The organism is Pseudomonas sp. PD9R (genome assembly GCF_019200975.1).
Classification (GTDB): Bacteria; Pseudomonadota; Gammaproteobacteria; order Pseudomonadales; family Pseudomonadaceae; genus Aquipseudomonas.
In genome coordinates this window covers 112614-168745 of sequence record NZ_JAHTMR010000012.1, presented here as the reverse complement: position 1 = coordinate 168745, position 56132 = coordinate 112614, and the positions used below count along the sequence as shown (strand labels likewise).

General features: G+C 59.1%; 55 protein-coding genes (2 of these 55 cut by a window edge). 39 read left to right on the top strand and 16 right to left on the bottom strand.

Features of this window, described 5'->3' with window-relative positions; translation table 11 throughout:
- The 3 genes in view from mupP to KUF73_RS22130 are tightly spaced (at most 60 nt apart) and all read right to left on the bottom strand, a layout consistent with a single transcriptional unit that may run on beyond the window.
- Positions 1 to 478, bottom strand: partial view of an N-acetylmuramic acid 6-phosphate phosphatase MupP gene (gene mupP, locus KUF73_RS22140; protein ID WP_218440149.1) — the 5' portion only. It extends 194 nt beyond the left edge of the window; 478 of the gene's 672 nt are visible here — the first part of the coding sequence; it begins with the start codon at positions 476 to 478; the stop codon falls past the left edge of the window.
- A 4-nt stretch (positions 479 to 482) separates the two neighbouring features.
- Complete coding sequence (gene ubiG / locus KUF73_RS22135) at positions 483 to 1181, bottom strand: bifunctional 2-polyprenyl-6-hydroxyphenol methylase/3-demethylubiquinol 3-O-methyltransferase UbiG (RefSeq protein WP_218440148.1); 699 nt, start codon at positions 1179 to 1181, stop codon at positions 483 to 485.
- Between the two features lie 60 nt (positions 1182 to 1241).
- A complete protein-coding gene (locus tag KUF73_RS22130; protein ID WP_218440147.1) occupies positions 1242 to 2573 on the bottom strand; it encodes a TRZ/ATZ family hydrolase in 1332 nt (443 codons plus the stop codon).
- A 107-nt stretch (positions 2574 to 2680) separates the two neighbouring features.
- Between KUF73_RS22130 and mtnA the strand changes: the two genes are divergently transcribed.
- The 18 genes from mtnA (at position 2681) to fabF (ending at position 23465) form a co-directional block, all read left to right on the top strand.
- Positions 2681 to 3757, top strand: a complete 1077-nt coding sequence (mtnA, locus tag KUF73_RS22125; RefSeq protein ID WP_218440146.1) for an S-methyl-5-thioribose-1-phosphate isomerase — start codon at positions 2681 to 2683, stop codon at positions 3755 to 3757.
- Between the two features lie 457 nt (positions 3758 to 4214).
- Entirely contained in the window at positions 4215 to 6869 is a 2655-nt protein-coding gene (gene gyrA, locus KUF73_RS22120) for a DNA gyrase subunit A (protein WP_218440145.1), read from the top strand.
- A gap of 236 nt (positions 6870 to 7105) precedes the next feature.
- Complete coding sequence (gene serC / locus KUF73_RS22115) at positions 7106 to 8191, top strand: 3-phosphoserine/phosphohydroxythreonine transaminase (RefSeq protein WP_218440144.1); 1086 nt, start codon at positions 7106 to 7108, stop codon at positions 8189 to 8191.
- The gene (gene pheA / locus KUF73_RS22110) at positions 8191 to 9285 is read left to right on the top strand and encodes a prephenate dehydratase (protein ID WP_016770924.1); all 1095 of its coding nucleotides are present in this window, start codon (positions 8191 to 8193) and stop codon (positions 9283 to 9285) included. Before serC ends, pheA begins: the two co-directional genes overlap by 1 nt.
- Positions 9286 to 9295: 10 nt before the next feature.
- Positions 9296 to 10408 (top strand): histidinol-phosphate transaminase, encoded by a 1113-nt coding sequence (gene hisC, locus KUF73_RS22105; protein WP_218440143.1) that lies wholly within the window; start codon positions 9296 to 9298, stop codon positions 10406 to 10408.
- A 28-nt stretch (positions 10409 to 10436) separates the two neighbouring features.
- The gene (locus KUF73_RS22100) at positions 10437 to 12644 is read left to right on the top strand and encodes a bifunctional prephenate dehydrogenase/3-phosphoshikimate 1-carboxyvinyltransferase (RefSeq protein WP_256345671.1); all 2208 of its coding nucleotides are present in this window, start codon (positions 10437 to 10439) and stop codon (positions 12642 to 12644) included.
- Positions 12641 to 13330: a (d)CMP kinase gene (gene cmk / locus KUF73_RS22095; RefSeq protein WP_218440141.1), complete on the top strand. Its 690-nt coding sequence runs from the start codon at positions 12641 to 12643 to the stop codon at positions 13328 to 13330. The genes KUF73_RS22100 and cmk overlap by 4 nt, the downstream gene beginning before the upstream one ends.
- A 119-nt stretch (positions 13331 to 13449) precedes the next feature.
- The gene (gene rpsA, locus KUF73_RS22090; RefSeq protein WP_218440140.1) at positions 13450 to 15144 is read left to right on the top strand and encodes a 30S ribosomal protein S1; all 1695 of its coding nucleotides are present in this window, start codon (positions 13450 to 13452) and stop codon (positions 15142 to 15144) included.
- A gap of 236 nt (positions 15145 to 15380) precedes the next feature.
- On the top strand, positions 15381 to 15659 hold the full coding sequence (locus tag KUF73_RS22085) for a hypothetical protein (RefSeq protein WP_218440139.1): 279 nt from the start codon (positions 15381 to 15383) through the stop codon (positions 15657 to 15659).
- Between the two features lie 153 nt (positions 15660 to 15812).
- Positions 15813 to 16109, top strand: coding sequence for an integration host factor subunit beta (gene ihfB / locus KUF73_RS22080; protein ID WP_003369729.1), 297 nt, complete (start codon positions 15813 to 15815; stop codon positions 16107 to 16109).
- A 27-nt stretch (positions 16110 to 16136) separates the two neighbouring features.
- Positions 16137 to 16376, top strand: coding sequence for a LapA family protein (locus KUF73_RS22075; protein ID WP_218440138.1), 240 nt, complete (start codon positions 16137 to 16139; stop codon positions 16374 to 16376).
- 207 nt (positions 16377 to 16583) lie between these two features.
- Entirely contained in the window at positions 16584 to 17660 is a 1077-nt protein-coding gene (gene rfbB, locus KUF73_RS22070) for a dTDP-glucose 4,6-dehydratase (RefSeq protein WP_218440215.1), read from the top strand.
- Entirely contained in the window at positions 17657 to 18550 is an 894-nt protein-coding gene (gene rfbD / locus KUF73_RS22065; protein WP_218440137.1) for a dTDP-4-dehydrorhamnose reductase, read from the top strand. Before rfbB ends, rfbD begins: the two co-directional genes overlap by 4 nt.
- Positions 18547 to 19437, top strand: a complete 891-nt coding sequence (gene rfbA / locus KUF73_RS22060; RefSeq protein ID WP_218440136.1) for a glucose-1-phosphate thymidylyltransferase RfbA — start codon at positions 18547 to 18549, stop codon at positions 19435 to 19437. The genes rfbD and rfbA overlap by 4 nt, the downstream gene beginning before the upstream one ends.
- 154 nt (positions 19438 to 19591) lie before the next feature.
- Positions 19592 to 20620 carry a glycosyltransferase family 4 protein gene (locus KUF73_RS22055; protein ID WP_218440135.1) on the top strand — a complete coding sequence of 343 codons (1029 nt, stop codon included), beginning with the start codon at positions 19592 to 19594 and terminating at the stop codon, positions 20618 to 20620.
- Between the two features lie 213 nt (positions 20621 to 20833).
- A complete protein-coding gene (locus KUF73_RS22050) occupies positions 20834 to 21169 on the top strand; it encodes a helix-hairpin-helix domain-containing protein (RefSeq protein WP_218440134.1) in 336 nt (111 codons plus the stop codon).
- Positions 21170 to 21363: 194 nt separating this feature from the next.
- Positions 21364 to 22158: an SDR family oxidoreductase gene (locus KUF73_RS22045; RefSeq protein WP_218440133.1), complete on the top strand. Its 795-nt coding sequence runs from the start codon at positions 21364 to 21366 to the stop codon at positions 22156 to 22158.
- Between the two features lie 32 nt (positions 22159 to 22190).
- Positions 22191 to 23465: a beta-ketoacyl-ACP synthase II gene (gene fabF / locus KUF73_RS22040; protein WP_218440132.1), complete on the top strand. Its 1275-nt coding sequence runs from the start codon at positions 22191 to 22193 to the stop codon at positions 23463 to 23465.
- On the opposite strand, the gene KUF73_RS22035 is transcribed toward fabF, so the two are convergent.
- Positions 23462 to 24019 carry a TetR/AcrR family transcriptional regulator gene (locus tag KUF73_RS22035; RefSeq protein WP_218440131.1) on the bottom strand — a complete coding sequence of 186 codons (558 nt, stop codon included), beginning with the start codon at positions 24017 to 24019 and terminating at the stop codon, positions 23462 to 23464. The genes fabF and KUF73_RS22035 overlap by 4 nt on opposite strands.
- A 176-nt stretch (positions 24020 to 24195) precedes the next feature.
- Between KUF73_RS22035 and KUF73_RS22030 the strand changes: the two genes are divergently transcribed.
- Both KUF73_RS22030 and KUF73_RS22025 read left to right on the top strand, forming a co-directional pair.
- A complete protein-coding gene (locus tag KUF73_RS22030; RefSeq protein ID WP_218440130.1) occupies positions 24196 to 24849 on the top strand; it encodes a GntR family transcriptional regulator in 654 nt (217 codons plus the stop codon).
- A gap of 15 nt (positions 24850 to 24864) precedes the next feature.
- Positions 24865 to 25716 carry a DUF1989 domain-containing protein gene (locus KUF73_RS22025; protein WP_218440129.1) on the top strand — a complete coding sequence of 284 codons (852 nt, stop codon included), beginning with the start codon at positions 24865 to 24867 and terminating at the stop codon, positions 25714 to 25716.
- Between the two features lie 95 nt (positions 25717 to 25811).
- Here the strand turns inward: KUF73_RS22025 and KUF73_RS22020 are convergent, their stop codons facing one another.
- Positions 25812 to 25979, bottom strand: coding sequence for a DUF2897 family protein (locus KUF73_RS22020; protein WP_218440128.1), 168 nt, complete (start codon positions 25977 to 25979; stop codon positions 25812 to 25814).
- A gap of 217 nt (positions 25980 to 26196) precedes the next feature.
- Positions 26197 to 27561, bottom strand: a complete 1365-nt coding sequence (eat, locus tag KUF73_RS22015; protein ID WP_218440127.1) for an ethanolamine permease — start codon at positions 27559 to 27561, stop codon at positions 26197 to 26199.
- A gap of 415 nt (positions 27562 to 27976) precedes the next feature.
- Here eat and kdpF point away from each other — a divergent pair, with 415 nt between their 5' ends.
- The 6 genes from kdpF (at position 27977) to KUF73_RS21985 (ending at position 36054) form a co-directional block, all read left to right on the top strand.
- Positions 27977 to 28066, top strand: coding sequence for a K(+)-transporting ATPase subunit F (kdpF, locus tag KUF73_RS22010; protein ID WP_007899818.1), 90 nt, complete (start codon positions 27977 to 27979; stop codon positions 28064 to 28066).
- A gap of 8 nt (positions 28067 to 28074) precedes the next feature.
- Positions 28075 to 29784: a potassium-transporting ATPase subunit KdpA gene (gene kdpA / locus KUF73_RS22005; protein ID WP_218440126.1), complete on the top strand. Its 1710-nt coding sequence runs from the start codon at positions 28075 to 28077 to the stop codon at positions 29782 to 29784.
- Between the two features lie 10 nt (positions 29785 to 29794).
- Positions 29795 to 31852, top strand: a complete 2058-nt coding sequence (kdpB, locus tag KUF73_RS22000) for a potassium-transporting ATPase subunit KdpB (protein WP_218440125.1) — start codon at positions 29795 to 29797, stop codon at positions 31850 to 31852.
- A 145-nt stretch (positions 31853 to 31997) separates the two neighbouring features.
- Positions 31998 to 32543: a potassium-transporting ATPase subunit KdpC gene (gene kdpC / locus KUF73_RS21995; protein WP_218440124.1), complete on the top strand. Its 546-nt coding sequence runs from the start codon at positions 31998 to 32000 to the stop codon at positions 32541 to 32543.
- Positions 32544 to 32655: 112 nt separating this feature from the next.
- Positions 32656 to 35307 (top strand): sensor histidine kinase KdpD, encoded by a 2652-nt coding sequence (locus tag KUF73_RS21990; RefSeq protein WP_218440123.1) that lies wholly within the window; start codon positions 32656 to 32658, stop codon positions 35305 to 35307.
- A gap of 48 nt (positions 35308 to 35355) precedes the next feature.
- A complete protein-coding gene (locus tag KUF73_RS21985) occupies positions 35356 to 36054 on the top strand; it encodes a response regulator (protein WP_218440122.1) in 699 nt (232 codons plus the stop codon).
- Between the two features lie 127 nt (positions 36055 to 36181).
- Here the strand turns inward: KUF73_RS21985 and KUF73_RS21980 are convergent, their stop codons facing one another.
- Positions 36182 to 37222, bottom strand: coding sequence for a patatin-like phospholipase family protein (locus KUF73_RS21980; RefSeq protein WP_218440121.1), 1041 nt, complete (start codon positions 37220 to 37222; stop codon positions 36182 to 36184).
- Between the two features lie 220 nt (positions 37223 to 37442).
- On the opposite strand from KUF73_RS21980, the gene KUF73_RS21975 reads away from it, so the two are divergent.
- The 3 genes from KUF73_RS21975 (at position 37443) to KUF73_RS21965 (ending at position 39532) form a co-directional block, all read left to right on the top strand.
- Positions 37443 to 37721: a hypothetical protein gene (locus KUF73_RS21975; protein WP_085724954.1), complete on the top strand. Its 279-nt coding sequence runs from the start codon at positions 37443 to 37445 to the stop codon at positions 37719 to 37721.
- Positions 37722 to 37767: 46 nt separating this feature from the next.
- Positions 37768 to 38535 (top strand): CHAD domain-containing protein, encoded by a 768-nt coding sequence (locus KUF73_RS21970; RefSeq protein WP_218440120.1) that lies wholly within the window; start codon positions 37768 to 37770, stop codon positions 38533 to 38535.
- Positions 38536 to 38734: 199 nt separating this feature from the next.
- Positions 38735 to 39532, top strand: a complete 798-nt coding sequence (locus tag KUF73_RS21965; protein WP_218440119.1) for an acyl-CoA thioesterase II — start codon at positions 38735 to 38737, stop codon at positions 39530 to 39532.
- Here the strand turns inward: KUF73_RS21965 and KUF73_RS21960 are convergent, their stop codons facing one another.
- The 3 genes from KUF73_RS21960 to KUF73_RS21950 all read right to left on the bottom strand — a co-directional run bounded on the left by KUF73_RS21960 (position 39533) and on the right by KUF73_RS21950 (position 42590).
- Entirely contained in the window at positions 39533 to 39898 is a 366-nt protein-coding gene (locus KUF73_RS21960) for a terminase (RefSeq protein ID WP_218440118.1), read from the bottom strand. It lies immediately after the preceding gene.
- Positions 39899 to 40124: 226 nt separating this feature from the next.
- The gene (locus KUF73_RS21955; RefSeq protein WP_218440117.1) at positions 40125 to 41606 is read right to left on the bottom strand and encodes a methyl-accepting chemotaxis protein; all 1482 of its coding nucleotides are present in this window, start codon (positions 41604 to 41606) and stop codon (positions 40125 to 40127) included.
- A gap of 177 nt (positions 41607 to 41783) precedes the next feature.
- Positions 41784 to 42590 carry a TatD family hydrolase gene (locus tag KUF73_RS21950; protein ID WP_218440116.1) on the bottom strand — a complete coding sequence of 269 codons (807 nt, stop codon included), beginning with the start codon at positions 42588 to 42590 and terminating at the stop codon, positions 41784 to 41786.
- 236 nt (positions 42591 to 42826) lie between these two features.
- Here KUF73_RS21950 and KUF73_RS21945 point away from each other — a divergent pair, with 236 nt between their 5' ends.
- The 3 genes from KUF73_RS21945 (at position 42827) to KUF73_RS21935 (ending at position 45344) form a co-directional block, all read left to right on the top strand.
- The gene (locus tag KUF73_RS21945) at positions 42827 to 44248 is read left to right on the top strand and encodes a transglycosylase SLT domain-containing protein (protein ID WP_218440115.1); all 1422 of its coding nucleotides are present in this window, start codon (positions 42827 to 42829) and stop codon (positions 44246 to 44248) included.
- 104 nt (positions 44249 to 44352) lie between these two features.
- Positions 44353 to 44787 carry a DoxX family protein gene (locus tag KUF73_RS21940; protein ID WP_218440114.1) on the top strand — a complete coding sequence of 145 codons (435 nt, stop codon included), beginning with the start codon at positions 44353 to 44355 and terminating at the stop codon, positions 44785 to 44787.
- A gap of 248 nt (positions 44788 to 45035) precedes the next feature.
- On the top strand, positions 45036 to 45344 hold the full coding sequence (locus KUF73_RS21935; RefSeq protein WP_218440113.1) for a class I SAM-dependent methyltransferase: 309 nt from the start codon (positions 45036 to 45038) through the stop codon (positions 45342 to 45344).
- Positions 45345 to 45362: 18 nt separating this feature from the next.
- Here the strand turns inward: KUF73_RS21935 and greB are convergent, their stop codons facing one another.
- From greB to KUF73_RS21920, 3 genes are read right to left on the bottom strand one after another with little or no spacing between them, the layout of a single operon-like run.
- The gene (gene greB, locus KUF73_RS21930; protein ID WP_218440112.1) at positions 45363 to 45860 is read right to left on the bottom strand and encodes a transcription elongation factor GreB; all 498 of its coding nucleotides are present in this window, start codon (positions 45858 to 45860) and stop codon (positions 45363 to 45365) included.
- Positions 45861 to 45894: 34 nt separating this feature from the next.
- Positions 45895 to 48399, bottom strand: coding sequence for an ABC transporter permease (locus tag KUF73_RS21925; protein ID WP_218440111.1), 2505 nt, complete (start codon positions 48397 to 48399; stop codon positions 45895 to 45897).
- Positions 48399 to 49082, bottom strand: a complete 684-nt coding sequence (locus KUF73_RS21920) for an ABC transporter ATP-binding protein (protein WP_218440110.1) — start codon at positions 49080 to 49082, stop codon at positions 48399 to 48401. Before KUF73_RS21920 ends, KUF73_RS21925 begins: the two co-directional genes overlap by 1 nt.
- Before the next feature lie 10 nt (positions 49083 to 49092).
- Between KUF73_RS21920 and KUF73_RS21915 the strand changes: the two genes are divergently transcribed.
- The 3 genes from KUF73_RS21915 (at position 49093) to KUF73_RS21905 (ending at position 51121) form a co-directional block, all read left to right on the top strand.
- The gene (locus tag KUF73_RS21915; RefSeq protein WP_218440109.1) at positions 49093 to 49698 is read left to right on the top strand and encodes an arylesterase; all 606 of its coding nucleotides are present in this window, start codon (positions 49093 to 49095) and stop codon (positions 49696 to 49698) included.
- Between the two features lie 56 nt (positions 49699 to 49754).
- On the top strand, positions 49755 to 50048 hold the full coding sequence (locus KUF73_RS21910; RefSeq protein ID WP_003226812.1) for a hypothetical protein: 294 nt from the start codon (positions 49755 to 49757) through the stop codon (positions 50046 to 50048).
- A 101-nt stretch (positions 50049 to 50149) separates the two neighbouring features.
- Positions 50150 to 51121 (top strand): L,D-transpeptidase family protein, encoded by a 972-nt coding sequence (locus KUF73_RS21905; RefSeq protein WP_218440108.1) that lies wholly within the window; start codon positions 50150 to 50152, stop codon positions 51119 to 51121.
- A 123-nt stretch (positions 51122 to 51244) separates the two neighbouring features.
- Here KUF73_RS21905 and oprI read toward each other — a convergent pair whose 3' ends face one another.
- Positions 51245 to 51496, bottom strand: coding sequence for an outer membrane lipoprotei OprI (gene oprI / locus KUF73_RS21900; protein ID WP_003199355.1), 252 nt, complete (start codon positions 51494 to 51496; stop codon positions 51245 to 51247).
- A 638-nt stretch (positions 51497 to 52134) separates the two neighbouring features.
- On the opposite strand from oprI, the gene KUF73_RS21895 reads away from it, so the two are divergent.
- Positions 52135 to 52422, top strand: a complete 288-nt coding sequence (locus tag KUF73_RS21895) for a GNAT family N-acetyltransferase (protein ID WP_020800382.1) — start codon at positions 52135 to 52137, stop codon at positions 52420 to 52422.
- A gap of 86 nt (positions 52423 to 52508) precedes the next feature.
- Here the strand turns inward: KUF73_RS21895 and KUF73_RS21890 are convergent, their stop codons facing one another.
- Together KUF73_RS21890 and KUF73_RS21885 are read right to left on the bottom strand one after the other, a co-directional pair.
- Positions 52509 to 53585 carry a 3-deoxy-7-phosphoheptulonate synthase gene (locus KUF73_RS21890; protein ID WP_150631053.1) on the bottom strand — a complete coding sequence of 359 codons (1077 nt, stop codon included), beginning with the start codon at positions 53583 to 53585 and terminating at the stop codon, positions 52509 to 52511.
- Between the two features lie 128 nt (positions 53586 to 53713).
- Positions 53714 to 54157, bottom strand: a complete 444-nt coding sequence (locus KUF73_RS21885) for a PilZ domain-containing protein (protein ID WP_218440107.1) — start codon at positions 54155 to 54157, stop codon at positions 53714 to 53716.
- Here KUF73_RS21885 and KUF73_RS21880 point away from each other — a divergent pair.
- The 3 genes in view from KUF73_RS21880 to KUF73_RS21870 are tightly spaced (at most 26 nt apart) and all read left to right on the top strand, a layout consistent with a single transcriptional unit that may run on beyond the window.
- Positions 54156 to 54542: a co-chaperone YbbN gene (locus KUF73_RS21880; RefSeq protein ID WP_218440106.1), complete on the top strand. Its 387-nt coding sequence runs from the start codon at positions 54156 to 54158 to the stop codon at positions 54540 to 54542. The genes KUF73_RS21885 and KUF73_RS21880 overlap by 2 nt on opposite strands.
- Positions 54539 to 55495 carry a putative 2-dehydropantoate 2-reductase gene (locus KUF73_RS21875; RefSeq protein ID WP_218440105.1) on the top strand — a complete coding sequence of 319 codons (957 nt, stop codon included), beginning with the start codon at positions 54539 to 54541 and terminating at the stop codon, positions 55493 to 55495. Before KUF73_RS21880 ends, KUF73_RS21875 begins: the two co-directional genes overlap by 4 nt.
- Positions 55496 to 55521: 26 nt before the next feature.
- Positions 55522 to 56132: the 5' portion of a 5'-nucleotidase gene (locus tag KUF73_RS21870; RefSeq protein WP_218440104.1), read on the top strand. 295 nt of this gene lie beyond the right edge of the window; 611 of the gene's 906 nt are visible here — the first part of the coding sequence; its start codon is at positions 55522 to 55524; its stop codon lies beyond the right edge, outside the window.

Genomic DNA, 56132 nt, shown 5'->3' with positions numbered 1-56132 from the left:
GGTCGAGGTCGAGCATCTTGCACGCCAGGATCAACGGCTCCGGGTCCGGCTTGCTGTTCTTCACGTGGTCCGGGCAGATCAGCAAGGCCGAACGCTCGGCCAGTCCGAGTTGCTGCATGATCGGTTCGGCGAAACGCAGCGGCTTGTTGGTCACGACACCCCAGATCAGGTTGGCTTTCTCGATGTCTTCGAGCAGTTCACCCATGCCGTCGAACAGCTTGCTGTGAACGGCACAGCCGACGAGGTAGCGCTCGAGAAACTCCAGGCGCAGCTCTTCAAAACCCGGCGATTCCGGGTCCATGGAGAAGGTCACGGCAACCATCGCCTTGGCACCACCGGAGATTTCATCGCGAATGTGTTTGTCGTTCATCGGCGGCAAGCCGCGATCGGCCCGCATCGCCTGACAGATCGCGATGAAGTCCGGCGCGGTGTCGAGCAGGGTGCCGTCCATGTCGAAAAGAACTGCTCTGATACGCATCGGCTTACTCCTCGCGCAGGGTCTGGATCATGTAGTTGACGTCCACGTCGGCCGCCAGTTTGTAGTGCTTGGTCAGCGGGTTGTACGTCAGGCCGATGATGTCCTTGACGGTCAAGCCGGCCATGCGGCTCCAGGCGCCGAGCTCGGAAGGGCGGATGAATTTCTTGAAGTCGTGGGTGCCGCGCGGCAACAGCTTCATGATGTATTCGGCGCCGACGATGGCGAACAGATACGCCTTCGGATTGCGGTTGATGGTGGAGAAAAACACCTGACCGCCCGGCTTGACCATGCGGAAGCAGGCGCGGATCACCGACGACGGGTCTGGCACGTGTTCAAGCATTTCCAGGCAGGTGACTACGTCGAACTGTTCTGGCATTTCTTCGGCCAGGGCTTCGGCGGTGATCTGCCGGTATTCGACGCTTACGCCGGACTCCAGCTGATGCAGTTGCGCGACCGCCAGGGGTGCTTCGCCCATGTCGATGCCGGTTACGGTAGCGCCGCGTTGGGCCATGGCTTCGCTGAGGATGCCGCCGCCGCAACCGACGTCGAGGACTTTTTTGCCGGCCAGATTAACGCGTTCGTCAATCCAGTTGACCCGCAACGGGTTGATATCGTGCAGCGGCTTGAATTCGCTTTCGCGGTCCCACCAACGATGCGCCAGGGCTTCGAATTTGGCGATTTCGGCGTAGTCGACGTTGCTCATGTTTAGGTCCTCTGAAACTTGAAAAATCCTGATGCCCCGGCGTTGAGTCCGGGGTGCTTACTATTCGGTGCGGCCGCTGATGCGTTGGCCCCAGGTTTTGGCTGTGGTGACCAGTTGCTCTTCATCCAGGCGAGTCAGGCGACGGTCGTCGAGCAGTTGTTTGCCGGCGACCCAAAGGTGTTTCACGCAGTCCCGGCCGGTGGCATATATAAGCTGCGAAACCGGGTCGTAGACTGGCTGTTGTGCCAGGCCTGAAAGGTCGAACGCCACAATGTCGGCGGCTTTGCCGACTTCCAGCGAGCCGACTTCGGCCTCAATGCCCAGCGCCCGGGCGCCGTTGAGGGTGGCCATGCGCAGGGCACGATGGGCGTCCAACGCTGTGGCCGAACCAGCGACGGCTTTGGCCAGCAAGGCGGCGGTGCGGGTTTCGCCGAGCAGATCCAGGTCGTTGTTGCTGGCGGCGCCATCGGTCCCCACCGCGACATTCACCCCGGCCTGCCACAAGCGTTCGACCGGGCAGAATCCGCTCGCCAGCTTCAGGTTGGACTCAGGGCAATGAATCACGTTGGTATTGCTTTCTACCAGCAGTGCCAGGTCTTCTTCGCTGATCTGGGTCATGTGGACCGCCTGGAAGCGCGGCCCCAGAAGACCCAGGCGAGCAAGTCGGGCCAACGGGCGTTCACCGCGTTGCTCGACCGATTGCTGCACTTCAAAAGCGGTTTCGTGCACGTGCATGTGGATCGACGCATCGAGCTCTTCCGCGATCACCCGGATTTTTTCCAGGTTTTCGTCGCCCACGGTGTAGGGTGCGTGGGGGCCGAAGGTGATTTTGATGCGTTCATGGTGCTTGAGATCGCCAAACAATTCGACGCCCTGACGAATGGCTTCGTCTGCAGTGCTGGCACCGGGGATGGGGAAATCGAGGATCGGAATCGCGATCTGAGCGCGAATGCCGCTGTTGTGCACGCGCTCGCTGGCAACCTTCGGGAAGAAATACATGTCAGAGAAGCAGGTGATGCCACCTTTGAGCTGCTCGGCAATGGCCAGGTCGGTGCCGTCACGCACAAACGCTTCGTCGACCCATTTGGCTTCGGCTGGCCAGATGTGGTTTTCCAGCCAGGTCATCAGGGGCAGATCGTCGGCCAGGCCGCGGAACAAGGTCATTGCTGCGTGACCGTGGGCATTGATCAGGCCGGGACTCAGCAGGATGTCCGGCAGTTCGCGCACTTCGTTTGCGTTAAGCTTCAGGGCGGCGGAACGAGGGCCGATGAAGACGATGCGCCCATCGCGGATGCCCAGGCCATGTTCTTTGAGGACAACACCAGCGGGTTCGACGGGTACCAGCCAGGTCGGCAGCAATAACAGGTCGAGCGCAGCGGCAGTGTTCGGCATCGAGGGTGGGTTCCAGTGCTTTTGTAAAGGATGGCGAAGTATACCCGAGCGTCTTCGCGGGGGGATCGCTATAATCGGCGGCTTTGTTCATGAGTGCGGGGTGTGGGATGCGCGATCGACTGTTGGCTGCGGAGAAGGTGAAGGCCATCGATTGGCGTGATGGCGCCCTGTATCTGCTGGATCAGCGTATTTTGCCTTTCGAGGAAACCTGGATCGCCTACACCAGCGCTGCTGGCGTGGCCGAGGCCATTCGTTCGATGGTCGTGCGCGGCGCACCGGCAATCGGTATCAGTGCCGCCTATGGCATCGTATTGGCGGCCCGCGCCCGGATTGCCGAGGGGGGCGACTGGTATGCGGCGCTGGAAGAAGATTTCGCGCTACTGGCCGATTCTCGTCCTACTGCGGTCAATCTGTTCTGGGCGCTGGGCCGTATGCACGATCGGCTTGATCGCTTGAAAGAGAACGTCGACCCCTTGGTGGCGCTGGAGGCTGAGGCAATTGCCATTCACGAAAGTGATCGCGAAGCCAATCTGACCATGGCGCAATTAGGTGTCGACCTGATCCGCAAACATCAGGGCAACGCCCAGACGATCCTCACTCATTGCAACACCGGCGCGTTGGCCACGGGCGGCTTCGGCACCGCACTGGGGGTGATTCGCGGGGCCTTTATTGAAGGTATGGTCGAGCGCGTCTACGCCGACGAAACACGTCCATGGTTGCAAGGTTCGCGGTTGACCGCCTGGGAGCTGGCCAACGAAGGCATCCCGGTGACGCTCAATGCCGACTCTGCCGCGGCGCACATCATGAAAACCAAAGGTATTACCTGGGTGATCGTCGGTGCGGACCGGATCACTGCCAATGGCGATGTGGCCAACAAGATCGGCACCTATCAACTGGCGGTCAATGCCATGCACCATGGCGTGCGCTTCATGGTGGTGGCGCCGAGTTCAACCATCGACATGCACCTGGCCAGCGGTGACGACATTCCGATCGAAGAGCGTGATGGTCGCGAGTTGCTGGAAGTCGGCGGCAAGCGGGTCGGGGCGGATGTCGACGCGTTCAACCCGGTGTTCGATGTCACGCCGGCCGACCTGATCGATGCGATCGTCACCGAAAAAGGCATCGTTGAGCGTCCGGACACCGCAAAAATGGCGCAGTTGATGTGCCGCAAGCGTCTTCACTGAGCCTGCACGACCAAAGTAGGCGCTGCCGAAGGCTGCGACCTTTTGATCTTGATCTGCAGCAATCTCGCAGGCACTCAAGAGTCAAATCAAAAGATCGCAGCCTGCGGCAGCTCATACATTCGGTGTTCACAAGCGAGAGTCGGTGTTGAATACTCAATAAAACGCAAGTCATTGCCAGTTGATCCAGGCTCTAAGCCTCTCTCGTCCCCCTCAAGCCTGTCACCGGTCAACTAACTATGCTCCATGCGCATCTGGGGGATAGGTGCGTGGCGGCTCTTGTGATAACATCCGGCGGTTTCCAAGGTTGCCCGATGGGGCTACCTTTACTGCGCAGATCCATGGCATAACTCGTTGATTTGTCGTAAGTCGGTGCATGGCAATCAGCCTGCAGCGGCGAGCTTCGTTCGTCCCATATGGATGTGACGAGGTTTCACCAGAAAAAGGAATCAGGCTTCTCATGGGCGAACTGGCCAAAGAAATCCTCCCGGTCAATATCGAAGACGAGCTGAAGCAGTCCTACCTCGACTACGCGATGAGCGTAATTGTCGGGCGGGCACTGCCGGATGCGCGCGATGGCTTGAAGCCCGTGCACCGGCGTGTGCTGTTCGCGATGAGCGAGCTGGGCAACGACTTCAACAAGCCGTACAAGAAATCTGCCCGTGTTGTCGGTGACGTGATCGGTAAGTATCACCCGCACGGTGATACCGCGGTGTACGACACCATCGTTCGGATGGCGCAGCCGTTCTCGCTGCGCTACCTGCTGGTAGACGGTCAGGGCAACTTCGGTTCGGTGGACGGCGACAACGCCGCTGCCATGCGATACACCGAAGTGCGCATGACCAAGCTGGCGCACGAGCTGCTGGCCGACCTGCATAAAGAAACCGTGGACTGGGTGCCGAACTACGACGGCACTGAAATGATCCCGGCGGTCATGCCGACCCGTATTCCCAATCTGTTGGTCAACGGCTCTAGCGGCATCGCCGTGGGCATGGCGACCAACATTCCGCCGCACAACCTCGGTGAAGTCATCGACGGTTGCCTGGCGCTTATCGACAATCCCGAGCTGACTGTCGACGAGCTGATGCAATACATTCCTGGTCCGGACTTCCCGACCGCCGCGATCATCAACGGTCGCGCGGGCATCATCGAAGCCTATCGCACCGGTCGCGGCCGCATTTACATGCGCGCCCGCTCGATGATCGAAGACATCGACAAGGTCGGTGGTCGCCAGCAGATCGTCATCACCGAACTCCCTTACCAGCTGAACAAAGCCCGTCTGATCGAGAAGATCGCTGAGCTGGTAAAAGAGAAGAAACTCGAAGGTATCACCGAGCTGCGTGACGAGTCCGACAAGGACGGTATGCGCGTTGTGATCGAGTTGCGTCGCGGCGAAGTGCCTGAGGTCATTCTCAACAACCTCTACGCCCAGACCCAGCTGCAGGCAGTGTTCGGTATCAACATCGTCGCGCTGATCGACGGCCGTCCGCGGATTCTGAACCTCAAGGATCTGCTGGAAGCCTTCGTTCGTCACCGTCGCGAAGTCGTTACCCGCCGTACCGTGTTCGAGCTGCGCAAGGCGCGCGAACGTGGTCACATCCTTGAAGGTCAAGCGGTTGCCCTGTCGAACATCGACCCGGTCATCGCCCTGATCAAGGCCTCGCCAACGCCGTCGGAAGCCAAGGAAGCGCTGATCAAGACGGCGTGGGAATCCAGCGCTGTAGTGGCGATGGTTGAACGTGCCGGTGCCGACTCATGCCGTCCAGAAACCCTGGACCCGCAATACGGTCTGCGCGAAGGCAAGTACTTCCTGTCGCCAGAACAGGCGCAAGCCATTCTGGAACTGCGCCTGCACCGTCTGACTGGTCTGGAGCACGAGAAGCTGCTGGCCGAGTACCAAGAGATCCTCAACCAGATCGGCGAGCTGATCCGCATCCTCAGCAGCGCCACGCGCCTGATGGAAGTGATCCGCGAAGAGCTGGAAGTTATCCGTGCCGAATACGGCGATGTGCGTCGCACCGAAATCCTCGATGCCCGTCTCGATCTGACCCTGGGTGACATGATCCCGGAAGAGGAGCGCGTCGTGACCATTTCCCATGGCGGCTATGCCAAGACCCAGCCATTGGCTGCGTACCAGGCCCAGCGTCGTGGCGGTAAAGGCAAATCGGCGACCGGCGTCAAGGATGAGGACTACATCGCTCACCTGCTGGTTGCCAACAGTCACACCACGCTGCTGCTGTTCTCCAGCAAGGGCAAAGTGTACTGGCTGAAAACCTACGAAATCCCGGAAGCATCCCGCGCAGCCCGTGGTCGTCCACTGGTCAACCTGTTGCCGCTGGACAGTGATGAATACATCACCACCATGCTGCCGGTCGAAGAGTACACCGAAGGTCACTTCATCTTCATGGCCACCGCCAAAGGCACCGTGAAGAAAACCCCGCTGGAATCCTTCAGCCGTCAACGCAGCGTCGGCCTGATTGCGCTGGAGTTGGATGAAGGTGACGTACTGATCTCCGCCGCCATTACCGACGGCGAGCGCGAAGTCATGCTGTTCTCCGACGGCGGCAAAGTAACCCGCTTCAAGGAGACCGACGTTCGCGCCATGGGCCGTACCGCTCGTGGTGTACGCGGCATGCGTCTGCCGGAAGGCCAGAAGCTGATTTCCATGCTGATCCCGGAAGAAGGCAGCGAGATCCTTACCGCTTCGGCGCGTGGTTTCGGCAAGCGTACGGCGATCACCGAGTTTCCTGAGTACAAACGTGGTGGTCAGGGCGTTATCGCCATGGTCAGCAACGAGCGTAACGGCCGTCTGGTCGGCGCAGTCCAGGTGCTCGACGGTGAGGAAATCATGCTGATTTCCGACCAGGGCACCTTGGTGCGTACTCGTGTCGACGAAGTCTCCAGCCTGGGTCGTAACACTCAGGGCGTGACCCTGATCAAACTGGCCAATGATGAAACGCTGGTCGGTCTGGAGCGGGTTCAGGAGCCGTCGGAAGTCGAGGGTGAAGAGCTGGAAGGTGAAGAGGCTGAAGGATTTGTTGGTGACGTCGTGATCGACGACGCTGCCGAAGACCAGCAACTCGACGCTGCCGCTGACGAAGAACCACAGGAATAAGCGGGTAAACAGGGGGCGGATGAAAATTCGCCCCTTCTTGTTTCCCCCGTTTGAATAAGGAATGTAGGACCGTAGGAGCTGTCGAGTGAAACGAGGCTGCGATCTTTTGATCTTGCTTTGAAAAATCAAAATCAAAAGATCGCAGCCTCGTTTCACTCGACAGCTCCTACAGGGTTTCAGATTTTCAAAGTTTCAGATTTATTGCGTGATACCACCAGATCAGAGCGAGATTGGATGTGAGCAAGAGAGCCTATAACTTCTGTGCCGGTCCTGCGGCGCTTCCCGAAGCTGTCCTGAAGCGCGCCCAGGGTGAACTCCTCGATTGGCACGGCAAGGGCCTGTCGGTCATGGAAATGAGCCATCGCAGTGATGAGTTCGTGTCCATTGCCACCAAGGCCGAGCAGGATCTGCGTGATCTGCTGAATATCCCGTCGAACTATAAAGTGCTGTTCCTGCAAGGTGGAGCCAGCCAGCAATTTGCTCAGATTCCTCTGAACCTGTTGCCGGAAAATGGCACTGCCGACTATATCGACACCGGTATCTGGTCGCAGAAAGCCATTGAAGAAGCTTCGCGCTACGGCCACGTCAACGTTGCCGCGTCCGCCAAGCCTTATGACTATTTTGCTATTCCCGGCCAGAACGAGTGGAAGCTATCCAAAGACGCGGCCTACGTTCACTACGCGCCGAACGAAACTATTGGCGGTCTGGAATTCCAATGGGTTCCGGAAACCGGTGACGTTCCGCTGGTCGCCGACATGTCTTCGGACATCCTCTCGCGTCCAATCGATGTTTCGCGTTTCGGCATGATCTACGCTGGCGCCCAGAAAAACATCGGCCCGAGCGGCGTCGTGGTGAACATCGTTCGCGAAGACCTGCTGGGGCACGCCCGCTCCCTGTGCCCGACCATGCTCAACTACAAGGTCGCGGCCGATAACGGCTCGATGTACAACACGCCGCCAACCCTGGCCTGGTATCTGTCTGGCCTGGTGTTCGAGTGGCTGAAAGAGCAGGGTGGTGTCGAAGCCATCGGCAAGCTCAATGAAGTGAAGCAGCGCACGCTGTACGATTTCATCGACGCCAGCGGTCTCTACAGCAACCCGATCAACAAGCCGGACCGCTCGTGGATGAACGTGCCGTTCCGCCTCGCGGACGACCGTCTCGACAAGCCATTCCTGGCCGGCGCCGACGAACGTGGCCTGTTGAACCTCAAGGGCCACCGTTCCGTGGGTGGCATGCGCGCCTCCATCTATAACGCCGTCGACATCGTTGCGGTCAACGCACTGGTTTCGTACATGGCAGAGTTCGAGAAGGAACACGGCTAATGTCTGAGCAAGAACTCAAGGCACTGCGCGTTCGTATTGATGCTCTGGACACCAAGGTCCTGGAGCTGATCAGCGAGCGTGCGCGCTGCGCCCAGGAAGTTGCGCGAGTAAAGATGGCCTCGCTGGCCGAAGGCGAAGTGCCGGTGTTCTATCGTCCTGAGCGTGAAGCTCAGGTGCTCAAGCGTGTGATGGAACGTAACCAGGGGCCGCTGGGCAACGAAGAGATGGCGCGTCTGTTCCGCGAAATCATGTCTTCGTGCCTGGCGCTTGAGCAGCCGTTGAAAGTGGCTTACCTCGGCCCGGAAGGCACCTTCACTCAAGCCGCTGCAATGAAGCACTTCGGCCACGCCGTGATCAGCAAGCCGATGGCGGCGATCGACGAAGTGTTCCGCGAAGTGGCGGCTGGCGCGGTGAACTTTGGCGTGGTTCCGGTGGAAAACTCCACCGAAGGTGCGGTCAACCACACCCTCGACAGCTTCCTCGAACACGACATGGTGATCTGCGGCGAAGTCGAGCTGCGCATCCACCATCACCTGTTGGTCGGTGAAAACACCAAGACCGACAGCATCAGCCGCATCTATTCCCACGCCCAGTCGCTGGCCCAGTGCCGCAAATGGCTGGACGCCCATTACCCGAATGTCGAGCGCGTGGCGGTGTCCAGCAACGCCGAAGCGGCCAAGCGGGTCAAGGGTGAGTGGAACTCGGCGGCGATTGCCGGCGACATGGCTGCGGGTCTGTATGGGCTGACCCGACTGGCCGAGAAAATCGAGGACCGTCCGGACAACTCCACGCGCTTCCTCATGATCGGTAACCAGGAAGTGCCGCCGACCGGCGACGACAAGACGTCGATCATCGTCTCCATGAGCAACAAACCGGGCGCGCTTCATGAATTGCTGGTGCCGTTCCACGACAATGGCATCGACCTGACGCGCATCGAGACTCGTCCGTCGCGCAGTGGTAAATGGACCTACGTGTTCTTTATCGACTTCGTTGGCCACCACCGCGATCCGCTGATCAAAGGTGTGCTGGAAAAGATCAGCCAGGAAGCAGTAGCACTCAAAGTGCTGGGTTCCTACCCGAAAGCCGTACTGTAAGGGGTAGCAAATGAGTGGCAATTTCCTCGCTCTGGCGCAGCCGGGCGTGCAACAACTTTCGCCTTATGTTCCAGGCAAGCCCGTGGACGAACTGGCTCGCGAGCTGAATCTCGATCCGGCCAGCATCGTCAAACTGGCGAGCAATGAAAACCCGCTGGGTGCCAGTCCCAAGGTGCTGGCAGCGATCCGCGAAGCGCTGGCCGAGCTGACCCGCTATCCGGACGGCAACGGCTTCGCACTCAAGAGCCTGCTGGCTGAACAGTGCCGCGTCGAGCTGAATCAAGTGACGTTGGGTAACGGTTCCAACGATATTCTGGAGCTGGTCGCGCGTGCTTACCTGGCGCCAGGCCTCAATGCGGTATTCAGCGAACATGCATTTGCTGTCTATCCGATCGCTACGCAGGCTGTTGGTGCTCAGGCCAAAGTGATTCCCGCCAAGGATTGGGGGCATGACCTGCCGGCCATGCTGGCCGCGATCGATGCTAATACTCGGGTGGTGTTCATCGCCAATCCGAACAATCCGACCGGAACCTGGTTCGATACCGAGGCACTGGACGAATTCCTGCAAGACGTTCCGGAACACGTTTTGGTGGTGCTGGACGAGGCCTACATCGAGTACGCCGAAGGCAGCGATCTGCCGGATGGTCTGGACTTCCTCGCGGCTTATCCGAACCTGCTGGTTTCGCGCACGTTCTCCAAGGCTTACGGCCTGGCAGCGCTGCGAGTTGGTTACGGCTTGTCCACGCCAGTGGTTGCTGATGTGTTGAACCGCGTGCGTCAACCATTCAACGTCAACAGCCTGGCCCTGGCTGCTGCATGCGCGGCGCTGAAGGATGGCGAGTACCTGGCCGAAAGCCGCCGTCTGAACGAGTCCGGCATGCAGCAACTGGAAGCGGGTTTCCGCGAACTGGGGCTGAGCTGGATCCCGTCCAAAGGCAACTTTATCTGTGTTGATCTGGGGCGCGAAGCGGCTCCGGTCTTCCAGGGCTTGCTGCGCGAAGGTGTGATTGTGCGTCCGGTGGCCAACTACGGCATGCCGAACCACTTGCGCATCACCATCGGCCTGCCAGCCGAAAACAGCCGTTTCCTTGAGGCGCTGACCAAGGTTCTGGCTCGTGGTTGATGTCACTGCTCTGCAATCTGCTGAACCTGTGATCGGGCGCCTGGTGGTGGTCGGTCTGGGGTTGATCGGCGGTTCGTTTGCCAAGGGTTTGCGTGAAAGTGGCCTGTGTGGCGAAGTGGTTGGGGTCGATCTCGACCCGCAGTCACGTAAGCTGGCGGTCGAGTTGGGTGTGGTGGATCGCTGCGAAGAAGACCTGACCATTGCGTGTCAGGGGGCTGATGTTATCCAGCTCGCCGTACCGATCCTCGCCATGGAAAAAGTGTTGGGCCGATTGGCTGGTATGGACTTGGGCGAGGCCATTCTGACCGACGTCGGCAGTGCCAAAGGCAATGTCGTGCGTGCCGCCACTGAAGCGTTTGGCAGTATTCCGCCGCGCTTCGTGCCGGGCCATCCGATTGCCGGCTCGGAGCAGAGCGGGGTGGAAGCCTCTAACGCCGAGCTGTTCCGCCGCCATAAAGTGATTTTGACGCCGCTGGATCAGACCGACCCAGCGGCCTTGGCAGTGGTCGACCGTTTGTGGCGCGAATTGGGCGCCGATGTCGAGCACATGCAGGTCGAGCGCCATGACGAAGTCTTGGCTGCAACCAGTCACCTGCCGCATTTGCTGGCGTTCGGTTTGGTCGACTCGCTGGCCAAGCGCAATGAAAATCTTGAGATCTTCCGTTACGCTGCGGGCGGTTTCCGCGATTTCACAAGAATCGCCGGGAGCGACCCGGTCATGTGGCACGACATCTTCCTCGCTAACCGCGAAGCTGTCCTGCGCACACTCGATACATTTCGCAGCGACCTCGACGCTTTGCGCGACGCGGTCGATGCAGGGGACGGGCACCAATTGTTGGGCGTTTTCACTCGCGCCCGGGTTGCCCGCGAGCATTTCAGTAAAATCCTTGCCCGTCGGGCCTATGTGGACGCTATGAATTCCAACGACCTGATTTTCCTGGCACAACCTGGTGGCCGCCTGTCTGGGCGGATTCGTGTACCGGGCGACAAATCGATTTCCCACCGTTCGATCATGCTTGGCTCCCTGGCCGAAGGCGTCACTGAAGTCGAAGGCTTCCTTGAAGGCGAAGACGCCTTGGCGACCTTGCAGGCATTCCGTGACATGGGCGTGGTCATTGAAGGCCCGCACCACGGTCGCGTGACCATTCACGGCGTCGGTCTGCATGGCCTGAAGCCTGCGCCGGGTCCCATCTATCTGGGCAACTCCGGTACTTCGATGCGTCTGCTGTCCGGCCTGCTGGCTGCGCAGAATTTCGACAGCACCCTGACCGGCGATGCTTCGCTGTCCAAGCGCCCGATGAATCGCGTGGCCAACCCGCTGCGTGAAATGGGGGCAGTGATCGAGACCGCCGCTGAAGGTCGTCCGCCGATGACCATTCGTGGTGGCCACAAGCTCAAAGGCCTGACTTACACCATGCCGATGGCCAGTGCCCAGGTTAAGTCCTGCCTGCTGCTGGCGGGTCTGTACGCCGAAGGCAAGACCACCGTCACCGAACCTGCGCCAACTCGCGACCATACCGAGCGCATGCTGCGCGGCTTCGGGTACCCGGTTACCGTCAATGGTGCAACTGCATCGGTCGAATCCGGCAACAAGCTGACGGCGACGCACATTGAAGTACCGGGCGATATCTCGTCGTCGGCGTTCTTCCTGGTAGCGGCGTCGATCGCCGAAGGCTCCGAGTTGGTGCTTGAACACGTCGGCATCAATCCGACCCGTACCGGTGTGATCGACATCCTGCGTCTGATGGGTGCCGACATCACCCTGGAAAACCAGCGTGAAGTGGGTGGCGAACCAGTAGCGGATCTGCGCGTACGTGCAGCTAAACTCAAGGGTATCGAGATTCCTGAAGAGTTGGTTCCGTTGGCTATCGACGAATTCCCGGTGCTGTTCGTGGCCGCAGCCTGTGCCGAAGGGCGCACTGTGCTGCGTGGTGCTGAAGAGCTGCGGGTCAAGGAGTCGGACCGTATCCAGGTCATGGCTGATGGCCTGCTGGCGCTGGGGGTCAAATGCGAACCGACCCCGGACGGCATTATTATTGACGGCGGCCAGATCGGCGGCGGCGAAGTGCATGGTCACGGCGACCACCGAATTGCCATGGCCTTCAGTGTTGCATCGTTGCGCGCCACTGCGCCGATTCGTATCCATGATTGCGCCAACGTCGCGACGTCGTTCCCTAACTTCCTCGCGCTGTGCGCGCAGGTCGGTATCCGCGTTGCCCAAGAGGCTCAGTCGTGAACAGCATTGCACCGGTCATCACCATTGATGGGCCAAGTGGCTCCGGCAAAGGCACCGTAGCCGGGATTCTGGCCAAGCGCCTGGGCTGGAATCTGCTGGATTCCGGTGCGCTGTACCGTCTGCTGGCATTCGCCGCGCATAACCACGGCGTCGACCTGACCAATGAAGAGTTGCTGAAAAAACTTGCCGCTCATCTGGATGTGCAGTTCATTGCAGCGACCGATGGTCAGCTGCAGCGCATCATTCTTGAGGGTGACGAAGTCAGCGATGTGATCCGTACGGAAAGTGTCGGCTCCGGCGCCTCCCAAGTGGCTGCATTGCCCGCGGTACGCGAGGCACTGCTGCAACGACAGCGTGCTTTTCAAGAAGCGCCGGGTCTGGTGGCTGATGGTCGCGACATGGGTACGGTGGTTTTTCCTGACGCGCCGTTGAAGATTTTCCTCACTGCCAGTGCCGAGGAGCGTGCGCGCCGTCGATACTTGCAGTTGAAGGGCAAAGTCGATGGTGTTAGTCTGTCGAGTCTGCTAGATGAGATACGTGCACGCGATGAGCGTGACACCCAGCGAGCGGTAGCCCCGCTCAAACCGGCGGCTGACGCCATACAGCTGGATTCCACGGAATTGTCCATCGATCAGGTGCTGGAACGCATCATGAGCGAGATCGCCATTCGCGATATCGCCGGGTGACGAAGAAGGCCGCGGGGGACCAGTCATAGTCCCGCAGCGCTTCTTTTAAATGAAACTAACCCACACCGTCTGGGGTGTGGAGATGGGCGTATTCTTCGCCCTCATCAACAGGAATTAAAATGAGCGAAAGCTTTGCGGAACTCTTTGAAGAAAGCCTAAAAACCCTGAACCTTCAGGCAGGCTCCATCATCACCGGTGTTATCGTTGATATCGATTACCAAGCTCGCTGGGTAACCGTTCACGCTGGCCTGAAGTCTGAAGCACTCATCCCGCTTGAGCAGTTCTACAACGACGCTGGCGATCTGACTATCAATGTCGGTGACGAAGTTCACGTTGCGCTGGACTCGGTTGAAGACGGCTTTGGTGAAACCAAGCTGTCCCGTGAAAAAGCCAAGCGCGCTGAATGCTGGATTGTTCTGGAAGCAGCCTTCGCAGCCGAAGAAGTGGTCAAGGGCGTTATCAACGGTAAGGTTAAAGGCGGCTTCACTGTCGACGTTAACGGCATCCGTGCGTTCCTGCCAGGTTCTCTGGTTGACGTCCGTCCAGTGCGCGACACCACGCACCTGGAAGGCAAAGAGCTGGAATTCAAGGTCATCAAACTCGACCAGAAACGCAACAACGTTGTCGTTTCCCGTCGCAGCGTCCTCGAAGCCGAGAACTCCGCCGAGCGTGAAGCTCTGCTGGAATCCCTGCAGGAAGGCCAACAAGTCAAAGGTATCGTCAAGAACCTCACCGATTACGGCGCATTCGTCGATCTGGGTGGCGTCGATGGCCTGCTGCACATTACCGACATGGCTTGGAAACGTATCAAGCATCCTTCCGAAATCGTCAACGTTGGCGATGAGATCGATGTCAAGGTTCTGAAGTACGATCGCGAGCGCAATCGTGTTTCCCTGGGCCTCAAGCAACTGGGCGAAGATCCATGGGTTGCTATCAAAGCCCGTTACCCAGAAAGCACTCGCGTTACCGCTCGTGTAACCAACCTGACCGACTACGGCTGCTTCGCTGAGCTGGAAGAAGGCGTTGAAGGTCTGGTACACGTTTCCGAAATGGACTGGACCAACAAGAACATCCACCCTTCGAAAGTCGTACAAGTCGGCGACGAAGTGGAAGTTATGGTTCTGGACATCGACGAAGAGCGTCGTCGTATCTCCCTCGGCATCAAACAGTGCAAATCTAACCCATGGGAAGATTTCTCTGGCCAGTTCAACAAGGGCGATAAAATCTCCGGCACCATCAAGTCGATCACCGATTTCGGTATCTTCATTGGTCTGGACGGCGGCATCGACGGTCTGGTTCACCTGTCCGACATCTCCTGGAACGAAGTGGGCGAAGAAGCCGTACGCCGTTTCAAGAAGGGCGACGAGCTGGACACCGTTATCCTGTCGGTTGACCCAGAGCGCGAGCGCATCTCCCTGGGTATCAAGCAGCTGGAAAGCGATCCGTTCTCCGAGTACGTTCAAGAGAACGACAAAGGCGCAATCGTTAAGGGCATCGTGAAAGAAGTTGACGCTAAAGGCGCCATCATCACTCTGGCCGACGATATCGAAGCGACTTTGAAAGCCTCCGAAATCAGCCGTGATCGCGTTGAAGACGCACGTAACGTTCTGAAAGAAGGCGAAGAAGTCGAAGCCAAGATCATCAGCGTTGATCGCAAGAGCCGCGTAATCCAGCTCTCGATCAAGTCGAAAGACGTTGAAGACGAGAAAGAAGCTATCCAGAGCCTGCGCGACAAGCCAGTAGCTACGGATGCTCCAGTAGCCACCACTCTGGGTGACCTGCTGCGTGCTGCACAAGCGGAAAAACAGAACTAAGTTCTGACTTTCTGTAAAAAAAGGGCGACTTCGGTCGCCCTTTTTTGTGCCAAAAATTTGGCAAACTCCCTGTAGGAGCTGCCGCAGACTGCGATCTTTTCCGGTCGCCTCCAATCTTCAACGAGGTCTATCATTTCCAAGCGATCTTTCTTCAGCAGGATCAATCGTTTATTTGCAGCTAATCTGTAGCCTGAAGCGAACGACGGTCGGGCAGTGCGCCTGACGTAAGGAAGTGAATGAACAAGCTCATTGTCGCAATAGCAATACTGACATTGACGGGTTGTACCACTAATGCCAAGACACACGTGGTACGCGGTGTCAGCGGTATTGAGATTGATTGCTCCGGGTTGGGGTCAGGATGGGAAAAATGCCTGAAGCGAGCCGCCAAAGAGTGTAAGGCTAGTGGCTATAAGGTTTTGGCAAGGTCTGATGATGTCAAAGATGAGGAGGAATACCCTTTTGGGTTCAATCCAGCGGGCTACCTGACACGCACAATGCTGGTGATTTGCAGGTAAGCGCATAACCAGGATTGATCGTGTTTCGATGTTCGAAAAACGGGCTGCGCGTAGCGGGTAAGGTGAGTCAAAAGCCGGACTGTTCAAATTCGTTCGGACGTGCTAAAACCTTTGAAGCGATTTTCCTAGCTGCTTGAAAAAGAAGGGAAAAATATGACGAAGTCGGAGTTGATCGAACGAATTGTCACCCATCAAGGGCTGCTCTCATCAAAAGATGTGGAGCTGGCTATCAAGACCATGCTTGAGCAAATGTCCCAATGTCTGGCCACGGGTGATCGTATCGAGATCCGTGGTTTTGGCAGCTTCTCCCTGCACTATCGTGCACCGCGCGTAGGTCGCAATCCAAAAACCGGTCAGTCCGTCAGCCTCGACGGCAAGTTCGTTCCGCATTTCAAGCCGGGCAAAGAACTGCGAGATCGTGTGAATGAGGACGAGGAGGAAGGCCTTTGACAGTCGCCGCTGATCAAGGAGTCGCTCATGCGTAATCTCAAACGAGTGCTTCTTGCTGCCTTCATTCTTTTATTGGTGCTGGCGATCCTGGCGTTCGTACTCGAAAATCAGCAATCGGTGTCCCTGCTGTTTCTCGGTTGGGCCGGGCCGCAATTACCCGTCTCTCTAGTGATGGTTCTGGCACTGCTGATCGGTATGGTGATTGGGCCGATACTTGGTTGGCTTATCGGGCGTTCGTCCAGAGCTTCACGTAAGCGTCTTGTCTAATCTTGACGGGCGCGAGACAGCTATCGAATTTGCACCACGGCTTGCCTGTACCCATTAGTAAAACGTTCATTAAGCTGTAAAATGCAGCCGTTGTTCGATAGTGACAGTTTCCACATCGATTCGGACTGGCTTTGCCAGCCTTTTGCATTCATGGATTAGACAGCGCCCGAAACGCGGCCCTGTCAGTAACTCAAGGGTATGGCTCGCGTGAAAATTCTAGTAACCGGCGGCGCGGGATTTATCGGTTCGGCAGTCATTCGTCATATCATCACCGGCACTACCGACTCTGTCGTTAACGTCGACAAGCTTACGTACGCCGGCAACCTTGAGTCATTGGCAGAAGTCAGCCATAACTCGCGCTATGCGTTCGAGCGTGTCGATATCTGCGACCGTGAGCAGATCGATCGTATCCTGCGTGAACACCAACCCGATGCGATCATGCATCTGGCCGCAGAGTCCCACGTTGATCGCTCGATTTCGGGGCCGTCCGAGTTCATCCAGACCAACATCATTGGCACCTACACCTTGTTGGAAGCAGCACGCCATTATTGGGCGGCGCTGGATGACGCGCGTAAAGCCAAATTCCGCTTCCACCATATTTCGACTGACGAGGTTTATGGTGACCTCGAAAGCCCGGAAGACCTCTTCACAGAAACCACGCCCTATCAGCCAAGCTCGCCGTACTCGGCCAGCAAGGCCAGCTCCGATCATCTGGTTCGAGCCTGGGCTCGTACCTACGGTCTGCCGACACTCGTTACCAACTGCTCGAACAACTACGGCCCATGCCACTTCCCTGAAAAGTTGATCCCGTTGATCATTCTCAACGCACTGGAAGGCAAGCCGCTGCCGGTGTATGGAAAGGGGAATCAGGTTCGTGACTGGCTCTATGTCGAGGATCACGCCCGCGCTTTGTACCAGGTCGTGACGGAGGGTGTGGTCGGAGAAACGTACAACATCGGTGGCCATAACGAGAAACAAAATATCGAAGTCGTGCATACGCTGTGCGCGTTACTTGATGAACTACGCCCCGACTCTGTTCATCGCCCACATGCCCGTTTGATTGCTTATGTTCAGGATCGGCCGGGCCATGACCAGCGCTATGCTATTGATGCGGGCAAAATCCAGCGCGAGCTGGGCTGGGCGCCGCAAGAAACCTTCGAAACCGGCATCCGCAAGACGGTTGAGTGGTACCTCGATAACACTGAATGGGTTGCCCATGTGAAAAGTGGCAGCTATCAAAAGTGGATTGAGCAGAACTACGCAGATCGCTCGAACAAGGCATGAAAATACTTCTGTTGGGAAAAAACGGCCAGGTCGGCTGGGAGCTGCAGCGCTCTCTTGCACCGCTTGGTGAGTTAATCGCCCTGGACCGTCATGCGGTCGATGGCCTGTGTGGTGATCTGTCCGATCTGGACGTATTACGTACGACAATTCGCCAGGTTCAGCCCGACGTCATCGTTAACGCTGCGGCCTACACGGCTGTCGATAAGGCAGAGTCAGAGACCGATCTGGCCGATCGTGTGAACGCTCAGGCAACTCTGCTCATCGCTGAGGAAGCAGCATCCTCGGGCGCTTGGTTGATTCACTATTCGACCGATTACGTCTTCAGTGGCCAGGGCGCAACGCCCTGGAAAGAGACAGATGCGGTCGCCCCTGTGAACCACTACGGCGCCACTAAGTTGGCCGGTGAGCAGGCGATTATTGCGTCAGGCTGCAAGCATCTGATCTTTCGAACGAGTTGGGTCTATGGTGCTCGCGGCAATAATTTCGCCAAAACCATGCTGAGGCTGGCCAAGGATCGCGAGACACTGAGCGTGATCGCCGATCAGATCGGTGCACCGACTGGTGCTGACCTGATCGCTGACGTGACTGCGTTGGCGATCCAGAAAGCGATGCCGCATCCCGAATTGGCAGGTATTTATCACTTGGCTGCCAGTGGCGAGGTGTCTTGGCATGGCTATGCTCAGTACGTCATTAACTTCGCCCAAAGCCATGGCGAGCTGCTTGCGGTAACGGCGGTTAATCCGATTGAAACAACGGCTTATCCAACACCTGCGCGCCGTCCATTGAACTCGCGTTTGAACACACAGAAGCTCTGTGACAATTTTTCTCTATACTTGCCGGATTGGCAAAGTGGCATAACCCGAATGCTCAGGGAAGTACTGAATAAATGACCACGACAAATCGTAAAGGCATCATCCTCGCCGGCGGTTCTGGTACTCGTCTGCACCCGTTGACCCTTGGCGTGTCCAAGCAGATGCTGCCGATCTACGACAAGCCGATGATCTTTTATCCGCTGTCCGTATTAATGCTGGCGGGCATGCGTGAAATTCTGATCATTTCAACTCCGCAAGATTTGCCGAACTTTCGCAAGCTGCTGGGTGACGGCAGCGTCTATGGCATTAAGCTGACCTACGCAGAGCAACCTAGTCCGGACGGGCTGGCCCAAGCGTTCATCATTGGTGAAGAGTTCATTGGTAATGATCCTTGCTGCCTGATCCTGGGCGACAACATTTTCTACGGCCAGAGTTTTTCCGAAAACCTGCGTTCCGCCAATGATCAAGAGCATGGGGCTACGGTATTCGGCTATCACGTGTCTGATCCGGAGCGTTTTGGTGTGGTGGAGTTCGACGCGGCCGGGCGGGCGCTGAGTATTGAAGAGAAACCGCAGAAACCGAAATCCAACTACGTGGTGACCGGCCTGTATTTTTACGATAATCAAGTCGTGGAGATCGCAAAGAGCATCAAACCGTCAGAGCGCGGGGAACTTGAAATCACCGACGTCAACCGTGTTTATCTTGAACAAAATGCCCTGAACGTAGAAATTCTTGGGCGTGGCTTTGCTTGGCTGGATACCGGTACGCATGACTCGCTCCTTGAAGCGAGCCATTTCGTACACACCATCGAGAAGCGTCAAGGTTTGAAAGTGGCGTGCCTTGAAGAGATTGCTTATAACAGCGGATGGATAACCGCTGCACAACTGTCAGCCCAGGCTGTTCGTCTTGGAAAGACTGGGTATGGAAGTTACCTGCACAAACTTCTGGATTCGCCTCAGAGTTGAAATTTGATAGGCCGCTTCTCAATTGATCTGCGGCTGCGGTCTCTTCAGGGAGATCTCAGCAAAAATCCAGACCAGTAAACTGAAGTCTTTTTGTCATGCTGGAAAAGTGCCTTTGCGGCACGCCAGCACAATACTTTTTGGAACATCACAAAGCATGAGTTACTGGTGGTTTATACCGGTTATCGCCGGCGTTTCTCTATTTTTTACTGCATTGCTTCGTCGCTATGCACTGTCACGCAGCCTGATGGATGTTCCGAATGAGCGGAGCTCACACTCAATTGCCACCCCGCGAGGCGGCGGTGTAGCGATCGTGGTAGCTTTCTTGTTGGCACTTGCAATGCTTTGGTTAGTTGACCGGCTTTCATCAGCACATTTTTTTGGAATCGCGGGTGCGGGGGCGCTGGTTGCTCTTATCGGCTTTATGGATGATCACGGGCATATCGCTGCGCGCTGGCGATTGCTTGGACATTTCTCGGGCGCCGCCTGGGTTTTGTACTGGTTAGGTGGTTTGCCCCCAATTGTTGTGTTCGGCGTCAATCTGGAACTCTCCTGGTTTGGGTATCTGGTCGGCGTTTTCTATTTGGTGTGGCTGCTGAATCTTTACAACTTCATGGACGGAATCGATGGCATTGCCAGCGTAGAAGCGATATGTGCATGCCTGGGTGCCAGCCTGCTTTACTGGTTGGCCGGTTTGGACGGTTTGATTTGGGGGCCATTGTTGCTTGCAGCTTGCGTGGCAGGTTTCCTTTATTGGAATTTCCCACCCGCGAAGATATTCATGGGCGATGCTGGCAGCGGGTTTCTTGGCATCGTATTGGGTGGGCTTTCACTTCAAGCTGCCTGGGCAAGTGCACCGATGCTCTGGGCTTGGCTCATCTTGCTCGGGGTATTCATCGTCGATGCGACCTACACGTTGTTCCGCCGCCTGTTGAGAGGCGACAAAGTCTATGAAGCCCATCGTAGCCATGCCTACCAGTTTGCTTCACGTCGTTTTGGAAAACACTTGCCGATCACGCTCGCGGTCGGTGTGATCAATCTCTTTTGGTTGTTGCCGATAGCCCTTTGCGTGACGCATTTTGGCCTGGATGGTTTGTTGGGCGTCGCTTTGGCTTATGCGCCATTGATCGCATTGGCGATAAAGTTCCGAGCCGGCGATCTGGAAGCGCCTGCAATAGGGGGCTGAGCACTTACTCGACGTGGGGCTAGCTGCTTAAGTTCATCAAGCGGGTGGGACAGGTGATTCTGTTTGACTGGATCCACCCGCAACTCCGCCTTGAGCCCTGATTGTTTCACATCCTGTAACGGACACATTTTTGACAGGCTCCAGACATCGCCTAAGTTTGGGAGGCAGCTTGGGAAAAGCTGCTTCCTCAATCGATGTCATGGAGCGTCATAAATGCGTACTGGCTATTTCCACTCTTTGGTTTTTGCTCTGCTCACCAGCGCCTCTTTCGCTGCCATTGCGGCTCCGGCTATGAAGTCGGAGACCAGCAATGTTCCTGTGGTGATGGAGATTTCTCCCGATGCACAAACTGGAAAAATTGATCTCAACGCGGCCGATGCGCCCACTCTGCAGCGCGAGCTGGCTGGAGTCGGTGAAGCCAAAGCCAAGGCGATTGTTGCTTATCGTGAAACCAACGGGCCATTCACATCGGTCGATGAGTTGCTGGAAGTGAAGGGCATCGGCAAGGCGATTCTGGATCGCAACCGCGAGAAGCTGGAAGTGAACTAAGCTAATCATTCAACGCCAAGGGGCCGGTCATTGACCGGCCTTTTTGCATTCTGGCGATCGCTGCAAGTTTTTGCCTTCCGTCGGCATTCGAAAAATTACAACTATCATATCTTGCTTAGATTATGTCTATAATAAATCGGTTTTCGTCAAGGCGCTGATTTTGCGCTCACTTTTGCATTCCCAGGAGCACAGTCATGACTTCCACCCAGTCCCAAGGTACGGCCCTCGTCACCGGTGCTTCCTCCGGTATCGGCGCGGTTTACGCGCAGCGTCTGGCGGCGCGTGGTTTTGATTTGTTGCTGGTCGCGCGCGATCAGCAGCGGCTGGATGAGGCGGCGAGCAAGCTCCGCGCCGAGTATGGTGTGCAGGTGGAAGTGCTCAAGGCAGATTTGACGCAAAAGGATGACGTGCTGAAACTTGAACAGCGTCTGCGCAGCGATTCGAGTATCAGTCTTTTGCTGAACAACGCCGGTGTGGCAGCGGATGGTCTATTGGCCAATGCTGATATCGATCAGCTTGAACGAATGATCCAGTTGAACGTCACCACGGTCACGCGCTTGGCATCGGCAGCCGCCGCCAGTTTTGCCAAGGCGGGGCGAGGCACGATTATCAACATCGCTTCGGTCGTGGCGTTGTTTCCCGAGCGTTTCAACGCGACCTACAGCGCCAGCAAGGCTTACGTGTTGAGCCTGACACAGTCACTGAATGCCGAACTCGACGGCACCGGGGTCAAGGTCCAGGCTGTTTTGCCGGGCGTAACACGGACTGAAATCTGGGAGCGCTCCGGAATCGATGCTTCGCAAATTCCGGCCGACATGGTCATGGAAGCGGGTGAGATGGTTGACGCGGCGTTGTCAGGTCTGGATCAAGGTGAATTGATCACCATTCCATCGTTACCGAATGCTGCCGACTGGGAAGCTTTCGTTGCAGCGCGTCATGTGATGGCACCTAACCTTTCCAAAAGCAGTGCCGCCGCGCGTTACAAATAAAACGCCAGACATCGGCATGAGGAATTTGCGGTATGAGTAATCGTCGCGTGGTTGTAACGGGCATGGGCCTGGTGTCTCCGCTGGGTAGCGGGGTTGAAGCTGTCTGGGCGCGTCTGTTGGCAGGGCGCTCCGGGTTGCGCAAATTGCCGGATGAGGTCGTCGCCGATCTGCCAGCCAAAGTTGGTGGAACGGTGCCGACACTGGCGGATGATGCCGAAGCCGGTTTCGATCCGGATCGGGCGACGCCGGCCAAAGAGCAGAAAAAGATGGACCGTTTTATTCTGTTCGCCATGGAAGCGGCGCGTCAGGCGATCGAGCAGGCCGGTTGGCAGGCGCAAACCGCCGAAGCCCAGGAGCGCACGGCCACCATTATCGGTTCCGGTGTCGGTGGTTTCGGCGCGATTGCCGAGGCGGTACGCACAACTGACAGCCGTGGTCCGCGGCGTTTGTCGCCGTTCACTATCCCGTCGTTTCTGGTCAACCTGGCGGCGGGGCATGTGTCAATCCAGCACGGTTTCAAAGGGCCATTGGGTGCGCCAGTAACAGCCTGTGCGGCCGGAGTTCAGGCGATTGGTGATGCGGCGCGGTTGATTCGTTCCGGGGAGGCAGACATCGCCGTGTGTGGCGGTGCGGAAGCGGCGATTGATCGAGTCAGCCTCGCCGGGTTTGCAGCGGCACGCGCCTTGTCCAGTGGCTACAACGACACTCCGGAACGCGCCTCGCGGCCGTTCGACAGTGGCCGAGATGGCTTTGTCATGGGCGAGGGCGCGGGTCTGCTGGTGATCGAATCCCTGGAGCATGCCTTGGCGCGCGGCGCTCAACCGCTGGCCGAGCTGGTGGGTTACGGAACCAGTGCCGACGCCTATCACCTGACCGCCGGCCCCGAGGATGGCAGTGGTGCGCGCCGGGCGATGGTGCAGGCGTTGGCACAGGCCGGGATCACGCCGGATCAGGTTCAGCACCTGAATGCGCACGCGACCTCAACGCCGGTTGGTGATCTGGGAGAGCTGGCGGCGATCAAGGCGCTGTTTGGTGCGGATAATAAAATCGCGGTGACATCGACCAAGTCGGCGACCGGGCATTTGCTCGGTGCGGCGGGCGGGATCGAAGCGATTTTCACGTTGCTGGCGATCCGCGATCAAATCGTCCCGGCAACCCTCAACTTCGAGACTCCGGACCCGACGGCTGAAGGGGTGGACATTGTCCATGGTCAGGCTCGACCGATGGCCATCGAGTATGCGTTGTCCAACGGCTTCGGGTTTGGCGGGGTCAACGCCAGCGTGTTGTTCAAGCGCTGGGTTGGCTAAGCACGGGATTGTTTTAACGACTGGCGGGTGATGTCGAGAATCTGCTGGGCCAGCTCGGCATTCTCGACACTGCGCGAAAGCAGCAACGCGCCGACAAGCGTGGACATGATGACAATGCTGCGCTCTGTGGTGTGCTCGCCTTCAAGCGTGCCCTGAATCTGGTGCAGCCGGGCATTGAGAATCACATCGGTGGTTGGACTCGGTTGGCCGCGCATGCCGAGTTCAGATGACATACTCGGCAGTGGGCAGCCTTCGTGGGGCGAAGTCTGGTGCCATTCAGACAAGTAAGTATCAATGAATGCCTCCAGCGGACATTCCTCGGCAAACAGTTTGGCGCACAGGACATCGACCTCGCCGCCCGCCGCCTGCAGCGCCTTTTCCACCAATTCATCCTTGGACTTGAAGTGAGAATAAAAGCCTCCGTGCGTCAAGCCCAGTGCCTTCATCAAAGGCTGCAGGCCGGTCGCGCCGATGCCGTCACGGCGAAAGCGCACTGAAGCTTCCTTGATGATGCGTTGGTGGGTCTGGGCTTTATGGTCCTGCGAGTAACGCATCTGATATCTCCACATCAATACACCATATTAACCAATGGAAATGGGATGGTGACTGTACTTCTACTTCTAAAAAGCATGCAGATGCGTCGAACTTGGTAGAAACGCACACCCTGTGATGGCACGAATAGTGATTACTAGACAGCTGAAGATTGTTGAACAATCAGGAGGCGATGAGTATGAGCAGCGGACTGTCACTGGCCGACCACATCACATTGGAATTGCGCGCCGACATTATCGGCGGTCGATTACTGCCGGGCATGGCGCTGGTGGAAAACGATCTGGTGTCCGCCTACAACGCCTCGCGCAATACCATCCGTGAAGCGTTACATCGCCTGGGCCAGGAAGGGTTGACCCGCTATGTGCGTCATAAAGGTGTGATGGTGCGCAGGTTGGACGCCGAGGATGTGCGGGATCTGTTCAAGGTCCGGCGCACGCTGGAGCTGCAGGCCATCAGCGCAAGCCGACCGCTGCGCGACTATCAGTCCGACCGCATGTTTGAAGCCCTGGAGGCCACCGAACTGGCCCGTGAGCGCGAGGACTGGCGCGCCGTCGGCACCCACAGCCTGCAATTTCATCAACACATCGTCGGGCTGCTTCGCAGTCCGTTGTTCGATGAGTTTTTCACTAACGTCGTCGCTCAACTGCGCCTGGTGTTTTGCAGCGCTCCCGATGAATCAAGCTTTCAAACGCCCTGGCTGGTTCGCGACCGGCAGATCCATGAGTTGCTGGTCGAGGGCGACAAGCGCGCGGCCGAGGACGCGATGAGCCTGTATCTCGACGATTCCGAACACCTGCTGTTGCAGATGCTTACCCCTTCTTCCCGTCACTGATCGAGGATTCGTGCCATGTACAAAGACTATCCGGCGGCCTATCAAGTCAGCAAAGGCTCGGCCTTGCAGGTGGACAAAGCCTTCTACGAGCGGGTGCGCGATACGAAGGACGGGCGCACGCTGATTGAATCGTTCGAAGTTCCGATCCGCACGGGCCGCGCCTGGAAGGTCCCGGCCGGGCATGTGTTTCGGGTGACGACGCCGGTTGGGCCGCAGGTGGGGGATTTCAACGTCTGGAATGCCAATGATCCGCGCGAGCGCCTGTGGGCTTCTCGCACCCGGCAGTTGCAGGGTGCACACGTCAGCACCCATGACCGGCTCTGGTCGAACCTGCCTTTTTTACGACCGCTGGTGACCATCACCGATGACAGCCTGGCCGGTTACGGGATCGACGAACATGGCGGTCGCCTGCACGATTTGCTTGGCACGCGCTGCGATCCCTATGTGAACAAAATGCTCACGGGCGAGGACTTTCATCATCACTGTCATTCCAATCTGACCCGCGCTGTTCTCCCTCACGGCCTCACTGAGTTCGACGTGCATGACGTGCTGAACATTTTCCAGTGCACGGGCCTCAACCACGACGACATGTACTTCATGAAAGCCTGTCCGGCACAGAAGGGCGATTACCTGGAATTTTTCGCCGAGATTGATCTGCTGTGCGCACTCTCGACTTGCCCAGGCGGTGATCTGTCGCTAGCCATGTGGGGGCCAGATGCGCAAGACCCACTGAGCGTATGTCGTCCGCTGGGAGTGGAGATTTATCGGTTGGAGGATACGCTGCTGCAGGGTTGGAGCCAGCCGGAACGCGCGGCATATAAGGGGCTGCACGGCTTGCACATTCCCAAGGCCGATTGGGAAAAATAAAGCCAAAAGATCGCAGCCTTCGGCAACTCCTACACGGGATTTGTGTTCACCCTGTCGGAGCTGCCGATGGCTGCGATCTTTTGAACTTTAGTCATCTAGCGGTCCTGCGCTTCCTTGGCGTCCATTTCCGCATTGCGTTCGTCGACGCGTTTGCGTTGTTCATCGGTCAGCTCGACCTTAGTGGCGGTGTCGCGAAGCATCATCAAACCGCCAACGATAGAGCCGATGGCTATCACCAGAATCAACCAGGCATACCAGGGCATAGGACTCTCCTTGAAGGCAGGCTGGTTGGCGAGGTTCGCCAACCGTGCGTGCATACCACTTTGAGCGATTAACTTTCGCCGTGGTTCCATTCTATGCCTGATACACCCCATGCGCCGCACAACCTTGTAGGCGCTGCCGCAGGCTGCGATCTTTTGATCTTATAAAACAAGATCAAAAGATCGCAGCCTCGTTGCACTCTACAGCTCCTTCCATGGGTTACAGACCGGTCAACATTGCGTCCGCTGGTGCATTCGCGCGCAATTGCCCGGTCAGCATGAAGTACACGAAACCCACCGCCATGAAGGCCAGGAAGATGAGGCCGATCAGCGTGTTGAACCACGCCATCGCCACCAGGCAGACCACCGCGAGCACCAATGCAATGAACGGCACCAGCGGGTAGCACGGGGCGCGGAAGGTACGCTCCAGATTCGGTTCGGTTTTACGCAGTTTGAACAGGCTGAGCATGCTCATGATGTACATCACGATGGCACCGAATACCGCCATGGTGATCATCGCTGCCGTGAGCGTCATACCGCCGAGGTTGATCAAGCCGTCGCTGTAGATCGCCGCAATACCGATCACGCCACCGGCAATGATCGCCCGATGCGGTGTTTGGAAGCGCGACAACTTGGCCAGGGACGCCGGCAGGTAACCGGCGCGGGCCAAAGCGAAAAACTGCCGCGAGTAGCCGAGGATGATTCCGTGGAAACTCGCCACCAGGCCGAACAAGCCAATCCACACCAGCATGTGCAGCCAGCCCGAGCTTTCGCCGACCACGGTTTTCATCGCCTGCGGCAGCGGGTCATTGATGTTCGACAGGGTGCGCCAATCACCTACGCCACCGGCGAAGAACATCACGCCCATCGCCAGCAGCACCAAGGTCAGGATGCCGCTGATGTAGGCCTTGGGAATCGTCCGTTTCGGGTCCTTGGCTTCTTCGGCGGCCATGGCCGCACCTTCGATGGCGAGGAAAAACCAGATCGCGAACGGGATCGCCGCAAACATCCCGGCAATCGCCGGCGCGCCGAATACGTCGGAGCCGGCCCAACCATTAAGGGCGAAGTTACTGAAGCTGAACGCCGGGGCAACCACGCCCATGAACACCAGCAACTCAGCGACCGCCAATATGCAGACCACCAGTTCGAACGTCGCCGCGAGCTTCACCCCGAGGATATTCAGGCCCATGAACACGATGTAGGCGCCGACTGCGGCGTGTTTCGGGTCGAGGGCGGGAAATTGCACATTGAGGTAGGCACCGATAGCCAGGGCAATGGCCGGCGGGGCGAACACGAACTCGATCAGCGTCGCCAGCCCGGCGATCAATCCGCCTTTCTCGCCAAAGGCGCGACGGCTGTAGGCAAAGGGACCTCCGGCATGCGGAATCGCGGTGGTCAATTCGGTGAAACTGAAGATGAAGCAGGTGTACATGGTCGCGACCATGAATGAGGTCACCAGAAAGCCCAATGTCCCGGCCACACCCCAGCCATAACTCCAGCCGAAATACTCCCCGGAAATCACCAGACCGACCGCAATACCCCACAAGTGCAACGTGCCCAGCGTGGGTTTGAGTTGTGTATTCATGCGCTTGCTCCCTGAACGATTGGAAAGCTCGGGGGAGGGCGTTTGCAGCGGGCGTGCCAGTGTGCGAATGCGCGTCGTAAAGCGTGAAAAGCTGTCGTTTCGGGGATGTTCGCTGCTGGATGTCGACCATCTGGCGCGCCAGTTGAGTGCAGCGTTGTCTGATATGCCGTCATCGCGAGCAGGCTCGCTCCCACATGAGAACGCATTCCCTCAAATAATCCTTATCCCCAGTGAGTGCGAGCCTGCTCTCGATGAGGCCCACCCACACGCCACAAAATCCCGCTGTAACGCCCGCATAAACCCACTCTTTACGCTTTCTTTATGCCCCGTGCGCACCGTCGGTCTCGTTCCTTTACAGCCTCCCTGTCGACAATGACTCCACACGCGGCAATACGCCGTTACACGGAGAACTTCCATGAGCGTTCTGGACGGGGTGTCACTGCTGTTGGCAGTGGGGCTGTTCATTTATCTGTTGGTTGCGCTGTTGCGCGCGGACCGGAACTAGGAGCGGCTATGCACAGTTATGACTATTGGCTGATCCTCGCGTTTTTCGCGTTGGTATTGGTCCCGGCGCCGTTTCTCGGGCGCTTCTACTACAAGGTAATGGAAGGACAGCGCACCTGGCTGACACCGATCCTCGGCCCGGTCGAACGTGGATGCTATCGGTTGGCCGGGGTTGATCCCCAGGCCGAACAGAGCTGGCAGAAGTACGCGCTGGCTCTGCTTGCCTTCAACCTCGCGGGCTTCTTGCTGTTGTTCGCGATCCTGTTGTTCCAGGACCACTTGCCGCTCAACCCGCAGAACCTGCCGGGCCAGGAATGGACGCTGGCACTCAACACCGCCATCAGTTTCGTGACCAATACCAACTGGCAGGCCTACAGCGGCGAAGCCTCGCTGAGCTACCTGAGCCAGATGGTCGGCCTCACTGTGCAGAACTTCGTCAGCGCCGCCACTGGCCTTGCTGTACTGGTTGCACTCTGTCGAGGTATAGGGCGTCGTGGTATTGGTCGCAAGTCGACCCCTGGCCTCGGCAACTTCTGGGTCGACATGACCCGCGCCACCCTCTATGGCCTGCTGCCGCTGTGCTTGCTGCTGGCGCTGTACCTGGTCTGGCAGGGCGTACCGCAAACCTTCGCGCAGTATGTCAATGCGGTGACGATGCAAGGCGTCGACCAGGTAATCCCGCTCGGCCCGGCAGCCAGCCAGATTGCGATCAAGCAACTGGGCACCAACGGCGGTGGCTTCTTCGGCGTCAACTCGGCGCATCCGTTCGAGAACCCGACGGCGTGGACCAACCTGTTCGAGCTGGCCTCGATCATCCTGATCCCGGTGGCGCTGGTGTTCACCTTCGGCCATTACGTGAAAGACCTGCGTCAGAGCCGCGCGATTGTGGCCTGCATGTTCGCGCTATTCCTGATCGGCGGCGCGACTTCGCTGTGGGCTGAGTACCAGCCGAACCCGACCCTGAACAACGTCGCCGTCGAACAGACCGCCCCGCTGGAAGGCAAGGAAGCACGCTTTGGCACCACGGCCACGGTGCTGTGGTCGGTGACCACCACGGCGGCGTCCAACGGTTCGGTCAACGGCATGCACGACAGCCTCAATCCGCTGACTGGCATGGTGGCGCTGGTCAACATGATGGTCGGCGAAGTGATCTTCGGCGGCGTCGGTGCCGGGCTTTACGGCATGTTACTCAACGTGTTGATCGCGGTGTTCCTCGCCGGCCTGATGATCGGCCGCACCCCGGAATATCTCGGCAAGAAACTGCAAGCCAAAGAAGTGCAATTGCTGGTGGTGACCTTGATGGTGATGCCAATCGGCGTACTGGTGCTCGGCGCAATCGCCGCAAGCTTGCCGGGCCCGGTGGCTGCCGTGAGTAACCCCGGCCCGCACGGCTTCAGCCAGTTGCTCTACGCCTACACCTCGGCCAGTGCCAACAACGGTTCTGCGTTCGGTGGCTTTGGCGCCAACACGCCTTTCCACAACCTGATGCTGGGCCTGGGCATGTTGATCGGTCGCTTCGGCTACATCCTCCCGGTATTGGCCCTGGCCGGAAGCCTGGCGATGAAGAAAACCGCACCGATTGGCCAGAACAGTTTCCCGACCCATGGTCCGCTGTTCGTGACTTTGCTGACCGTAACCATTTTGTTGGTAGGTGGTTTGACCTTCCTGCCGACATTGGCACTGGGTCCGATTGCTGAACACCTGAGCATGGGCTTCTAAGGAATCCATCATGAATATGCCTGTAAGCAAAAACGTCGCCGTCAAAGCGCCGGAGCAACCGAAAACCGCGATCTCGGCCTTGTGGCGCCCGGCGCTGGTGCAAGCCTTCGTCAAGCTCGACCCACGCCAATTGCAGCGTGCTCCGGTAATGCTGGTGGTCGAACTGACCGCGATCCTGACCACCGTGCTTTGCTTCATTCCCGACACGGCGGTGCCGACCTTCGTCGCGGCGCAAATCGCCCTGTGGCTGTGGTTCACCGTGCTGTTCGCCAACTTCGCCGAGGCACTGGCCGAGGGGCGCGGCAAGGCTCGCGCCGACAGCCTCAAGGCCGGCAGCGAAGGCCTGAGCGCACGACGCAAAACCAGCAACGGCGCCTTTCAAGTGGTGCCGGCCACCAGCCTGCGCAAGGGCGATGTGGTGCGTGTCGAAGCGGGGGAAATGATCCCTGGTGACGGCGAAGTGATCGAAGGCATCGCAGCGGTCAACGAAGCGGCGATTACTGGCGAATCCGCACCGGTGATCCGCGAGTCCGGCGGCGACCGTTCGGCCGTCACAGGCAATACCCGCCTGGTCTCCGACTGGCTGCTGGTGAAGGTCACGGTCAACCCCGGTGAGTCGACACTCGACCGCATGATCGCCCTGGTCGAAGGCGCCAAACGCCAGAAAACCCCCAACGAAGTAGCGCTGGACATTCTGCTGATCGGCCTGACCCTGATCTTCCTGCTGGTGGTCGTGACGCTGCAACCCTTCGCGCACTTCGCCAACGGCAGCCTGCCGCTGGTGTTCCTGGTGGCGTTATTGGTCACGTTGATTCCGACCACCATTGGCGGTTTGCTGTCAGCCATCGGTATCGCCGGGATGGACCGCCTGGTACGTCTGAACGTAATCGCCAAGTCCGGTCGCGCCGTGGAAGCGGCGGGTGACGTGCACGTGCTGTTGCTGGACAAGACCGGCACCATCACCTTCGGTAACCGTCGTTGCACTGCGGTCTATGCCGCGCCGGGTGTTAGCAGCAAGGAACTGGCCGAAGGCGCGCTGTTCGCCTCCCTGGCTGACGACACTGCCGAAGGCAAGTCCATCGTTGAATACCTGCGTGGCATCCATCCGCAGCCTGAGCCTTCCAAGGAGACACTCACGGCGGTGCCATTCAGCGCTGAAACCCGTCTGTCCGGTGTCGACTATCAAGGGCGCGTGTATCGCAAAGGTGCGGTGGATTCGCTGCTGGCTTTCGTCGGCCTGAAACGCGCCGATCTGGCCCCGGCCCTGTCGCGGGAAATCGACAAGATCGCTCAGAGCGGCGGCACGCCGTTGCTGGTCTGCGCTGACGGCAAACTGCTAGGTGCGATCCATCTCAAGGACGTGGTCAAGCCCGGCATCCGCGAGCGTTTCGCCGAGCTGCGCAAACTGGGGATTCGCACGGTCATGGTGACCGGCGACAACCCGCTGACCGCTGCGGCGATTGCAGCAGAAGCCGGTGTGGACGACGTGCTGGCCGAAGCCACGCCGGAGAAAAAACTGGCGCGCATTCGCCACGAGCAGAACGACGGTCGCCTGGTCGCCATGTGCGGCGACGGCGCCAACGATGCTCCGGCATTGGCCCAGGCCGATGTCGGCATGGCGATGAACGATGGCACCCAGGCTGCTCGCGAAGCCGCCAACATGGTCGATCTCGACAGCGACCCGACCAAGTTGCTGGACGTGGTGCAGATCGGCAAGGAATTGCTGGTCACCCGTGGCGCGCTGACGACCTTTTCCATCGCCAACGACGTGGCCAAATACTTCGCGATCCTGCCGGCGCTGTTTGCCTCGATCTATCCGCAACTGGGCGTGCTGAACGTCATGCACCTGAGCAGCCCGCAGAGCGCGATTCTGTCGGCGATCGTGTTCAACGCCCTGATCATCGTGGTACTGATTCCACTGGCGCTGCGCGGTGTGCGCGTGCAGGCCGCGAGCGCGGCGGCGTTGCTGCGACGCAATCTGCTGATCTACGGGCTGGGCGGGATTCTGGTGCCGTTCGTGGGTATCAAGGCCATCGACATGCTGTTGACGGCGTTGCACTTGGTGTAAGCGAACACCCCCGCTGTAGGCGCGAGCTTGCTCGCGATGATGGTTAACGATAACGCGCCCTTTCTGACAAAGCGCGGTGCTTTCAAGACCATCGCGAGCAACCTCGCTCCTACAGGGTTTTTTCACTGAATTCGAGGATTTTGAAATGTCCACAATGATACGTCCGGCCTTGAGCCTGTTGGTCCTGATGACCCTGATCACCGGCGTCGCTTACCCCCTGGTCGTCACCGGTGTCGCCCAGGTCGCGTTCCCGGATCAGGCCAATGGCAGCCTTGTTCACGACGCCACCGGGAAAGTCCGCGGCTCGTCGCTTATTGCCCAGGATTTCGTCGGTGACGCCTGGTTCCATCCGCGTCCATCGGCCGGTGCATTCGCCACTGTGTCGAGCGGTGCGAGCAACCTGTCGCCGAGCAACCCGGCGCTGGCCACGCGGGTGATCGACGACGCCAACAAACTGCTGGTGCCCGGTCAGGGACCAGTGCCGTTGGCGCTGGTGACCACCTCCGGCAGCGGCCTCGATCCACACTTGCCACCGGCCGCAATTGCCTATCAACTGGCGCGTGTTGCGACGGCGCGCAATCTACCGGTCGCAACGCTTCAGAACCTGATGGATGCGCACATTGAACAGCCGCTGGTGGGGCCGCCGGTGGTGGATGTGCTTGAGTTGAATCTGGCGCTGGAAAAACTGTAAATCAAAAGATCGCAGGCTACGCAGTGCCTACACTGGATCCCCGGTAGGAGCTGCCGCAGGCTGCGATCTTTTAATGCTTCACCCCATTTAAAGTCGATCAAGGCAAAGACAAATGAGTGACTCCGGCCGCGCCGACGCGCTGTTAGCAGACCTGCCCCGCGATGGCCGTGGCCGGCTCAAGGTTTTTCTCGGCGCCGCGCCCGGCGTCGGCAAGACCTACGCCATGCTCCAGGCCGCTCACACCCAATTGCGCCAAGGCGTAAAGGTGATAGCCGGGGTAGTCGAAACCCATGGCCGCGCCGAAACCGAAGCCTTGCTCGGTGGCTTGCCGCAACAGCCATTGGTGCGCTCGGAATACCGTGGCGTAATGCTCGAAGAAATGGACCTCGACGGCTTGCTGGCGGCCAAGCCGAAACTGGTGCTGGTGGACGAACTGGCCCATAGCAATGCCCCCGGCAGTCGCCACGCCAAGCGCTGGCAAGACATTCAGGAACTGCTGTCCGCCGGCATCGACGTGTTCACCACGGTCAACGTCCAGCACCTGGAAAGTCTCAATGACCAAGTGCGCGGGATTACTGGCGTGCAGGTCCGCGAAACCCTGCCGGATTGGGTGCTGCAAGAAGCCTACGAACTGCTGCTGATCGACTTGCCGCCCCGTGAACTGCTTGAGCGCTTGCGCGACGGCAAGGTGTATGTGCCGGAGCAGGCACGCGCCGCCATCGACGCGTTCTTCACCCAAACCAACCTCACCGCCCTGCGCGAACTGGCGATGCAAACCGCCGCCGCGCAAGTCGATAACGATCTGGCCCAGGGTTATCGTCAGCTCGGTCAGGCGGCCCCGGCGGTGCGCGGTCGGTTGTTGGTTGGCGTCGATGGCGATGCCCAGGCCGAGCGCCTGGTACGGCACGCCAGCCGTGTCGCCCAGCGGCGGCATTTGCCATGGAGTCTGGTGCATGTCGACAACGGCAGCGTGCGTGACGAACAGTCGCGCTTGCGTCTGCAAAGTGCTCAGCAATTGGCCGAACGCCTGGGGGGCGAAGTGGTGTTGCTGCGCGCTGGCGAGGTGGCGAAAACCCTGATCCAGCATGCCGCCGAACGTCGCGCCAGTCTGGTGTTGGTGGGGCAGTCCCGGCAGCGTTTGCGCCGACGCCTGTTCGGTGGCGGGTTGGCGTCACGCTTGCTGCGCGACGCACGCGGCTTGGAAATCAACGTCCTCGACAGTGACGAGGAAAAGCATCAGCCACGCCAACGCTCGGCGCAATCGCTGGTCTGGTTCGACTATGCACTGGCGCTGGTCGCCACCGTACTTGCCAGCGGCCTGGCCTGGGCAGTGGCCAGTGTCTTGCCGCTGCCTAACATCTCGCTGGTGTTCCTCGCCGCCGTGTTGCTGGTGGCGGTGCGCAGCAGCCTCGGCCCGGCACTGGCCTGTGCCGCGCTGTCGTTTCTGACCTATGACTTTCTGTTCATCCCGCCGAATTTTTCCTTCAGCATCCAGCGCGAAGAAGACGTGCTGACCTTGCTGTTTTTCCTGTTGATGGCGGCCCTCACCGGCAACCTTGCGGCGCGTCAACGTCGGCAATTGCAGGCCCTGCGCGATACCCAGGAAGAAACCACCGAACTGCTCGACCTGTCGCGCAAACTCACCGCCGCGACTGACCGTCAGGCGGTGGTCAGCGCGGCGGCCCAGCACCTCGATGGCTGGAGTGACCTGCAAATTTGCTTGCTCAATCGCGACGGTCAAAGCGGCTGGAAAATTGAAACCGGTGGCCCGCTGGAGTTTACCGAAGCCGAACGCGCCGCCGCCGATTGGGCCTGGCAACACGATCAGCCAGCAGGCGCCGGCACCGGTACGTTGCCCTTCGGGCGCTGGTGGTGGTGGCCATTGTCAGTGGAAGAAGGACCGTTGGCGCTGCTCGGGGTGTGCGCCAAAGAAGGCCAGACGCTCAGCGGCCAGCGTCGGCGCTTGTTGACCGCGTTGAGTCAGCCGCTGGCCCAGGCACTCGCTCGTGCACAACTGGCCGATGATCTGGAAGCCGCACGGTTGCACGGCGAAACCGAACAACTGCGCAGTGCATTGCTGGCCTCGGTGTCCCACGACTTGCGCACGCCACTGACTTCCATGCGCGGCAGCATTGATAGCCTGTTGGCCCTCGGCGAGGCGATCCCGCTGGAGGATCGCCGCGAACTGCTCGAAGGCACCCGCGATGAAGCCGAACGGCTCGACCGCTATATTCAAAACCTGCTGGACATGACCCGCCTCGGTCACGGTGCGTTGAAACTGGCGCGGGACTGGGTGTCGCCGGCCGACATCGTCGGCAGTTCGCTCAATCGGCTGCGTGCCGTGCTGGCGCCGTTGCAGGTGAGTGTCGAGGTGCCGGCGGAGTTGCCGCTGCTGTACGTCCACGCGGCGCTGATCGAACAGGCGCTGATTAACGTGCTCGAAAACGCCGCGCGGTTCTCGCCGTCACATGGGCGGCTGGAACTGCGCGCCGGGGCCGACGACGAAGAGCTGTTTTTCTCGGTAAGCGACGAAGGGCCGGGTATTCCAGAGGCCGAGCGGGCGAAGATTTTCGACATGTTCTACACCGCCGCGCGAGGCGATCGCGGCGGGCAGGGCACCGGGCTGGGGCTGGCGATCTGTCAGGGGATGGTCGGCGCGCACGGTGGGCGGATCAGCGTTGCCGACGGTATCGAGGGGCGCGGCACTTGCATCACGCTGCACTTGCCATTGCAGGAACAGCCGGGATACGAAAGTGAAGCCTGATCGTGCTTGCGTTACTCTTTTGCGACCTCTCAATGTTGATGTGAATTCATGAGCCAGACCGCGACCATTTTGGTCATCGACGACGAACCGCAGATCCGCAAGTTCCTGCGCATCAGCCTGGTCTCCCAGGGCTACAAAGTGCTGGAGGCTGGCACCGGCACCGAAGGGCTGGCCCAGGCTGCGTTGAACAAACCGGACCTGCTGGTGCTCGACCTCGGCTTGCCGGACATGGATGGCCAACAAGTGCTGCGCGAGTTTCGCGAGTGGTCGACGGTGCCGGTGCTGGTGCTTTCGGTGCGCGCTGGCGAAGGGCAGAAAGTCGAAGCCCTGGACGGCGGTGCCAACGACTACGTGACCAAACCGTTCGGCATTCAGGAGTTTCTCGCGCGGATTCGCGCGCTGTTGCGTCAGGCACCGGTGGGTGAGGCTCAGCAAGCGGCGTTGACTTTCGGTCCGCTGACGGTGGACCTGGCTTATCGCCGAGTCTTGCTCGACGGCAGCGAAGTCGCGTTGACCCGTAAGGAATACGCGGTGCTGGCGCAGCTGGCACGGCATCCGGGACGGGTCATCACCCAGCAGCAACTGCTCAAGGACATTTGGGGCCCGACCCATACCGAAGACAGCCATTACCTGCGGATTGTGGTGGGACACTTGCGGCAGAAGCTGGCGGACGACCCGACCCAGCCACGGTTCATCGTGACCGAAGCGGGGGTGGGGTATCGGTTGTTGAGTGAGGGCAGTCTTTAGTTTTTTGTGTTGCCCGGGCGACGCCTTCGCAGGCAAGCCTCGCTCCTACCGGTTATGTGTTGTCTTTGCGGGCAACGTAATCCCTGTAGGAGCGAGGCTTGCCCGCGAAGACGCCCTCGGATTCACCTCAAGAATCCCGCTCATTCTCGTACCTATCCAAGGTGTCCCGCGCAATCTCCCGTCCCAGCGCGATCAATTCCGGCGCCTTGTAAAACTCGAAAAACCGGCACACCCGTTTCGGCACGTTGATCAAAATATCAGGCGGATACCCGGCAATCTTGTACTGCGCCAGCGAGGTCTGCATCACCTCGAAACTCTGGTTGATCAGGTCCAGCAACGACGCCGGTCCCACGTTATCGATGATGAACGAACCGGTGGCAGACTTCGGCGCACCGTCGCGTTCCGGCGCGGCGGCCGGTTGTTGGGCTTCGGGTTCGGCGGATTCGATCCACGGGTTGATCTCGGCCGCTTCTGCCATCAACGCTTCCTTTTCCAGCAGCAGCAATTGTTCGGCCTGTTTGCGTCGGAACGGCATTTTCGAGCCGAGAGAATTGAGCAGGCTGTTGAACCGGCTCTTGAACGCCGCCGGGCGCTGGATTACCGGCAGTTGGTAGTGCCGCTGGTTGGTGGAGTTGAGATTGACCGCGATGATCAAGTCGCAGTGGCTCGACACCACCGGGACGATCGGCAGCGGGTTAAGAATGCCGCCGTCCACCAGCATGCGATTGCCCTGCATCACCGGCGTGAACAGGCTGGGAATCGCCGCCGAGGCGCGCATGGCTTGGTGCAGGCAACCTTCCTGGAACCAGATTTCCTGCTGGTTGGTCAGGTCAGTGGCCACGGCCGTGTAGGGGATGCGCAGGTCTTCGATATTGATTTCGCCGACAATCTTGCGGATCTGCCCGAAAACCTTCTCCCCACGAATTGCCCCCAAACGGAAACTGACGTCCACCAACCGCAATACGTCGAGGTAATCCAGGCTCTCGATCCAGTCGCGATATTCGTTGAGTTTGCCGGCAGCGTAGATGCCGCCGACCACCGCGCCCATGGAACAACCGGCGATGCAGGCGATGTCGTAGCCACGCCGCTCGATCTCTTCAATGACACCGATATGGGCGTAGCCTCGGGCTCCACCCGAGCCCAGCACCAGTGCGACACGCTTTTTCATGAATCGCCCTCGTTTGAATGGTTCAACAATGCACCCATCAAGGGGCGCGCTTCAATCGGTAAGGTCGCTCGATGGGGCGAGTGCGTCGTTTTTTCGATACTCCATGGCGGCAGATGGTTATTCTCGGCAGCGCTATAGTTTGCGCTGGCGATGGACGGCACTTTTCACTCGCCAGACCGTCCTACCTGCATGACTGTTTACTAACTTTGAGGTGTGACTGATGAAAGCCTGGATCTGTGTGCCATTGATTGCCCTGGCACTTGCCGGTTGCGCTGGTAAAACCGCTTATCGTGACAGCTGCGGGAGCAACCTGGATGCGGCGTGGCATGAGCTGGACCTGGCCAAGGCCGAGGGTTTTGCCGGCACCGTCAGCTACTCCAAGGCGCTGTCGCTGTTGACGGCGGCCAAGACCCAGCAGCAATTCGAAGGGTTCGAGGGGTGCACGAGCAAGGCAGAGAAGGCGCGGTTCTATATTCGTGAGTCACGCGCGGGGCGTTGAGGCATGATGTAAGGCAACAGGGGGAATTCACGTCAAGGAGCATGCAATGTCAGCGTTGGTCAATCGGTTGGTGGCCCATGTTCTCGGCCTGGAAGTTCGTCTTCTGGCCTGTCAGGCGCGCTTGACTGCCCACACCGATCCGGAAGCCCTGCACGACTTGCGCACTACGGTGCGCCGGTTGCGCAGCCTGTTGCGGCCCTTGCGCGGCTTGCCGGGTGTCGAACCGCTGGAAGCCGCGGCGTCCCGGGTCGGCGAACTGACCACGCCGTTGCGTGATCGTGAAGTGCTGGCGGCTTATTTGCTTGAGCACGATCAACCCGGAGCGGCACAACGGCGCATGGCGCAGATGGCCGAGGCCTACCCAGCGGTGGCGGCGGGTCCGGAGCTTGCGCAGTTGCTGATGATCCTCGACGCTTTTCCGCGCTTTCTGCGTGCCGCTCAACGTCAGGACTTGCTCAAAGGCCTGCGCAAACGCATCGAGAAGCGCCTGGGCAAACAGTGGAAGAAACTCGACGAGGCACTGCACGACCCGGCCCATGACCGCCATCGCTTGCGCCTGCTGATCAAGCGAGTGCGTTATGGCATCGAAGCCTACCCTGAGTTGGACCGCTTGCCGGACGCGGCAATGCCTCGGCTGAAATCCGCGCAAGGTGCGTTGGGCGATTGGCACGATTGCTGGCAGTGGTTGGCGAAGGCTGAGCAAGAATCGGATTTGCAACCCTGTGTCGCGACGTGGCAAATCACCATGGTCAAAGCTGAGCAGCGCGCCGACCGTGTCCTCGAAAAACTCAGCAAGGCCTGCTTCAAACCCTGAACACCCTAGCCCCCTGTCGGAGCTGCCGCAGGCTGCGATCTTTTGATTTTGCTTCTAAAGATCAAAAGATCGCAGCCTGCGGCAGCTCCTACACAAAACTTACGGCTTATCTGTCAGTCAATTTGGCCGGAATAATCACTGTGCCAACCTCGCCGGCTGGTTAAGATTCCTTCATCCATTTCCTGTCCCTGAGGTTTTCATGCGCTTTTCCGATCTGCTCGATGCCGTCCGCCGCCAGCCACTGGAGCTGTCTATCCCGGCCGGATGGGCGCAGGGGCGCGCCAGTTTCGGTGGCCTGGTGGCCGCCTTGCAGTACGAAGCCATGCGCGCAAAAGTCCCGGCAGATCGGCTGGTGCGTTCGCTGGCGATCACCTTCGTTGGCCCGGTCGAGCCCGAAGTGCCGGTCAGTTTTGAAGTCGATGTACTGCGCGAAGGCAAAGCCGTCAGTCAGGTGCTGGGCCGGGCGATGCAGAAGGGGCAAGTGGTGACGTTGATCCAGGGCAGCTTCGGCGCCTCGCGGCCTTCGGAAGTGGCGGTGAAGGCACAACCGGCCCCGGAAATGAAGCACTGGGACGACTGTCAGGAACTGCCTTACATCAAGGACGTGACCCCGGAATTCATGCGGCATCTGGCGATGCGCTGGAGCGTTGGCGGCCTGCCGTTTTCCGGCAACACTTCGCGTCAGATGGGAGGCTGGGTGCGCTTGCGCGGCGATGTGAAGGAAGAGGCCGTCACCGAGTCGCACATCCTGGCACTGGTGGATGCGTGGCCACCGGCCCTGATGCCGTTTCTGAAGAAACCGGCGATGGGTAGCACGTTGACCTGGACCATCGAATTCGTCCAGCCGTTGCTGGAACTGAGCACGCTGGACTGGTGCAAATACCTCGTCGAAACCGAACACGCCGCCGACGGCTACGGCCATGCGGCGGCAAAACTGTGGGACGCGCAAGGCCGGTTGATTGCCATGAGCCGGCAGACGGTGACGGTGTTCGCCTGATCAATGACGGCGGTGGCGCTCACGCCAGGCGCGCCACCAGCCACCACTCAGGAAAAACCGTGGGAAGGTCAGGAACTGTTCGACCAGCAGACGCGAAATGGCGTCTTTGCGATCACTGAACGGCTCGGCGGCTTGCTCCTCCAGGCTGTGACCGTGACGTTGCAGGGCCAGCGCGGCCAACAGGCCGATCACACCGATCGCAATGTTGACGAAGCTCAGGCCGAATACCCCGGAAACAATCAACAGAAATCCCAGGATGAACAGCGGCACGGCGATCAGGTGCAACACCAGATTGGTCGGGTGCTGGTGATTGTTCGGGTAGGCACGCCATTGCCAGGCGGGAAGGTTGGGGTGACGTTTACCCATGATGCTAATCCTCGATCCATGTTGAACACATGATTGAAGAATAGGCGCGGCCCGTGCGGGCGGCGAATCGAGGTTGGCTATCGAAGTGATAGGCGCCATGTTTTGAATTGATGTTGATTGAACTGACGCCATCGCGGGCAAGCCTTGCTCCTACGGATCGATGTCGTTCACATAATTTGCGAACCCCCAAACCCTGTAGGAGCAAGGCTTGCCCGCGATGGGGCCCTCAGAGCTTGAGCTGCCCTATGGCCTTGCTCAACGCCCCGGCCAACACCGCCAATTCATCACTGGTAGTCGCCGAACTCACCGTCTGCCGCACAGTGTTCTCGGTCACATCGCGGATGCTCACCACCGACCGGTTCATCTCTTCCGCCACCTGACTCTGCTGCTCGGCCGCCACCGCGATCTGCGTATTGCTTTCGCGCATCTGCGCCACCGCCCCGGTGATCTCTGCCAGCGCAGCGCCAGCCTCTTGCGCCTGTTGCACACAATCGTCGGCCTTGATTGAACTCTCCTGCATGAAGTCCACGGCATCGCGAGTTCCGGCCTGCAGCGCGGAAACCATCACGGTGATCTCGTCGGTGGAGGTCTGCACACGCTTGGCCAGGTTGCGCACTTCATCGGCAACCACCGCAAACCCGCGACCCATTTCACCGGCCCGGGCTGCTTCAATCGCGGCGTTAAGCGCCAACAGGTTGGTCTGCTCGGCAATGCTGTGGATCACGCTGACCACACCGTTAATTTTCTGGCTGTCTGCGGCCAGACGCTGAATCATCTCGGCGGTCTGCTGCACTCCGGTGGATAAGCCGGCAATCGATTTTTGTACTCGCATGACCACTTCCTGTCCGCTGCCGGCCAGGGTGTCGGCGGATTTCGAGAGGTCACGAGTGGCGCCGGCGTGTTGGGCGATGTGGTAGACGGTGGCGGTCATTTCATTGATCGCGGTAGCGGCCTGATCGGTCTCGGTTTGCTGACTGAGCATCCCGTGGCGCACTTCGTTCATGCTCGACGCCAGTCGTACGGCACCGTCATCCAATTGCCGGGCGGTGCTGGCGACCGTATTAACCACCCGTTGATAACCCGCCTGCATGGCGTTGAAGGCGTTGGCCATCTGCCCGACTTCGTCGCGGCAAGCGAGAGGGACACGGGCCGAGAGGTCGCCGGTTTTCTCGACGTGAAGCATCACGTCTTTCAAGGTGTTGAGCTGGCTGAGCAGGAAGCGGATCAACAGTTGCGAAGCACCGAGCATCGCCAGCATCAGGATAAACACCGCCACTGCGTAATGGGCGAAACGCTCGCCAAACACCTGGACAAGACTCGGGCCATGGGCAATCACCGCGACTTGCTGACCATCAGCGCGGGAGAAAATTTCGGCGCCAACCAGCAGGTTGTCACCGAGCAGCGGCATTGTATGAATCTCGACCCAGCCGCTTGCATCGGCCAGTTCCGGCACCGGTTGTTCGTTGAGTCGCGGCGCATGCCCGCGGTTGAAGGTCAGCAGGTTTTCGGCGTTGGGTAGCGGTTGTCCGGCGGGCCAGGCGCTGAGCAATCGCGCCTGGGCTTGCGCGGATTCCTGGGCGGCATGGCTGCGAGCCTGTTGTTCGAGGTGCACGCTGTAGAGCACCAGCAACAGGGTGGTGACGAAGGCGACGGCATTCACCGCCCAGAATTTGTATTTCAGCGAGATATTGCTAAGCCAGGCACCCATGGAGGTCTTCTCTGATAGCGGAAACAGTTTTGGCAAGGTGCCATTATTGTGCCGCTATGCAGGAAGTATGGCGTTGATTCAGATCAAAAGATCGCAGCCTCGTTTCACTCGACAGCTCCTTCACGGAGTGCGGTCATGTAGGAGCTGCCGAAGGCTGCTGCGATCTTTTGATTTTTGTCATTCCAACTCAGGCAGCCTGTAAAACGCTCGCGCACACGCGGTCGTATGAGCCGCGAGATCTTCCTCGCTTTCGCCCCGATGCAACGCCACTTCACGCAACACTTCGGTCAGGTACGCCGGTTCGTTGCGACCATTCTTCGGCTTGGGTCGCAGGCTGCGCGGCAGCAGGTACGGTGCATCGCTTTCCAGCATCAGGCGACCGCGTTTGATCTCTTTCACCAGCGGGTGCAGATGGGTGCCCCGACGCTCGTCGCAGATCCAGCCGGTGATGCCGATGTGCAAGTCCAGATCGAGGTAGCTGAACAACGCTTTCTGTTCGCCGGTGAAGCAGTGCACCACCGCCGCCGGCAGTTGATCACGGTAGTCGCGCAGGATTTCCAGCACACGTTGACTGGCATCGCGCTCATGCAGGAACACTGGCATTTGCAGCTCGACCGCCAGTGCCAAGTGCTCTTCGAGGACTTTCTCCTGTTGCGGGCGCGGCGAGAAATCGCGATTGAAATCCAGCCCGCATTCTCCCACGGCCACCACGTTCGGCTCCTTGAGCAAACTGCGCAGACGTTTGGCGCTGTCAGCGTTCCAGTCGCTGGCGCAATGCGGGTGAATACCGGCTGTGGCGAACAGCCGTTGCGCACTTTCGTCCAACTGCTGGCACAACTCCAGCGCCTGTTCGCTGCCCTCGACGCTGGTGCCGGTGAGCACCAATTGGCAGACCCCGGCCGCATAGGCGCGGTCCAGTACAGCCTGGTGTTTGTCGGCAAAACTGGGGTTGGTCAGGTTGACGCCGATATCGATGAGTTGCATGGTGCTACCTCGGACCAAAGGCCGGAAAGCATATCAGAGCGCTCGATTTATCAGAAAAGCCAAGAACTACAACGAGTTAAAGCTGTCTCTTGATGCCGCGAGCCCGGTTGGGGTGGTTAATGTGCCATCACTGTGCCAGTCTTTCGCACCTTGCCAGCGCTCCAGGCGCTCTGTTTCTGTCGTTTGATTTCATGAAAACACTCATGTGATCAACCTGAATTCTTTCCGGAGAGTGGATGATTCGTCCCTCGGTTTTGCTACTGCTGTGTTGTTCGCTGCTGCTGCCGGTTTCGGCGGTCGCGCGTCTGCCCGGGCCGCTGCAAGCCGTACCGGCGACCAAGGTACGTGACCTGGAAGAAATCCGCGGCAGTCGTGTGTTGCGCGTACTGGTCAATCAAAGTCGCAACAGCTCGGGCGAAGTCCAGGGCCAGGCCATCGGTGTCGAATACCATCGCCTGCGCGCCTTCGAACAATACCTCAACGGTCACGCCCGTGACGGTCAGGAAATTACCCTCAAGATCATCCCCAAAGCCAAGGATCAACTGCTCGGCGCATTGCAGCGCGGGGAGGGCGACCTGGTGGCTCCGGGGGAACTGCTCGATCTGCAAGCGGGCTATGCCGTCAGCACCAGTGAACCGATTGCCAGCAACATCCCGCTGGTATTGGTCGGCATCAAAGGCGAGCGCCGCTACACCCGACTCGAACAACTGTCGGGTAAAACCCTGGCACTGCCCACCGGCAGCGCCGCCGGTGATGCCATCAGCCAGATCAACCAGAAGCTCGCCCTGCACAAATTGCCGCCGGTCAAGATCGAATGGGTCGATCCGACGCTGGCGGTTGAGGATGTGCTGGAAATGGTCCAGGGCGGAATCTTTCACCTGACCATCGTCGAACAACCGATTGCCGAGCGTTGGGGCAAGATCCTGCCCAAGTTGCGTATCGACCGGCAAGTGCTGATCAGCGACCCGGGCGAGGAGTTCTGGTTCGTGCGCCGCGATGCGTCGATGCTTCGGGCCAGCATCGACCGCTTCCTGACCACCTACAAGAAACCGTCGGATCAGGATGCTGCTTTTCTGCGGATCTATAGGCGGCTGTATCAAGTGCACTATCCGTTGGCCAAGGCTGATCGACAACGTCTGGAAAAACTCCGGCCGGTGCTGCAAAAGCACGCCGACGCCCAAGGCATGGACTGGCTGAACCTGGCGGCGCTGGCGTTCAAAGAGTCTGCACTGCAACCCTCGGCTCGCGGCGGTGGCGGCCCGACCGGCCTGATGCAGATCACCCCGTCGGCGGCTCAACGGGTGGGCGTCAACAATGTTCAAGACCTCGACTCTAACGTTCAGGCCGGGGCCAAGTACCTGTCGATGATTCGCCGCAAGTTCTTCGCCAGCCCCAAGCTCAACGAGCGCGAGCGCATGGCGTTTGTGCTGGCGGCTTACAACATCGGGCCGGAACGGGTTCAGGGGATGCGCGCCGAGGCGCGGCGGCGTGGGTTGAATCCGAATCAGTGGTTCTTTCAGGTCGAGCGCATCGCCATGGAGCAGGTGGGAATGGGACCTGTCAGCTATGTTAATAGCGTGAACAAGTATTACCTGGCGTTCGATCGGGAGCGGGAGTCGTTGGAGCCCCAGGGGCAGAAAGTTGCCCTACGGAAGTGATCGAATAAACTGATTGTTATGGCGGAGTATTTGCGCTTTTAACATGAAATTTACTGATTAATATAGCGGCCAACCAACATATAACTCACAAGGGATGACACAGCATGAGCACACTGATCAACAAGGTTCTGTATACCCGCGCTGGCTACGGCCTGACCGTTCTGCGAATTTTCGTCGGCATCATCTTCGCCGCCCATGGCTCGCAGAAACTGTTCGGGGCGTTCGGTGGCTATGGCCTGGCAGGTACCGCGCAGTACATGGAAAGCCTCGGCCTGGCGCCGGGCTACCTGATGGCGACGTTGGCGGGCGGCACCGAGTTCTTCGCCGGCCTGGCATTGATCGTTGGCTTGCTGGTTCGCCCGGCGGCACTGGGCCTGATTTTCCTGTCGCTGGTGGCGATCTTCTCGGTGCACATTCACAACGGTTTGTTCATGGCCAACAACGGTTATGAGTTTGCCCTGGCGCTGCTGGGTGGCAGCATCGCGGTGTTGATCGAAGGCGCCGGCAAGTTGTCGGCCGACCGCGCCATCGCTGGCTGACAGCTCTGGCTCAACGAAAAGGCCTGCATTGCGCAGGCCTTTTTTGTTGCGCGTCATTCTTGACACTGTCCGGTCAGCTTCTCTAGGATGCTGCTCATGCGCCGATTTAAACAGCTACTTGCGGGGCGCCAGGTGACTCATCCAGTTGCCGATAGAAGCCTGAAACAGGCTTCGAAATACCGCTAAAGCGCTGGTTCGGTGTTGCCTCTCACCTGCCATGCAGACTTTTGAGGCAGAGACACGACTCGATGAATGCACTAAGCCCTGTTGTACGTCCCGCGCCGATCACGGCACATCTCACCCAGCGCAATCCAAAAATCCTGCTTGGCGGTAAACATCAGCCGACGCTCTTGCGTTATCTCGACGGCTGGCCACGTCGTACCGGTGGGCCGGCAGCGTTCCTGATCCAGTTCGTCGAAGACGGTGAATCCCTCGCGCGGTTTGCCAGCGACAGTTTCGATCTGGCGGTGATTCAATCACCCAGCGCCGAAGAAGCCTTCGAAGTGATCAATCAACTGACTCGTGTAGCCCGGCAAGGGTTGATTACCCGTCGCTGAGTCTCAGAGCGCTGCGGCTCACAAATATTCGATCGCCACGATGTACACGCACTGCTCACCGGTAGGCGTCTGGACCCGTACTTCAGCGTCCAGTGCCTTGCCGATCAGGGCGCGGGCCAGCGGCGAGTCGATGCTGATCAGGCCCAGTTTCAAATCCAGCTCATCCGGCCCGACGATGCGATAGCGTGATTCTTTACCGTCTTCATTTTCGACGGTGACCCAGGCGCCGAAGTAGACCTTGTTCGGATCGCTGGGCTTCTCGCTGACGACCTTGAGTGCTTCCAGGCGCTTGGTGAGAAAACGCACGCGACTGTCGATCTCGCGCAGCATTTTTTTGCCATAGGTGTATTCGGCATTTTCCGAGCGATCGCCTTGTGCCGCGGCCTCGCTGACCGACTGCGTCACCTGCGGGCGGCGCACATGCCAAAGCTCATGGAACTCGGCACGCATCCGCGCTTCACCTTCGGGGGTGATCAGCGCGGTACCGGCGGTGCGGGGAGGGCGATAACGGCTCATGGCGACTTCTTTGAATGGACAAGGGCTGAGTCTATCAACCCTCGCGCAGGACTGTCAGGGGGCTGGCATTCAAGGCGCGACGGGTGCCGAACACACCGGCACCGCCGATCAGCGCCGCACCGATCAGTGGCAGCAGCAACAGCCACGGATGCGGATGCCAAGGCAGGTCAAATGCATATCGATAAAGCACCAGGCTCACGACTTCCGAGCCCAGCGCTGCCAACAAGCCACTGACCGCGCCGAGCAAACCAAACTCGATCCGCCGCGCCTTGACCAGCAACTGGCGTTCCGCGCCCAGCGCACGCAGCAATGCACCCTGACGGATGCGTTCATCCAGTGTCGCTTGCAGGCCCGAGAACAACACCGCCATTCCCGCCGCCAGCACGAACAACAACACGTACTCCACCGCCAGGGTGACCTGGGCGAGGATGCTGCGCAGTTGCTCCAGCAAGGCTTCGACTTGCAGGATCGTCACCGCCGGAAAACTGCGGGACAGATCGACAATTTGCTGATCATGGCCTGGCGCGAGATAGAAGCTGGTGAGGTAAGTTGCCGGCAAATCCTTCAGGGTGCCGGGCTGGAAGATCATGAAGAAGTTCGGTTGGAAGTTGTCCCAATTGATCTCCCGCAGGCTGGTGACTTTAGCTTCACGATTGACCCCGCCGACGGTAAATACCATGTGGTCGCCAAGTTTTAGTTTCAGGCTTTCGGCGACCTTGCCTTCCACCGATACGCCGGGGACTTCGTCCGGGGATGGTTCATTCCACCAGTTGCCAGCGGTGAGCTTGTTGCCTGCCGGCAGGTCTGCCGCCCACGTCAGGCTCAGGTCCCGCTGAATCGCACGGTCACCGGCTGAATCCTTGCTGACGATTTGCTGCACCGGTTCGCCGTTGATGCTGATCAGTCGCCCCGGCACCACCGGGTACAGCGGCGCCGCTTGTGCCGATAATGCGACCAGGCGATCAGTGAATGCCTGTTTGTCCGCTGGCAGGATGTTCAACGCGAAATAGTTCGGCGCGTTTTTTGGCAGCTGGTTTTGCCAGGTGTCCAGTAACTCGCCGCGCAGCAAGGCGATCAATGCCATCGACAGCAGGATCAGGCCGAATGCCAGTGATTGCCCGGCGGCGGCCAGCGGATGCCGCAGCAATTGACCCAAGCCGAGACGCCATGGCAAAGAAGCACGGGCGAGCATACGTCGCAGGCTTTGCAGAAGAAGCAACAGCAAGCCACCCAGCACCAGCGCCGCAATGACGCCGCCGCCCAGCAGGGCGAAGGTCAGCACCAGGTCCAGGCTCAAGCGCCACATGATCAGGCCGAGAGCGCCCAATGCCGCGCCGTAGACCATCCAGGTGCTGGTCGGAATTGGCAGCATGTCGCGACGCAACACCCGCAAGGGGGGAACCCGGCCCAGCGCCGCCAAGGGTGGCAAGGCGAACCCGGCCAACGCCACCAGCCCGGTGCCGATCCCGGCGATGGCCGGAAACAGTCCGCCCGGTGGCACATCAGTCGGCAACAAATCATGCAGCAAGGCAAACAGCCCCAACTGCGCCAGCCAGCCAATGACCGCACCGCTGATGCTGGCGAGCAGGCCAAGCACGGTCAGCTGCAAACTGAACAGCACCAGGGTTTCCTGACGGGACAATCCGAGGCATCGCAACAATGCGCTGGCATCGAAGCGGCGAGTGGCGAAGCGCGTTGCTGACAACGCCACCGCCACACCGGCCAGCAACACCGCCACGAGGCTGGCCATGTTCAAATAACGCTCAGCCTTGCCCAAGGCACCGCCGATCTGCCGATTGCCATCCCGGGCATCCTGGATGCGCTGGTTGGCGGCCAGGCCGGGTTTGATCAGTTGGCGATAGGTTTCCAGCGCCGGGGCATTGCCGCGCCACAGCTCGCGGTAACTGACCCGGCTGCCGGGTTGCACCACGCCGGTCGCTGCGAGGTCGTCGAGGTTGATCAGCACCCGCGGCGTCAGGCTGTAGAAATTGCCGGCGCGGTCGGGCTCGTAGGTCAGTACCCGCGCCAGAGTCAGGGTTTTCATGCCGACATCAATGCTGTCGCCGATCTTCAAGTCCAGTGCCGTCAGCAGTCGTGCTTCGACCCAGGCCTCACCGGGTTTCGGTCCGCCACCGGACGCTTCCTGGGCAAAAGGAGCTGCGGCGCTTTTCAGCTCACCGCGCAGCGGGTAGACACTGTCGGCAGCCTTGATACTGGACAGCTGGATGCCATTGTCTGTGGCGATGACGCTGGAGAACTCCACCACTTGCGCGTGTTGCAGGCCTAGCTCGGTGCCGCTTTTGATCTGTTCGGGTCGTGCCGGAGAACTGCCTTCGAGCAGCAGGTCGGCGCCGAGAAACTCGGTGGCACGCAGCATCATGGCGCCGTTCAGACGCGCGCCGAAGTAACCGATCGCAGTGCTGGCCGCCACGGCCACCAGCAGGGCGAAAAACAACACACGTAACTCACCGGCGCGGGCGTCGCGCAGCAGTTGGCGGATGGCAAGACTGAACAGGCGCAATAGCGGCAGACGTGCCATCAAGGCTCCAGAGGGGCGACCAACAGGCCGGCTTCAAGGCGGATCAGGCGCCGGCAGCGATGTGCCAGGCGTTCGTCGTGAGTCACCAGCACCAGGGTCGTGCCGCGCTCCTTGTTGAGTTCGAACAGAAGATCGCTGATACGCTCGCCGGTGTGGCTGTCGAGATTGCCGGTGGGCTCGTCGGCGAACAGCACATCGGGCTCGGCGGCAAACGCCCGGGCAATCGCTACGCGCTGCTGTTCGCCGCCGGAGAGCTGGCGCGGCGAGTGGGTCAGGCGCTGGCCCAGGCCAACCCGTTGCAGCAGCTCGGTAGCGCGATCACGGGCATCTTTGCGGCCATCGAGCTCCAGCGGCAGCATGACGTTTTCCAGGGCGTTGAGACTGTCGAGCAACTGGAATGACTGGAAGACAAAACCCACATGCTCGGCGCGAATGCGTGCGCGCTGGTCTTCATCGAGATTGCTCAGGCTTTGCCCCGCAAGGGTGACTTCGCCGCTGCTCGGCAGGTCGAGGCCGGCGAGCAAGCCGAGGAGGGTGGATTTGCCGGAACCGGAAGCGCCGACGATGGCGAGGCTGTCGCCTTTGTTCAGTTCCAGGCTGAGTTCGTGCAGGATAGTCAGTTCACCTTCCGCGCTGGGGACCACTTTGCTGAGGTTCTTCGCGGTGAGAATGCTTGCGCCCATGGAGAATCCGATGCGTGTGTGGTTTTTGAGTGCTGGCCTGGCCTTGATATGCATGGCCCAGAACGCAGCGGCGGGTACAGTCCTGATCGTTGGCGATAGTATCAGCGCCGGTTTCGGCCTGGATACCCGGCTGGGGTGGGTGTCGTTGCTCGAACAACGGCTCAAGCGCGAAGGTTTCGACGATAAGGTGATCAATGCGTCCATCAGCGGCGACACCAGTGCCGGAGGCCAGGCGCGGCTGCCGGCGCTGCTTGCAGAGCATAAGCCGGAACTGGTTGTACTCGAATTGGGGGGCAACGACGGCCTGCGCGGATTGCTGCCAACTCAATTGCAACAAAATCTTGCTTCGATGATCGACAGCTCCCGCGCTAGCGGTGCCAAAGTGCTGTTGCTCGGCATGCAATTGCCCCCCAACTATGGTGTGCGCTACACCAAGGCCTTTGCTGATGTTTACAGCAATCTTGCCAGCGACAAGAAAATCCCCTGGGTGCCGTTTTTTCTCGACGGCGTGGGTGGCCATCCTGACCTGATGCAGGCTGATGGCATACACCCGGCAGCCGGGGCTCAGGACAAGTTGCTGGAAAATGTCTGGCCTACGCTAAAACCGCTGTTATGACACTTTTCTAGCCGCGGGCTTTCGGCTAAGGTGGCGCCCCCGATTTGGAGCCCCCGATGCCGCGTCCCGCCTGGTCACTATTTGCCTACCAACTGATCGAGCCTGACGAACAGCTGGACCTGTTCGCCTGCCAGGAAGTGCGGGTGCATCTGGTGACCCGTCAGTTGGAGTTGGGCGGTTCGGCAGACCGGACCCTGTGCGGCAGCCTGTTGCCGGCGCAACCACGCTGGTCGAGTGTCGATCGCCGGGTGTTCCAGGATCAGCGTCTGTGCTCGTTGTGCCGGGCCATTCTCGAGTCGCAAAAGCGCGGCACCTCGCCGATCTGGCCGGAACTGCGTTTCGAGCTCTAGGCATCAAAGGTAGCAAGCTATCGGCCAACTCCCCGAAAATACGGGCGGCGGTGTACAATCGCGCGCCATACCCTCTGTTGATCATGCGAAGGACTTTCCGGATGTTGCCGCGCTTTCCTGCCGTCACCCGCTGCCTGACTCTTGCCGCCTTCTGTGTGGCGGGTCCCGTTGCAGCATTGGAGCTGCCACTACCACCACCCGGTGAAGATATCGTCGGCCAGGTGCAAGTCATCAAGGCCAAGTACGAAGATACCTTCGCCGACCTTGGTACCACCTACGATCTGGGCTATACGGAAATGGTCGCGGCCAACCCGGGCGTCGATGCCTGGCTACCAGGTGCCGGCACCGAAGTCATTCTGCCGACCCGCTTCATCCTGCCGCCGGGTCCGCGTGAAGGCATCGTGATCAACCTGGCTGAATACCGCCTCTACTACTACCCGAAAGGCAAGAACGTGGTGTACACCTTCCCGCTGGGTATTGGTCGTGAGGGCTGGGGTTCTCCGATTGCTCATACCACCATCACCGCGAAAACGCCGAACCCGACCTGGACCCCTCCAGCGTCGATCAAGGCTGAACACGCCGCCGACGGTGACCCGTTGCCGAATGTGGTGCCAGCCGGCCCGGATAATCCGCTGGGGCCGTTCAAGTTCAGCCTGGGCACGCCCGGCTATCTGATTCATGGCTCGAACAAGAAGTTCGGCATCGGCATGCGCACCAGCCACGGCTGCTTCCGCATGTTCAATAACAACGTGCTGGAAATGGCGAGCATGGTGCCGGTCGGTACTTCGGTGCGCATTATTAACGACCCGTACAAGTTTGGTGTGAGTGGCGGCAAGGTTTACCTGGAAGCGCACACGCCTCTGGACGACAACGGCAACCCGTCGGTGGTCGACAAGCACACCGCTGTGATCAACGCGATGCTCAAACGCGAAGACATCACTAACAATCTGCGCATGAACTGGGATGTGGTGCGTGACGTGGTAGCTGCCGAAGACGGCCTGCCAGTAGAAATCGCCGTGCCGAGCACGACGGCACCGATGGTGACGAGCGCACCGCTCGACCCGATGCAGTAACGCTTGAAAGAAACCCGTCGGCGCAGGCAGCGTCGGCGGGTTTTTTATTGCCTGCAACAAACGCGGGGCAATAAAAAAGCCGACCCATAAATGGGTCGGCTTGATAACAATCCCGAAGGATTATTACTTGCGGCTAGCTTTGTCCAGCATGCGCAGAGCACGCTCGTTAGCTTCGTCAGCAGTCTGTTGTGCTTTTTGAGCAGCAGCCAGAGCTTCATCAGCTTTACGGTAAGCTTCGTCTGCACGAGCCTGGGAGCGAGCTGCTGCGTCTTCAGTAGCGGTCAGACGTGCTTCGGTTTCTTTCGATGCGCTGCTGCAACCGGTAGCCAGAACTGCGGCCAGAGCCAGAGCAGAGAATTTCAGAACGTTGTTCATCGTGTTCCCCTTCAAGGACTTTCTATTAAGTGGCTGTCTCCTCAGAGTGAGGAAATAGCCGGCGTACATACTACCCATTACTTGTCGTAAGTAAACTGACGTAAAGCAAGAAGCAAAAAAAATTGTAGGCGTTGATTCTTTTTCGAGCAACTTTTAACTGCGTTGTTTAAAAAATATTCAGCTACGAGGCCCGAGATGAGCGAGCCGCCGAGGAAAAGTTCCCAACGTTATCAGCTGTTTTTCCAGTTCTTGGCTAAAGTCTGTCTAGATGGAATCGTCTACACTTTCGTTCGGATTTTGCGTAACGCCTCTCGTATCTTTCTCCATGTTCAGGTGACTTTAACAAAGGGCGTTCGTCTTAAGTCTCAACATCCGGCAATGTTCAGGCTTTCGACCCGGGATGACCGTTGGTCGAGCCCTTCTTGCGTGACCCGGAGCTGCACCCGCCAACCGACGTGATGACGAGCGTACCTTGAGCATTTTTGCCAATGGTGCCTACTATTTGTACGTGCTCGGTTGCGCGAGATCGGTGTAGCTCTTCTCGGTGTCCATTCAGGCACGGGGTGGCGTAGATGTTTCTTCGCCGGAAAAACATCGGTAAGGTAGGGGTCAGAATTCAAGACCCGCGAGGAGTAATGATGAGCGAGGCGTTGTCCATCCACCATGACCAGGCTGGTCATCAGTTCGAGACCAATGTGGACGGTCATCGTGCCTACCTGACTTATATGGATCTGGGGAAACAGACCCTGGATATCTATCGCACGTTTGTGCCCAACGCCCTGCGTGGTCGCGGCATTGCTGCGGCGCTGACCGAACAGGCGTTGCAGTACGCCGAGGAAATGGGCTATACCGTCATTCCGTCGTGCTCTTACGTCGAGCGCTACATGGAGCGTCACCAGCGGCATGCAGCCAAGCTGAGTCAGTGACCTTCACAAAACGAACGCATAAAAAAACGCCGGGTTAAGCCCGGCGTTTTTTTGTCTGCGTGTTTTCTATCCGCGCTGCAGAGCGATCAAGTGCGGTCGCGTTTAGGCAGCACATCCTTGAGCTTGGCATGCATGCTGCGCAAGGTGTTTTCGGTGGCGGACCAATCGATGCAGGCATCGGTGATCGACACGCCGTATTGGAGGTCGGCGAGGTCTTTCGGAATCGCCTGGCAGCCCCAGTTCAGGTGACTCTCGACCATCAAGCCGATAATCGACTGGTTGCCTTCGAGGATCTGATTGGCAACGTTTTCCATTACCAGTGGTTGCAGGGCCGGGTCCTTGTTGGAGTTGGCGTGGCTGCAATCGACCATGATGTTCGGCTTGATCTTGGCCTTGTTCAGCGCTTGCTCGCAGAGGGCGACGCTGACCGAATCGTAGTTCGGCTTGCCGTTGCCACCGCGTAGTACCACGTGGCCGTAGGCGTTGCCCTTGGTGGTCACGATCGACACGCCACCTTCCTGGTTGATGCCCAGGAAACGGTGCGGGCTGGAAACCGATTGCAGGGCGTTGATGGCCACCGTCAGGCCGCCGTCGGTGCCGTTTTTGAAGCCGACTGCCGAAGACAGGCCGGAAGCCATTTCACGGTGAGTCTGGGATTCGGTGGTGCGCGCGCCGATGGCCGACCAGCTGATCAGGTCCTGCAAGTATTGCGGGGAGATCGGGTCGAGGGCTTCGGTGGCGGTTGGCAGGCCCATTTCGGCCAGGTCCAGCAGCAATTGACGACCGATGTGCAGACCGTCCTGGATCTTGAACGAGTCGTCCAGGTACGGGTCGTTGATCAAGCCTTTCCAGCCGACGGTGGTGCGTGGCTTCTCGAAATACACGCGCATGACCAGATACAGGGTATCGGACACTTCCGCGGCAAGAACCTTCAGGCGCTCGGCGTATTCGTGGGCAGCCTTGATGTCGTGGATCGAGCAAGGCCCGATGACCACGAACAGCCGATGGTCGGTGCCATCCAGAATGTTGCGAATGACTTCGCGGCCCTTGGTGACGGTGCGCAGGGCAGCGTCGCTCAGGGGGATGTCACGCTTGAGCTGGTCAGGAGTGATCAGCGTCTCGTTGGAGGCGACGTTTAGGTCGTTGATCGGTAAATCAGCCATCGTTTACTCGTCAGGTCACGGGTGCCGGCCGCCAGCGAACCCGCGCGGCGGAGCACAGCAAATTAAGCGCGTCGGGGAGCGGAACCTTAGCGCGTTACACTGTGGCTCGACAATGGGCAGCCGCCGCTTTAATCCCGCATCGACTGTGCGAATACCCGATGAACTGTGTCATGAGAGAACTCGTCGGCGTGTTCCTGAACCCATTCCAGAGCCAGGGCCTGAATATCCTGGAGGTCGTCGTGCGCGTCATGCAAGCGGCAATAACGTTCGATCTGGCACACCTGCTCTCCCATCCGGGCACTGAACAGCGTCTGCTCGTCGACGAAGGCAATGCCCACCAGATAGCCGTGCTTGCGTCGCAGGCACCAGGCCACATAGCCGAGAATGCGCATGTCGGGGTTCAAGGAAGGCATGCGCACTTCCAGCGCCGTGCCGTGGCGCCACGCGCGGTGATAGTTGCAAGCCATGCCCCCGAGGCTGGTAGTGTGCAGCTGTTGCCGCGAAATACACTCAGGTGTCAGCAACGTTAATTCAACGGGCACATCGTCAGGATGAGGAATAAAACGTCCCATGAACACGGACTCCATGTGTCGGCCATCTGACATTGTTTCCCCCAGTATAGTGGTCGAATTGGAACTGACCGATTTCGACGCCGACCAACGGCTGCTGACGATGAGCGGTGTAACGCTGGTTATTTTCACCAGCGTAGGCTGCTCCAGTTGTCGTTTTGCCCGTGAGCAATTGCCGTCACTCGATCTGGCCGTCGATCGACTGTGCTGGATCGACGCCGGAAACAACGGCGGGGTGGTCGAGCGTTATCAGGTCTTTCATTTGCCGGCGCTGTTTGTTGTGCGCGACGGTGAGTTCTTCGGGACATTGAATTCGCGTCTGACCGGCACTGAGCTTAATCGGGCGGTGCGGCAGGCGTTGAGTCGAACAGCAGAGGAGTTGCCATGATGGGGACAGTTGCCAAACCGACAATCGGTATTATCGGAACCGGTGCAATCGGCGGTTTCTACGGCGTGATGCTGGCGCGTGCCGGTTTCGATGTGCACTTCCTGTTGCGCAGTGAGTTTTGCGCAGTGGCCGAGGGCGGGCTGCACGTCGACAGTGCGCCTTTTGGCGCGCTGACGTTGAGTCCGGTGCAGGCCTACTCGAACGCCGAAGACATGCCGCCCTGCGACTGGTTGCTGGTGGGGGCGAAAACCACCAGTAACGCGGATCTGGCGCCGGCCATCCTCAAGGCTGCGGCGCCGAATGCCAAAGTGCTGCTGTTGCAAAATGGCCTCGACGTTGAAGATAGCCTTCGCGAATTGCTCCCCGATTCGCTGCACGTGCTCGGCGGGCTCTGTTACATCTGCGTTCATCGCGAAGGCCCCGGCGTCATTACCCATCAGGCGCTCGGTGCGGTGCATGTCGGCTACCACAGTGGTCCCGCTGCCGATGACGCTGCACGCACGGCGATAGTCGAGGTAGGTGTCGGGCTGTTCCGTGCTGCAGGCATCGATTCCCAGGTTATGGCGAACCTGCATCAGGCGCGCTGGCAAAAACTGGTCTGGAATATCCCCTATAACGGCCTGTCCGTTTTACTTGGGGCGAGCACTACACCGTTGATGGCCGATGCCGACAGCCGTGAACTGATCAAGGCACTGATGACCGAAGTGGTTCAGGGCGCCATCGCCTGTGGGCACTATATTCCGCCGGGATATGCAGACCATCTGTTTATGGTCACCGAGAAAATGCCCGACTACTGGCCGAGCATGTACCACGACTTTCTGCACAAAAGGCCGCTGGAACTGGCAGCCATTTACGCACGTCCGCTGGCGGTTGCCAAAGCGGCGGGATGCGAGATGCCGCGCATCGAGGCCTTGTATCGCAGTTTGAGTTTTATTGATCGACGTAACGCCTGAGTCGATCAACCTGAGGGGGAAAGGGTATGCCAAAGGCAATTGACGACAAACTGGTGCTGGCGATTTCTTCGCGGGCGTTGTTCGATCTGAGTGAAAGCCACAAGGTTTACCTGTCGAGTGGCGTCGAGGCCTACCGGCAATATCAGATCGAGCACGAGGACGAAATCCTCGAACCCGGTGATGCCTTCCCGTTGGTGCAAAAGCTCCTCAACCTCAATACCAGCCTCGGTCGCGCCCGGGTCGAGGTGATCCTGGTGTCGCGCAACAGTGCCGACACCGGTTTACGGGTGTTCAATTCGATTCATCATTATGGCTTGGCGATTTCCCGTGCGGCGTTTGTCGGCGGACGCAGTCCTTATCCGTATCTCAAGGCCTTTGGTTGCGACCTGTTTCTGTCGACCCATGCCGAAGACGTGCGCAGTGCACTGGACGCCGGTTTCGCCGCGGCGACCATTCTCTCGGGTGGCGCCAGCCGTGCGGCCAGCGATGAATTACGCATCGCCTTCGACGGTGACGCGGTGCTGTTTTCCGACGAATCCGAGCGCGTTTATCAAGCCGGTGGTCTGGAAGCATTCCAGGCCAGCGAACGTGAAGCGGCCCGTGAGCCATTGCGTGGTGGGCCGTTCAAAGGCTTCCT

Bases quoted from the DNA above. Each gene is read 5' to 3' on its own strand.
- kdpA (WP_218440126.1), top strand. From the start codon at position 28,075: ATGCACAGTTATGACTATTGGCTGATCCTCGCGTTTTTCGCGTTGGTA.
- KUF73_RS22055 (WP_218440135.1), top strand. From the start codon at position 19,592: ATGAGTTACTGGTGGTTTATACCGGTTATCGCCGGCGTTTCTCTATTT.
- KUF73_RS22075 (WP_218440138.1), top strand. From the start codon at position 16,137: ATGCGTAATCTCAAACGAGTGCTTCTTGCTGCCTTCATTCTTTTATTG.
- KUF73_RS21940 (WP_218440114.1), top strand. From the start codon at position 44,353: ATGAGCACACTGATCAACAAGGTTCTGTATACCCGCGCTGGCTACGGC.
- ihfB (WP_003369729.1), top strand. From the start codon at position 15,813: ATGACGAAGTCGGAGTTGATCGAACGAATTGTCACCCATCAAGGGCTG.
- KUF73_RS21885 (WP_218440107.1), bottom strand. From the start codon at position 54,157: ATGGGACGTTTTATTCCTCATCCTGACGATGTGCCCGTTGAATTAACG.
- pheA (WP_016770924.1), top strand. From the start codon at position 8,191: ATGTCTGAGCAAGAACTCAAGGCACTGCGCGTTCGTATTGATGCTCTG.
- kdpB (WP_218440125.1), top strand. From the start codon at position 29,795: ATGAATATGCCTGTAAGCAAAAACGTCGCCGTCAAAGCGCCGGAGCAA.
- KUF73_RS21970 (WP_218440120.1), top strand. From the start codon at position 37,768: ATGTCAGCGTTGGTCAATCGGTTGGTGGCCCATGTTCTCGGCCTGGAA.
- ubiG (WP_218440148.1), bottom strand. From the start codon at position 1,181: ATGAGCAACGTCGACTACGCCGAAATCGCCAAATTCGAAGCCCTGGCG.
- KUF73_RS21895 (WP_020800382.1), top strand. From the start codon at position 52,135: ATGAGCGAGGCGTTGTCCATCCACCATGACCAGGCTGGTCATCAGTTC.
- KUF73_RS21875 (WP_218440105.1), top strand. From the start codon at position 54,539: ATGATGGGGACAGTTGCCAAACCGACAATCGGTATTATCGGAACCGGT.
- KUF73_RS21945 (WP_218440115.1), top strand. From the start codon at position 42,827: ATGATTCGTCCCTCGGTTTTGCTACTGCTGTGTTGTTCGCTGCTGCTG.
- rfbD (WP_218440137.1), top strand. From the start codon at position 17,657: ATGAAAATACTTCTGTTGGGAAAAAACGGCCAGGTCGGCTGGGAGCTG.
- KUF73_RS21935 (WP_218440113.1), top strand. From the start codon at position 45,036: ATGAATGCACTAAGCCCTGTTGTACGTCCCGCGCCGATCACGGCACAT.
- KUF73_RS21905 (WP_218440108.1), top strand. From the start codon at position 50,150: ATGTTGCCGCGCTTTCCTGCCGTCACCCGCTGCCTGACTCTTGCCGCC.
- KUF73_RS21950 (WP_218440116.1), bottom strand. From the start codon at position 42,590: ATGCAACTCATCGATATCGGCGTCAACCTGACCAACCCCAGTTTTGCC.
- KUF73_RS21880 (WP_218440106.1), top strand. From the start codon at position 54,156: ATGAACACGGACTCCATGTGTCGGCCATCTGACATTGTTTCCCCCAGT.
- KUF73_RS21960 (WP_218440118.1), bottom strand. From the start codon at position 39,898: ATGGGTAAACGTCACCCCAACCTTCCCGCCTGGCAATGGCGTGCCTAC.
- oprI (WP_003199355.1), bottom strand. From the start codon at position 51,496: ATGAACAACGTTCTGAAATTCTCTGCTCTGGCTCTGGCCGCAGTTCTG.
- greB (WP_218440112.1), bottom strand. From the start codon at position 45,860: ATGAGCCGTTATCGCCCTCCCCGCACCGCCGGTACCGCGCTGATCACC.
- KUF73_RS21955 (WP_218440117.1), bottom strand. From the start codon at position 41,606: ATGGGTGCCTGGCTTAGCAATATCTCGCTGAAATACAAATTCTGGGCG.
- KUF73_RS21920 (WP_218440110.1), bottom strand. From the start codon at position 49,082: ATGGGCGCAAGCATTCTCACCGCGAAGAACCTCAGCAAAGTGGTCCCC.
- eat (WP_218440127.1), bottom strand. From the start codon at position 27,561: ATGAATACACAACTCAAACCCACGCTGGGCACGTTGCACTTGTGGGGT.
- KUF73_RS22030 (WP_218440130.1), top strand. From the start codon at position 24,196: ATGAGCAGCGGACTGTCACTGGCCGACCACATCACATTGGAATTGCGC.
- KUF73_RS21890 (WP_150631053.1), bottom strand. From the start codon at position 53,585: ATGGCTGATTTACCGATCAACGACCTAAACGTCGCCTCCAACGAGACG.
- KUF73_RS22035 (WP_218440131.1), bottom strand. From the start codon at position 24,019: ATGCGTTACTCGCAGGACCATAAAGCCCAGACCCACCAACGCATCATC.
- KUF73_RS22050 (WP_218440134.1), top strand. From the start codon at position 20,834: ATGCGTACTGGCTATTTCCACTCTTTGGTTTTTGCTCTGCTCACCAGC.
- KUF73_RS21990 (WP_218440123.1), top strand. From the start codon at position 32,656: ATGAGTGACTCCGGCCGCGCCGACGCGCTGTTAGCAGACCTGCCCCGC.
- mtnA (WP_218440146.1), top strand. From the start codon at position 2,681: ATGCGCGATCGACTGTTGGCTGCGGAGAAGGTGAAGGCCATCGATTGG.
- KUF73_RS21975 (WP_085724954.1), top strand. From the start codon at position 37,443: ATGAAAGCCTGGATCTGTGTGCCATTGATTGCCCTGGCACTTGCCGGT.
- KUF73_RS21980 (WP_218440121.1), bottom strand. From the start codon at position 37,222: ATGAAAAAGCGTGTCGCACTGGTGCTGGGCTCGGGTGGAGCCCGAGGC.
- KUF73_RS21910 (WP_003226812.1), top strand. From the start codon at position 49,755: ATGCCGCGTCCCGCCTGGTCACTATTTGCCTACCAACTGATCGAGCCT.
- hisC (WP_218440143.1), top strand. From the start codon at position 9,296: ATGAGTGGCAATTTCCTCGCTCTGGCGCAGCCGGGCGTGCAACAACTT.
- KUF73_RS22020 (WP_218440128.1), bottom strand. From the start codon at position 25,979: ATGCCCTGGTATGCCTGGTTGATTCTGGTGATAGCCATCGGCTCTATC.
- KUF73_RS21915 (WP_218440109.1), top strand. From the start codon at position 49,093: ATGCGTGTGTGGTTTTTGAGTGCTGGCCTGGCCTTGATATGCATGGCC.
- KUF73_RS22045 (WP_218440133.1), top strand. From the start codon at position 21,364: ATGACTTCCACCCAGTCCCAAGGTACGGCCCTCGTCACCGGTGCTTCC.
- KUF73_RS21985 (WP_218440122.1), top strand. From the start codon at position 35,356: ATGAGCCAGACCGCGACCATTTTGGTCATCGACGACGAACCGCAGATC.
- fabF (WP_218440132.1), top strand. From the start codon at position 22,191: ATGAGTAATCGTCGCGTGGTTGTAACGGGCATGGGCCTGGTGTCTCCG.
- kdpC (WP_218440124.1), top strand. From the start codon at position 31,998: ATGTCCACAATGATACGTCCGGCCTTGAGCCTGTTGGTCCTGATGACC.
- gyrA (WP_218440145.1), top strand. From the start codon at position 4,215: ATGGGCGAACTGGCCAAAGAAATCCTCCCGGTCAATATCGAAGACGAG.
- KUF73_RS21925 (WP_218440111.1), bottom strand. From the start codon at position 48,399: ATGGCACGTCTGCCGCTATTGCGCCTGTTCAGTCTTGCCATCCGCCAA.
- rfbA (WP_218440136.1), top strand. From the start codon at position 18,547: ATGACCACGACAAATCGTAAAGGCATCATCCTCGCCGGCGGTTCTGGT.
- KUF73_RS22130 (WP_218440147.1), bottom strand. From the start codon at position 2,573: ATGCCGAACACTGCCGCTGCGCTCGACCTGTTATTGCTGCCGACCTGG.
- KUF73_RS22085 (WP_218440139.1), top strand. From the start codon at position 15,381: ATGAACAAGCTCATTGTCGCAATAGCAATACTGACATTGACGGGTTGT.
- kdpF (WP_007899818.1), top strand. From the start codon at position 27,977: ATGAGCGTTCTGGACGGGGTGTCACTGCTGTTGGCAGTGGGGCTGTTC.
- KUF73_RS22025 (WP_218440129.1), top strand. From the start codon at position 24,865: ATGTACAAAGACTATCCGGCGGCCTATCAAGTCAGCAAAGGCTCGGCC.
- KUF73_RS21965 (WP_218440119.1), top strand. From the start codon at position 38,735: ATGCGCTTTTCCGATCTGCTCGATGCCGTCCGCCGCCAGCCACTGGAG.
- rpsA (WP_218440140.1), top strand. From the start codon at position 13,450: ATGAGCGAAAGCTTTGCGGAACTCTTTGAAGAAAGCCTAAAAACCCTG.